This is a genomic window from Pseudomonas sp. PS1(2021), from assembly GCF_020405165.1.
Lineage (GTDB): Bacteria > Pseudomonadota > Gammaproteobacteria > Pseudomonadales > Pseudomonadaceae > Pseudomonas > Pseudomonas aeruginosa.
This window is the reverse complement of record NZ_CP084484.1, coordinates 2,817,761-2,872,482: the sequence shown is the minus strand read 5'-3', so window position 1 is coordinate 2,872,482 and position 54,722 is coordinate 2,817,761. Positions and strand designations below refer to the sequence as shown.

Sequence of the window (54,722 nt, the reverse complement as noted above, 5' to 3'; positions counted from 1 at the left end):
GAAATGACCGGTCATCTATGCCGATGATTCGCCGCCATCAGTCTTATCAGCGGGCTGGATGGCCCATCCTCCAGTCCCCTGATAGTGCTATGCCTTGCGCCGGCCCTGGCTAGACTGGCGCGGCCCGGTTCCGTCGCGGTTGGCGGAAGGCGATTTTCCGAGGAGCAGCAGATGAGCAAACTTCTTTCCGGCCAGGTCGCGCTGGTCACTGGCGGTGCGGCGGGCATCGGCCGCGCTACCGCGCTGGCCTTCGCCGCCGCCGGGGTCAAGGTGGTGGTCGCCGACCTGGACAGCGCCGGCGGCGAGGGCACGGTCGAAGCGATCCGCCAGGCAGGTGGCGAAGCCGTCTTCATTCGCTGCGACGTCACCCGCGACGCCGAGGTCAAGGCGCTGGTAGAGGGTTGCGCGGCGGCCTACGGCCGTCTCGACTACGCCTTCAACAACGCCGGTATCGAGATCGAGCAGGGCAAGCTGGCCGACGGCAACGAAGCCGAGTTCGACGCCATCATGGCTGTCAACGTGAAGGGCGTCTGGTTGTGCATGAAGCACCAGATCCCGCTGATGCTGGCCCAGGGCGGTGGCGCGATCGTCAACACCGCCTCGGTCGCCGGGCTCGGCGCGGCGCCGAAGATGAGCATCTACGCTGCTTCCAAGCACGCGGTGATCGGCCTGACCAAATCGGCGGCGATCGAGTACGCGAAGAAGGGCATCCGCGTCAACGCCGTGTGTCCGGCGGTGATCGACACTGACATGTTCCGCCGCGCCTACGAGGCCGATCCGCGCAAGGCCGAGTTCGCCGCCGCGATGCATCCGCTGGGTCGGGTCGGGCGGGTCGAAGAAATCGCCGCCGCGGTGCTCTATCTGTGCAGCGACAACGCAGGCTTCACCACCGGTATCGCCTTGCCGGTGGACGGCGGGGCGACGGCGATCTGAGCGGGCGGCGATACAACCGGGATGCCCCGGCGCGGGGCATTCGCATTCTGTTACAGGTCGGCACGCGGTTTGGCGCGCCAGGCCACTGCCGGGGGACTAACCTGGGTCGAGAATCCGGGGCCTGAGCCCGTCTCCATCGCATCGGAGCAATAACAATAATGACCGCCGATCCCATCCTGACCCTGTTCCTCCCCATCGCACTGGGCATCATCATGCTCGGTCTCGGACTGTCCCTGACCCCGGCCGACTTCCTCCGCGTGGTGCGCTACCCGAAGCCGGTGCTGGTCGGCCTGGTGTGCCAGATCGTCCTGCTGCCCCTGGCCTGTTTCCTGATCGTCCAGGGCTTCGCCCTGGAGGCGGCCCTGGCGGTCGGCATGATGTTGCTGGCGGCCTCGCCCGGCGGCACCACCGCCAACCTCTACAGCCACCTGGCGCATGGCGACGTGGCACTGAACATCACCCTGACCGCGGTGAACTCGGTGATCGCCATCCTCACCATGCCGCTGATCGTCAATCTGTCGCTGCAATACTTCATGGGCGACGGGCAGGCGATTCCCTTGCAGTTCGGCAAGGTCGTGCAGGTCTTCGTCATCGTCCTCGGCCCGGTGGCCATCGGCATGCTGGTGCGCAACCGCCTGCCGGCCGTGGCGGATCGCCTGCAGAAGCCGGTGAAGATCCTTTCCGCGCTGCTGTTGCTGGTGATCATCCTGCTGGCGCTGGCCAAGGACTGGCAGACCTTCGTCACCTACGCGCCGGTGGTCGGGCTGGCCGCGCTGGCCTTCAACCTGCTGAGCCTGGCGGTGGGCTACTGGGTGCCGCGCCTGCTGCGCCTGCCGAAGGCCCAGGCGGTGGCCATCGGCATGGAGATCGGCATCCACAACGGCACCCTGGCGATCGCCCTGGCGCTGAGTCCGAGCCTGCTGAACAACAGCACCATGGCGATTCCGCCGGCGATCTACGGAGTGCTGATGTTCTTCACCGCGGCGGCCTTCGGCTGGTGGGTCAGCCGTGGCCACCAGGCCACGCCGGCGCCCGTGACGGCGCCGGACTGAGGTCGGTCAGCCGCGCCGCCAGTTGAGCACGAACTGAGTCAGCAGGCCGGCCACCAGGCCCCAGAACGCCGAGCCGATGGACAGCAGGGTGAAGCCGGAGGCGGTGACCATGAAGGTCACCAGCGCGGCCTCGCGCTGGCGCTCGTCGGCCATCGAGTTGGCCAGGCCGTTCATGATCGAGCCGAGCAGTGCGATGGCGGCGATGGACAGTACCAGTGCCTTGGGGAACGCCGCGAACAACGCTGCCAGGGTGGCGCCGAAGGTTCCTGCGACGCAGTTGAAGAAGCCGCACCAGAGCGCCGCGGTATAGCGCTTGTGCGGGTCCTCGTGGGCCGAGGGTCCGGTGCAGATCGCCGCGCTGATCGCCGCCAGGTTGATCCCGTGGGAGCCGAACGGTGCCAGCAGGATCGAGGCGATGCCGGTACTCGAGATCAGCGGCGAGGCTGGCACCTGGTAGCCGTCGGCGCGCAGCACGGCGATGCCGGGCATGTTCTGCGAAGCCATGGCGACGATGAACAGCGGGATGCCGATGCTGATGGTGGCGGCCAGGGAGAAGCTCGGCGTGGTCCACTCCGGTACCGCCAGTTCCAGGCGGAACCTGCTGAAGTCCAGTTGGCCCAGTATCCCGGCCAGCAGCACCCCCACCAGTAGCGCAGCGAACACCGCATAGCGCGGCGAGAAGCGTTTGCACAGCAGATAGCTGAAGAACATCGCCAGCACCAGCAGGGTCTGTTGCTCGGCGGCGTTGCAGATCTCGATGCCGATGCGGAACAGCACCCCGGCCAGCAGCGCCGAGGCCAGCGAGGAGGGAACCTGGCGCATCAGGCGTTCGAAGCTGCCGGTGACGCCGCACAGGGTGATCAGGAGGGCGCAGACGATGAAGGCGCCGATCGCCTCGCTGTACGGCACTCCGGGCAGGCTGCTGATCAGCAGCGCCGCGCCGGGGGTGGACCAGGCGATCACGATCGGCACCCGGTAGCGCAGGGTCAGGCCGATGGTCGCCAGGCCCATGCCGATCGACAGGGCCCAGATCCACGAGGAAATCTGCGCGCTGCTGAGACCGGCGTTCTGCCCGGCCTGGAACATCAGTACCAGCGAGCTGGTGTAGCCGGTGAGCATGGCGACGAAGCCGGCCACCACGGCGGCGGGAGAGGAGTCGGCGAACGGACGCAGACGAGGCTGGGGCTGGGTGGTTTCGGTCATGCCGGGTACTTCCATGGAGTGTGCGGGACGACCGGGCACGGCGGTGGGCGGAGCCACGGGGCAGGTTGCGCGAGGCGCGGAGTGCCGATCATCTTTTTCTGTTTTGCGCAGCCTAAACAGCCGGCCAGGGGCTGTCCCGGTACAGCCGCGGACATAGTTGGCCATACAGTCGCAGCTGCCGGAAGCTGGCGGAGCTGGTAACTTCCCGGCATTTGCCGAGGAGCTTCGCCATGGATGCAAACCCCTACGCCACGCCGCGTGTCGAATTGGTCGAGCAGGGCATACCGGATGCTTTCCGCCGGCGCTGGACGCCCGCGCAACTGCGCATCCTCGCCTGGCTCTGCCTGGCCTCGATAGCCGGCGGCGTGGTGCTGATGGTGCTCAGCCTGCTGGAGGCATTCGGCGACGGCGCCGCGTTCAGGGTCTACGCCGACTGGCTGGGCCTGCTCCTCAGCCTGCTCGGCGCCTACCTGCTGCTGCGGCTCAAGCACCTGGTCGAGTCGCGCTTTCGCGGCCCCTCGCTGGCCTGGCCGGTATGGTTGTCGATTCTCCTGACCCTGCTGGGCGAGGGCTGGAGCCTGCTGGCGGTTACCGACGATGCGCTGCAGGGCTGGAACTGGCAGGCGCTGGTGTACTTCGCGCTGCTTGCGCTGATCGGCGCTACCACCCTCTGGCTGGGCCTGCGTCTGCTCAAGCAGGAAAACCTCTATCCGTCGCTGCGGATCATGGCCTGGCTGGACATCGCCGGCGGCGCGATGCTGGCTTCGGTGCTGTTGCTGGTGCTGGCGGTACTGCCGCTGCTGGCCGCCACCGTGGCCATGGCGCTGGCCTGCTGGCGCGCGGCGCGGGAGTTGGAGCGGAGCTAGCGGGCAGCCGGTCGGCTTGTCGAGCGTCCATGCGCCAGGCCCATGGGGCGTCAGTCGGCGGCCTCCGTCGCCGCTTCGCCGCGGCTGCCTGCATGCGCCCGAGCCAGGGTGCGATTGACCGCCAGCCAGCCGGAGACCGCTTCGCCGCCGGCTTCCTCGAAGCAGCGTTGGAGCAGCCGCGACTGCTCGCGACGCAGCGCCTTTTCCAACCGCACGCCCTCGGCGGTGAGGCCGAGGAGGCGTTTGCGCTTGTCGTCGTCGGCGGTGGCGCTGCCGATCAGGTTCATCTCCAGCAACTGGCGCAGCGGGATGTTCAGCGCCTGCTTGGTCACGCCGAGCAGGGCCAGCAGTTCCTTCACGCTGAGGCCCGGATAGCGGGCGATGAAGAACAGCACGCGGTGGTGCACACGTCCCAGGCCGCGGCGGGCGAGCATCTCGTCAGGCTTGGTGGTGAAGGCCTGGTACGCGAAGAAGAAGGCTTCCATCATGGCCTGCTGCTGGACGGCGTGGTTTTTCAGGTCAGGCATATTGACGCTTCCGGGTGCGGCATCGTAGTTTCGGTCAAGCAGTTTGACTCATTTTTCCCCGCCTACGCTACCGGTGATCCCATGGCCTTCTCTGAACGCATCTCCCGCCTGAAAAGCTCCTTGATCCGCGAAATCCTTGCCGCGGCGCAGCGTCCGGAGGTGATGTCGTTCGCCGGCGGGCTGCCGGCCGAGCCGATGCTGCCGAAGGTGCAGTGGGAGCAGATGCCGGCCTCCATGGGCCAGTACGGCATGAGCGAAGGCGAGCCTGCCCTGCGCGAAGCCATCGCCGCCGAAGCGCGTGCCCTCGGCGTCCCCTGCGAGGCGAGCCAGGTGCTGATCGTCAGCGGTTCGCAGCAGACCCTCGACCTGGCCAGCAAGCTGTTCATCGATCCGGGCACCGAGGTGCTGCTCGAGGCGCCGACCTACCTCGCCGCGCTACAGGCCTTCCAATTGTTCGGCGCCGATTGCGTGACCGTGCCGCTGGGTGCCGAGGGCCCCGACCTGGTTGCCCTGCGGCAGCGCCTGGAGCGACACAAGCCGGCCTTCGCCTACCTGATCCCGACTTTCCAGAATCCGTCCGGCGTGCGCTACAGTGAGGAACGCCGCGACGCGGTGGCGGCGCTGCTAGACGAATTCGGCGTGACCCTGATCGAAGACGAACCCTATCGCGAACTGGTGTTCGACGAGGGCCGCGCAACCCCGCTGGTCAGCCGCCTGCGCAAGTCCAGCTGGATCTATACCGGCACGGTGTCGAAGACCCTGCTGCCGGGCCTGCGCGTCGGTTTCCTGATCGCCACCCCGGACCTGTTCCCCCACCTGCTGCGGCTGAAACAGTCGGCCGACCTGCATACCAACCGGGTAGGGCAGTGGCAGGCGCTGCAATGGTTCGGCAGCGAGGCCTACCGCCAGCACCTGGCCGAACTGCGCGAGTTCTACCGGGTCCGCCGCGACGCCATGCAGGAGGCGCTGCTGGAGCACTTCGGTGAGCTGGCCGAATGGAATATCCCGGAGGGCGGGCTGTTCTTCTGGCTGACCCTCAGGCAGCCGCTGGATACCCGCACCCTGCTCCAGCCGGCGCTGGCCGCCGATGTCGCATTCATGCCCGGCGAACCTTTCTTCGCCGAGCCGGAGCAGAACCTCGGGCGTCTGCGGCTGAACTTCAGCCACGTCGCCCCGGAGCGCCTGCACGAAGGCCTGCGGCGCCTGGCCAAGGTCGTCCGCGACGCCCAGGCCGCCGAAGCGGCCTGAACCCTCATCGGCGCTCCTTCCGGGGCGCCGGCCATCCGATCCGAGGAGCGACACGATGTACAAGGTCTACGGTGATTACCGTTCGGGCAACTGCTACAAGATCAAGCTGGCCATGTCGCTGCTCGGCATCGACTACCAGTGGGTACCGGTGGACATTCTCAAGGGCGAGACCCAGACCCCGGAGTTCCTGGCGAAGAACCCCAACGGCAAGATACCGGTGCTGGAGCTGGAGGATGGCAGTTGCCTGTGGGAGTCCAACGCCATCCTCAACTTCCTCGCCGACGGCAGCGCCCTGTTGCCCAGCGAACCGCGCCTGCGCACCCAGGTGCTGCAATGGCAATTCTTCGAGCAATACAGCCATGAGCCCTATGTGGCCGTGGCGCGCTTCATCAAGCTCTACCTCGGCCTCCCGGAAGCCCGCCGCGCCGAGTTCGAAGAGAAGAAGATCGGCGGCTACAAGGCCCTCGACGTCATGGAGAAACAGCTGTCGCGCACGCCATTCCTGGTCGGCGAACAGTTCTCCATCGCCGATATCACCCTCTACGCCTACACCCATGTCGCCCATGAAGGCGGCTTCGACCTGACGGCCTACCCGGCGATCCGCGCGTGGATCAAGCGAGTGGGGGAGGTGCCGGGGTATGTGGGGATGCTGGATTGAGGGGAGCTTCGATCAGCGGTTGGCGAGGCAGTGATTTCTGTCATGAGCGGGAGTTTCGGGTAGAGCGAAATTTTTATGCATCGGGCTGGATGCGCGTTTTTCCTGATTATTCGTAGCTCGCTTTCCTGGCGCTGCTGTTGGTACCCGGCGCTGCGCTGGTGGCGGGTCAGTTACTGGCCGTTGAGGTCGATGCCCAGGAGGGCATCGACCGACTGGCCGCGCTAGCCGACCCGACTACTGTCGGGCAGCTTTCTCGCCAGTAGGCGCACAGCACTGTCGAGCGGGTAAGCGGTGCGCAATTCTCTGTCGTCGCCGTACGCGGCCTACCGCATAAGTTGGTCATCGAGGGCTTGGCGATAGGCGCTGCGGCGGTCATCGAATCCTGCTTTCCTGACTGCTCGGGTCGCTATCGATTTCCGCCCAGCCGGTGCGGTACGGGCGTGCCCAGGGTAAACGCAGCGGTGCGTCCCGCCTGCAGTCGGTCACGGCGCAACTTCCTCGCCGGTGGCCATGGGACCGCCCATCTCGATTAATTTCCCTAACAATTCCCGTGCCAGTCTTTCATGGCTCTTTTAATCAATCTCATCCAATGGCTGATTGTTATCCATGTCTCATTCTGAAAAGAAAAATAACAAGTGAATTGAGCAAGAAGTTGCGCAGTGTTGTGCAACTTTTTGCGCAGTAGTGTTCAGGCCAGTATTTTCAAGGGCTGTGGACTGTTATTGGGGATGTTTCTTGGTTTTCATTGTGCAACTTCTTGCACAATCGCTATTACGCTCTAAATCAGCTGTTGGTCCGCTTGGAAGGCCTATGTTTCGAGGCTCTCCGGAGAAATCCATACTGCCTGCCTTATTTTTTATAAATTGTTAACTACCTGTTTTGGTAGGGTTTTCCAAATGGCCATCAATGTCGTTATGATGGCTATAGCCAAGCCGTAAAGGGCATGGACGCAGACGCCTGACGTTTGGCTGAAAATCTTTCATTGATTCGTATCAATGAATAGGAAAATTCCCAAAGAGGGAATGTCCTGTTGCTTGCCAGTTTTTATGTTGTTTTCATGGAAAAGGCAAAGAGCTCTTCAGACTATTGGGATTTTCGTTCGGTTTTTATGCCAACTAGTTGAATTGTTAAGATATTCATTGGCGCACATGGTGTGCATTGAAGGGTTAGGATGACCTATTCGAGCAAGCTCTCCTCGCATTATCTGGAACTCGCGGAACAGCCGATTTCAAAGGATGTCTTTGCGGGTGAGGATGTGCGTTTTTCCAGCGAATACGAGGCGCTGGAAAATGAGCTGGGCAAGGCGCTCTCGCTCCATGAGAACGGCCAGACCGACTGGTTGAAAATCCTGGAAAACAGCGAAGCGCTGCTTCGTGCCCAATCCAAGGACCTGCGTGTTGCAGCCTGGTTGACCTGGGCCCTCTACCAACGGGAATCCTTTCCCGGTTTGCTGGCCGGACTGGGATTGCTGGAACGTCTGTGCAGCCGGCATTGGGTCGAGATCCATCCGCTCAAGGCGCGCACTCGCGCCGCGGCCATTGCCTGGCTGGTGCCCCGGCTGGAGCAGGCGCTGAACGAGAACGTACCGATCAAGGAGCAACTCCCCCTGTTCCGGCGTCTCGCCGAGCACCTGGAAAAACTCGATACCGCGCTGACCGCGCAACTGGGCGACGACGCGCCCTTGTTGCTGCCGATCAGCCGACGCCTTTCGGGCATGCTCCAGCGCGCCGCCGACAACCAGCCCGAACCTGGCGTGGTCGGCGCCGTGGTGGCCCAGGTCAAGCAGGCGGCCAGCCAGTTGCTGGCGCCGGGTGCGCCCATCGACAACGAGCGCGACGCCCACAAGGCCATGCGCGCCCAGCAGGAGGCCGCACGCCCCCTGTGCGCCTGGTGGCTGAAGCAGAAAGCCACCGATCTGCGCGCGCTGCGCCTCAACCGAACGATGCTCTGGCTGCCCATCGAGTCCATGCCCGAGCGCAATGCCGAACAGGTCACCGCGCTAAGGGGAGTGCCGGCGGACAAGCTGAAAAGCTACCAGGAGCGTTTCGCCCAGGGCCTGTACGCCGATCTCCTGGTGGAGCTGGAGGCGAGCCTGGCACGGGCGCCGTTCTGGTTCGACGGCCAGCGCCTGGTCTGGGAGTGCCTGCAAGGGCTCAACGCCGAGCAGGCGATGCGGGAAGTCGAAATGCATTTCGCCTTGCTCCTGCAGCGTCTGCCGGGGCTGGTGGAGCTGCGTTTCCACGACGGCAGCGCATTCGCCGATGCGGCCACCCGCGGCTGGATCAGCGCCCATGTCATGCCCCATCTCCAGAACGACAGTGCGCCGCGCAAGGTCGAGACCGTGGCCCTGCAGGCCGAATGGGACGTCGCCCTGGACGAGGTCCAGCCGGTGTTGCGCAAGGACGGCCTGAAGGCGGCGGTACAGGTGTTGAAGCAGGGCATGAAGCGCGCCCACGGCGGGCGCGCCCGGTTCTTCTGGCAACTGAGCCTCGCGCGACTGTGCTTCCTGGCGAAGAAGTACGAGCTGGCCAAGACCCAGCTGGAGAGCCTCGACCATCAGTTGCACGAATCGGGATTGCACGCCTGGGAGCCCGATCTGGCGCTGGATGTACTGCACCTGCTGCATAGCTGCTGCGAGCTGTTGCCGCAGAACCACGCCGTGCGAGAACGCAAGGAAGACATTTATCGCAGGCTGTGCCACCTCGATCTCGAGGTGGTGCTCGAATAGGGCTTCGCGCCCTCAATTCTCAAGGAGAAAAAGCCATGGCCAAAGAAGGCTCGGTAGCCCCAAAGGAACGCATCAACGTCACCTTCAAGCCCGCCACTGGCGGTGCCCAGGAAGAAATCGAACTGCCGTTGAAGCTACTGGCGATCGGCGATTACACCCAGCGCACGGATGAGCGCAAGGTGGAGGACCGCAAGCCGATCGGCATCGACAAGATGACCTTCGACGAGGTCCTGGCCAAGCAGGAGCTGGGGCTGACGCTGAGCGTACCCAATCGTCTCCAGGAGGAGGGCGGCAGGGACGAGCTGGCGGTGGGGCTGCAGATCAACTCGATGAAGGACTTCAACCCGGCCAGCATCGTCGAGCAGGTGCCCGAGCTGAAGAAGCTGATGGAGTTGCGCGATGCGTTGGTGGCCCTCAAGGGCCCGCTGGGCAACGCCCCGGCGTTCCGCAAGGCCATCGAAAGCGTACTCGCCGACGACGAGTCCCGTAGCCGTGTGCTGGGCGAGCTGGGGCTGAGCGCCGCCCCCTCCCAGGACGCCTGAGCCACCCCCTAGCCAAGGAAGCAGATACATGAGCACCAGTGCCGCACAGCAAGGCCGGAACCAGAACGGCGAATACAACATTCTCGACAGCATCATCGCCGAGACCCGCCTGAGCCCGGACGACGAGGCCTACGACATCGCCAAGCGCGGCGTCTCCGCCTTCATCGAGGAATTGCTCAAGCCGCAGAACGACGGCGAGCCGGTGAAGAAGGCGATGGTCGACCGGATGATCGCCGAGATCGACGCCAAGCTCAGCACGCAGATGGACGAGATTCTCCATCATCCCGATTTCCAGGCGCTGGAGTCGGCCTGGCGCGGCCTGCAACTGCTGGTCGACCGCACCAACTTCCGCGAGAACATCAAGATCGAGATTCTCAGCGTTTCCAAGCAGGACCTGCTGGACGATTTCGAGGACTCGCCCGAGGTGATGCAGTCCGGCCTGTACAAGCACATCTACACCGCCGAATACGGCCAGTTCGGTGGCCAGCCGGTCGGCGCCATCATCGCCAACTACTACATGTCGCCCAGTTCGCCCGACGTCAAGCTGATGCAATACGTCTCCAGCGTGGCCTGCATGGCCCATGCGCCATTCGTGGCGGCCGCCGGTCCGAAGTTCTTCGGCCTGGAAAGCTTCACCGGCCTGCCGGACCTGAAGGACCTGAAGGATCATTTCGAAGGCCCGCAGTTCGCCAAGTGGCAGAGCTTCCGCCAGTCCGAGGATTCCCGCTACGTGGCGCTGACCGTACCGCGCTTCCTGCTGCGCACGCCCTACGATCCGGAAGAGAATCCGGTCAAGTCGTTCGCCTACAAGGAGACCGTGGCCAACAGCCACGAGCATTACCTGTGGGGCAACACCGCCTATGCCTTCGGCACCAAGCTGACCGACAGCTTCGCCAAGTATCGCTGGTGCCCGAACATCATCGGGCCGCAGAGCGGCGGTGCGGTAGAGGACCTGCCGTTGCACCACTTCGAGAGCATGGGCGAGATCGAGACCAAGATCCCCACCGAGGTGCTGGTGTCCGATCGCCGCGAGTACGAACTGGCCGAGGAAGGCTTCATTTCCCTGACCATGCGCAAGGGCAGCGACAACGCCGCGTTCTTCTCCGCCAGCTCGGTGCAGAAGCCGAAGTTCTTCGGCATCAGCGCCGAAGGCAAGGCCGCGGAGCTGAACTACAAGCTCGGCACCCAGTTGCCGTACATGATGATCGTCAACCGCCTGGCCCATTACCTGAAGGTCCTGCAACGCGAACAGCTGGGGTCGTGGAAGGAGCGTACCGACCTCGAGCTGGAGCTGAACAAGTGGATCCGCCAGTACGTCGCCGACCAGGAAAACCCCAGCGCCGAAGTGCGCGGCCGTCGCCCGCTGCGCGCTGCACAGATCATCGTCAGTGACGTCGAGGGCGAGCCGGGCTGGTACCGCGTCAGCCTGAACGTGCGCCCGCACTTCAAGTACATGGGGGCGGACTTCACTCTGTCGCTGGTCGGCAAGCTGGACAAAGAGTAAGCGGAGCTTTCCATGACCGGATACGGCAGCCTGTTCGAGCGCCTGAACGGCGACGCGGATAAGCGCGTCGGCTGGAGCCGCGAGGTTTCCGCCATGGCGTCGGTGGCTGCCCATCTGGGCAAGATGCTCAGCACCCGGGCGGGCAGCGTGCAGACGCTGTCCGACTACGGGTTGCCCGATCTCAACGACATGCGCCTGAGCCTGCACGACTCCCTGAGCCAGGCCCGCTCGGCCATCGAAGGTTTCATCGAGGCTTACGAACCGCGCTTGAGCGACGTGCGTGTCGTTTCCCTGCCACGCGACAACGACCAGCTCCGCCTGGCCTTCAGCATCGAAGGGTTGCTGGAGGTGGAAGGTTTCAAGCGCCAGGTGAGTTTTTCCGCATGCCTGGATGGCAGCGGCCAGGTGAAGGTCAGCTAAGGAGGTTTCGATGTCCGGCAAACCCGCAGCCCGCGTTTCCGATCCAACCGCTTGTCCGCTCCCCGGGCACGGCAGCAATCCCATCGTCGTCGGTTCCGCCGACGTGTTCTTCGACGGCCTCGCGGCGGCCCGCCAGGGTGACGCCTCGGCCTGGCACTGTACCGCTTCGATGCCTGGTTCGTCCATGAGGTCTTCTGAGATGGGCGCGAATCGGGTCGATTACGGAAAGACAACGGACACCGTGGGTTTCCGATCTTCAGGCCAGAAATGTCATTGCGGTTTTGGCGGCAGCGGTCAGACGACTGCCATCAGTGAAACGATATCCAGCAGGTAAGCCGTGTCCTTCAATCATTACTACCAGAGCGAACTCACCGCACTGCGCCAGCTGGGGCGCCGTTTCGCCGAGCGTAGCCCGGCCCTGGCCCCGTTTCTCGGGCAGGTCGGACGCGATCCGGATGTCGAGCGCCTGCTCGAGGGCTTTGCCTTCCTGACCGGGCGGTTGCGGCAGAAGCTGGACGACGAGTTGCCGGAACTCAGTCACTCGATGATGCACCTGCTGTGGCCGAACTATATGCGCCCGCTGCCGGCTTTCAGCATTCTCCAGTTCGACCCCCTGACCCGCCCGGGCGGGGCGCTGCGCGTGGAGCGCGATACGCCGGTCGAGAGCCGGCCGGTGGGCGAGGTCGCCTGTCGCTTCCGTACCTGCTACGCCACCGAGGTCCTGCCGCTGGTGCTGGAGGCGCTCAACTATTCGGTGACCGGCGAGGGTGCGCTGCTCGGCCTGCGCCTGGCGATGAACTGCGACGGGCATCTCGGCGAGCTGGGCCTGAGTCGGCTGCGCCTGCACCTGGCCGGCGAGCGCTACATCAGCCAGATGCTCTATCTGTGCCTGCTGCGCAACCTGGAGAGCATCCAACTGATTCCGCTGGACCCCCATGGGCGGCCGCTGGATGGCGTGGCCGGCAAGCCGATGTCGTTCCGCCTGACGGGCGAGCGGGTGCAGCCGGTGGGTTTCGCCGAAGACGAGGCGTTGATTCCCTATCCGCTGAATACCTTCCGTGGCTATCGCTACCTGCAGGAGTACTTCGCGTTCCAGGACAAGTTCCTGTTCGTCGACGTGGATGGCCTTGACCTGCTCGGCGCGCTGCCCGAGGAAACCCTCAAGCAGGTCCGCGGCCTCGAGTTGCGCTTCGATATCCGCAAGAGCGGCATCCAGCGCCTGCACCCGACACTGGAGAACGTCAAGCTGTACTGTACGCCGGTGGCCAACCTGTTCCGCCACGATGCGCTGCCGATCCGCCTCGACGGCAAGCAGGACGAGTACCTGCTGATGCCGGCCGAATACAGCCTGGAGGACTGCGGGGTGTTCTCGGTAGAGGGCGTCACTGGCTGGCGGCCGGGCGGGCTCGGCTACCAGGCCTATGTGCCGTTCGAGTCCTTCGAGCACGATCCCAGCTTCGACGTCCCGGAAGCACGGCCCCACTACAGCGTCCGGCAACGGACCTCGTTGCTGCACGATGGCCTGGACACCTACCTGAGCTTCGGCATCCGCCATCCCGAGCAGACCGAGACGCTGTCGGTGGAACTGACCTGCACCAACCAGAACCTGCCCCAACGGCTGCGCCTGGGCGATATCTGCGTCGCCTGCGAAGGCACGCCGGAGTTCCTCGGTTTCCGCAATATCACCCCGCCGACGCCGAGCTACGCGCCGCCGCTGAACCGCGATTTCCTCTGGAAACTGATCAGCAACATGTCGCTCAACTACCTGTCGCTGGCCAACGTCGACGCACTCAAGGTGATCCTCGAAACCTACGACCTGCCGCGCTACTACGACCAGCATGCGGCGAAGGTCAGCAAGCGCCTGCTGGGCGGGCTCAAGGCGGTCCGCCACGAGCATGTCGACCGCCTGCATCGGGGCCTGCCGCTGCGCGGCTTGCGTACCGAGCTGACGATCGATCCGGAAGGCTACATCGGCGAGGGCGACCTGTTCGTGTTCGCTTCGGTTCTGAACGAATTTTTCGCGCTTTACGCCAGCATCAACTCCTACCACGAGTTGCGGGTGAGGAGCACACAGGGAGACGTGTACCAATGGAAACCGCGCATGGGTTTGCAGCCCCTGCTGTAAGCGCGCTGGCCCGGGGCATTCGCGAGTACTCGCTGTTCCAGGCGGTCCTGCTGGTCATGGATCGCCTCCGCGAGGAATATCCCGGCCTGGGAGACGAGGCGCTCTACGATCAGTTGGAATTCCAGGCCAATCCTAGCCTCGGTTTCCCGGGCAGCGATGTCGATCGGGTGGAGTTCTTCGAAGAGCGCGGCATGCTGCGGGCGCGGCTGCGTTTCAACCTGATCGGCTTGTTCGGTGCCAGTTCGCCGTTGCCGGCGTTCTACAGCGAGCAGGCTCTGGGCGACAGCGAGGAGGGCAATCCTACGCGGAACTTCCTCGATCTCTTCCATCACCGCCTGCATCGGCTGCTGTTGCCGATCTGGCGCAAGTACCGCTACCGGGTGAGCTTCCAGAGCGGCGCGAGCGATGCGTTTTCCGCCCAATTGTTCGCCCTCGTCGGATTGGGCGGGGAAGAGATCCGCAAGGCCAGGGAACTGAACTGGAAACGCCTGCTGCCCTACCTGGGCCTGCTCAGCCTGCGGGCGCACTCGGCGGCCTTGATCGAGTCGGTGCTGCGCTACTACTTCAAGCATGCCGAACTGGTCGCCGAGCAGTGTATCGAACGGCGCGTCGCGATCCTCGAAGAGCAGCGCAACCGGCTCGGCCTGTTCAACAGCCAGCTTGGCGAAGACGCGGTGCTGGGCGAACGGGTCCGCGACCGCAGCGGCAAGTTCCGCATTCATATCCGCCAGCTCGACTGGCAGCGCTTCCACGAGTTCCTGCCGATCGGTCCCGGCTACCAGCCGCTTTGCGCGCTGGTTCGCTTCACCCTGCGCGACCCGCTCGACTACGACATCCGGCTGGTCTTGCGCCACGAGGAAATCCGTGAGTTCCGCATCGGCGCGCAGAACGCCTGCCGCCTTGGCTGGACCAGCTGGCTGGGCCGGGAGCGCGCGGATGGCGTGGTGACGCTGGGCAGCAAGATTCATTAAGGATGGATGAGCATGATCAACGTAGACCTGCAACAACTGATTCAGGCGCTGGATGCCGACACCCGGCGCGACCTCGAAGGCTCGGCCGAGCGCTGCGTAGCCCGTGGTGGCAGCAAGGTACTGGTGGAGGACCTGTTGCTGGGCCTGCTGGAGCGTCCCCAGGGACTGCTGGCGCGCGCCCTGCAGGATGCCGCGGTGGACGCCGGCGAACTCAACGCCGCGTTGCAAGCGCGGGGCGAGCATAGTGCCTCGCGCAATCCGGTGTTCGCGCCCGAGCTGGTGCAGTGGCTGCAGGATGCGCTGTTGCTGGCCAACCTCGAACTGGGCCGTAGCCAGATCGACCAGGCGGCATTGATCCTGGCCCTGCTACGCAACCCGTTGCGCTATGCCGGCAGCCGCTACCAGCCGCTGCTGGCGCGGCTCGACATCGAGCGGTTGAAGGATTTCGCGCTCTCGCAGCCGCTGGAGGGCGCGCTCAGCGGCAAGCCGGGCGGCGGCGAGTCCCTGTTGCAGCGTTTCACCCACAACCTTACCCAGCAGGCGCGCGACGGCAAGCTCGATCCGGTGCTCTGTCGCGACGGGGCTATTCGCCAGATGGTCGACATCCTGGCCCGTCGGCGGAAAAACAACCCCATCGTGGTCGGCGAGGCCGGCGTCGGCAAGACCGCCATCGTCGAAGGCCTGGCCTCGCGGATCGCCGCAGGGGAAGTGCCGCCGGCGCTGAGGGACGTCGAGCTGTTGTCCCTCGACATGGGCCTGTTGCAGGCCGGTGCCAGCGTGAAGGGCGAGTTCGAGCGGCGCCTGAAAGGCGTCATCGACGAAGTGAAGGCAGCGCTCAGGCCGACCATCCTGTTCATCGACGAGGCCCATACGCTGATCGGCGCGGGCGGTCAGGCCGGCGGCTCGGATGCCGCCAACCTGCTAAAGCCGGCCCTGGCACGTGGCGAGTTGCGCACCATCGCGGCGACGACCTGGGCCGAATACAAGAAGTATTTCGAGAAGGACCCGGCGCTGGCCCGGCGCTTCCAGCCCGTGCAGTTGCATGAGCCGAGCGTTGCCGAGGCGGTGACGATCCTGCGTGGCCTGGCCCGGGTTTACGAGGAAAGCCACGGTATCTACCTGCGCGACGACGCGGTGGTGGCCGCCGCCGAACTGTCCGCCCGCTACCTGGCGGGTCGCCAGTTGCCGGACAAGGCCGTCGACGTCCTCGACACCGCCTGTGCGCGGGTGCGCATCAGCCTGGCGGCGGCGCCGGAGAGCCTCGAGCGCCTGCGCGGCGAGCTGGCCGAAGGCGAGCGCCAGCGCCAGGCCCTGCGCCGCGATGCCGAGGCAGGCCTGCCGATCGACCACGATGCCCTGCAGGCGCTGGAGGAGCGCCTGGCCCAGGCGGAAAGCGAGCGGCACGTACAGGAGGACCAGTGGAGCCGCCAGCGCGAACTCGCCGAGCGCCTGCTCGCCCTGCGCCAGCAATTGGCCAGGGCCCGCGAGGCGAACCGGGAAGAGCAGGGCGGCGAGGCGGACGCGGAGACTTTCCCGGCCGACGAGCATGGCGGTGTCGAAGCCCTGGAAAAGGCCCTTCACGAAACCCGCCAGGCGCTCGCCGATGCCCAGGCCCAGGGGCGGCTGGTCAGCTTCGAGGTCTGCCCGCGCCTGGTTGCCGAGGTGATCGGCGCCTGGACCGGCGTACCGGTGGAACAACTGGCGCGGGAACACAACGCCAAGGTGATGGGGTTCGCTGACGACCTGCGGGCGCGGATCCGTGGCCAGGAACAGGCGGTCAGCGCCCTGGACCGCGCGATGCGCGCCACCGCGGCTGGGCTGAACAAGCCCGATGCGCCGGTCGGCGTGTTCCTGCTGGTGGGCCCGAGCGGGGTGGGCAAGACCGAGACCGCGCTGGCGCTGGCCGACCTGCTGTATGGCGGCGAGCGTTTCATCACCACCATCAACATGTCCGAGTTCCAGGAGAAGCACACCGTCTCGCGCCTGATCGGCGCGCCGCCCGGCTATGTCGGCTATGGCGAGGGTGGCATGCTCACCGAGGCGGTACGCCAGAAGCCCTATTCGGTGATATTGCTGGACGAGGTGGAGAAGGCCGATCCGGACGTGCTCAACCTGTTCTACCAGATCTTCGACAAGGGCGTGGCCAACGATGGCGAAGGGCGCGAGATCGATTTCCGCAATACCTTGATCCTGATGACCTCCAACCTCGCCAGCGAGCACATCGCCGCGCTTTGCCAGGACGGCGCGCGGCCTTCCGCCGAACTCCTGGAGGAAACCATCCGGCCGGCGCTCAGCCGGCATTTCAAGCCGGCGCTGCTGGCGCGCATGCGCGTGGTGCCTTACTACCCGGTGGGCGGCCCGGTACTGCGCGAGCTGATCGAGATCAAGCTGCAACGCCTCGGCGAGCGCCTGGCGCGCCGTCAACTGGCTTTCGACTACAGCCAGGCGCTGGTGGGCCACCTGGCCGAGCGTTGCACCCAGAGCGACAGCGGCGCACGGTTGATCGACCACCTGCTGGACACGCACCTGCTGCCGCTGGTGGCCGACCGTTTGCTGGAAGCGATGGCGCGCGACGAGCGTCTCGAGCGGGTCCATGCGACGCTGGGCGAGCACGGCCGCGTGCTCTGCGAGTTCGCCTGAGGTGGGTGCGATGTTCAGCCGCGTACCGCAACCCCTGGCCTTCGCCGAAGCCCTGCTCGCTCAGTTCGGCGCGCTGTCGCGGGAAACCGACATCACGGCCCTGCTGGGCGGTTTCGCACGCGCAGTCGGCGAACTCAGCGGCTGCGAGCTGAGCCAGTTGTATCTGCTCGACCAGACCCATACCGCGCTCACCCTCAACGCCGAATGCCGGGACGGCCTGTTGCAGGCGCTGGAGCCGTCGAGCCTGCCGGCGGACTACACCGGCGAGCAGTTGCTGCAGTTCGCCCTGTGCCAGAACCGCGTGGTCAGTCTCGTCGACCTGCCGTCGCGGCTGCACGAGACCGGCTTCCTGCCGGCAGCGGAGCAGCCCTGGCTGTCCCTGCTCTGCGTTCCGCTGGTGAGCCCGGAGAAAACGGTCGAGGGCATGGTGGTCTGCGCTACCCGGCGCCCACTGGACCTGCAGGGATTCGCCCATCCACTGGGCCAGCTGGGCTCGTTCGTGCTGGCCCAGCTGCATCTGCTGCAACGCCTCTCGCAACCTTCCGGCGAGCCGCAGGGACCGTCCAGCGCACCGGTGGTCAGCGGCTACGGGCTGATCGGCAGGAGCGCGGCGATGCGTGAGACCTGCCGCCTGATCAGCAAGGTCCTGCACAACCCCTATACCGTGTTGCTGCAGGGCGAGACCGGCACCGGCAAGGAGGTGGTCGCACGGGCGATCCACGAGTACGGCCCGCGGCGTGCACAGGCGTTCGTGGTGCAGAACTGCGCGGCGTTTCCGGAAAACCTGCTGGAAAGCGAGCTGTTCGGCTACCGCAAGGGCGCCTTTACCGGTGCAGAGCGCGATCGCCCCGGGTTGTTCGATGCCGCGGATGGCGGAACCCTGTTGCTCGACGAAATCGGCGACATGCCCCTCTCGCTCCAGGCCAAGCTGTTGCGCGTGTTGCAGGAAGGCGAGATTCGCCCGCTCGGCGGCAACGACACGCACAAGGTCGATGTACGCATCATCGCCGCTACCCACCGTGACCTCGCCCTGCTGGTACGCGATGGCAAGTTCCGCGAAGACCTCTACTACCGGCTGGCGCAGTTTCCCATCGAGTTGCCGCCGTTGCGCCAGCGCGAGGGCGACGCCCTCGAACTGGCCCGGCATTTCGCCGAGCGCGCCTGCGTGTTCCTGCGCCGCGCGCCGCTGGGCTGGTCCGCGGAAGCGCTGGAACTGCTCGACGGCTATGGCTTTCCCGGTAACGTTCGGGAGCTGAAGGGACTGGTGGAATGCGCGGTACTGCTCTGCGAAGGCGAGGTGCTGCTGGCCGAACACTTTTCCCTGCGCGCGCCCCCGGAAGCGGAGGCGCCGCTCAAGCTGCGCGAGCATCTGGAGCAGATCGAACGGGACCTGCTGCTCGCCTGCCTGCGCAGGAACGCTGGCAACCAGACCCTCGCCGCGCGCGAATTGGGTCTGCCGCGACGAACCCTGATCTATCGCATGGGACGCCTGAACATTCATTTCGGCGATCCCCGGACCTGAAGCCCATGATCGAGATTTCCTTCCAACCAGCCCAGCCGGGCGCGCGCTTGGAGCGCGGCGTCCGCGGCCCTTCCATGGAGACTCCCTGATGCCTGTTCGTCACTGGCCCGCCGTGCTTCTGGCCCTGGCCGTCCTCTGCGGCCTCTCCGGTTGCAGCGGCAACTACAAATTCAACGACGGCGACTATCGCCCGCTTGGCGATCCGCAGGCGGTCAATCGCGGCAAGTGACCGCAAGGAGCGATCTCATGGAACTGGTATTGGAAATGCTCAGCGCCAAGCAATTCGTACCGACGGAGCTATGCAGCAAGACCTTCGGCAGGAACGGCGGCCTCATCGGCCGCGGCGGTGAGTGCGATTGGGCGATTCCCGATCGCAAGCGGCACCTGTCCAAGCAGCATGCGCGGGTCAGCTATCGCAACGGCGCGTTCTACCTGACCGACACCAGCAGCAACGGCATCCGCGCCGGCAACGGCAGCCGCCTGCCGCATGGCGAGCCGCAGCGCATCGAGCAGGACAGCGTCTTCCTGCTCGGCGACTTCGAGATCCGCGCGCGGTTGCTGCGCGAGCCCGACGAGCTCGCCATGGACGTCGGGCGGCCGCAGCCGGCGGGCAGCATCATTCCGGACGATGCCTTCCTGGCCCTCGATCCGTTGCAGGCGCTCGACCAGGACGGTGCAGATGCCTACGAACTCGACGACCTGAGCGCGATCGCCCAGCCCAGCCAGGAGGCCGGGGCGCGTGCGGACTACGCGCGGATCGACATGGAAAGCCTGGTCGTACCGGAGCTGGTGCCCGCCCCGGCGGCTCCGCAGGAACCCGTGGAAAGTCCGCGTCCGGGTCGCGACGAAGCCTTCTGGCAGCGTTTCGGCCAGGCCCTGGGAATGGACCTCGAAGGCCTCGACGGCGCTGCGCGCGAAGCGCTGGCGATCGACGCCGCCGGTTTGCTGCGGCAGTGCATCGGCGGCTTGCAGCAGAGCCTGCGGACCCGCAGCGAACTGAAGAACGAACTGCGCCTGTCGCTGAGCACGTTGCGCGATACCGGCAAGAATCCCTTGCGCTTCAGCGCCGATGCCGGCGAGGCGCTGGGGCATCTGCTACGGGATGGCAAGCCTGGCCAGTTGAGTGGCGAACAGGCCGTCGCACGCAGTTTCCGCGACCTCCAGGCGCACCAGGTGGCGCTGCTCGGCGCCAGCCGGGCGGCGGTGCGCGCGACCCTTGAGCATTTCTCGCCGCAGCAGCTGGCCCTGCGTTTCGAGCGCGACGGTCGCCGGCCGTTGCTGGCCACCTCGGGCAGCCGCTGGCGTGCCTACGGTCGCTACCACCAGTCGCTATGCCAGGACGACGATTGGAGCGAGCGTCTGTTGGCGCGTGATTTCGCCCAGGCCTACGAAGAGCAGGTTCGCCTGATTTCCACCCTCTACACCGAGCACCAAGGATGATCGCCATGTCTCGTCGCCCGATCCCGCCAGCCAGGGCGCTGGCCATGCTCGCCGTCCTGGCGCTGCTGGCCGGCTGTTCCACGCTGTCGCCGTATTCCAGACTGACCAAGCTCGACCTCGCCCTGAGCGCCGGCGAGCGGGTCAATCCCGACCTCAATGGCCGGCCGTCGCCGGTGGTAGTGCGGCTGTTCGAGCTGAAACACCCGGTGGCGTTCGAGAACGCCGACTTCTTCAGCCTCTACGAACGTCCCAAGGAGACCCTGGACCCCGACCTGGTGACCAGCGAGGAGCTGGAGCTGCGTCCCGGCGAGCGGGTCGAACTCAAACTCAGCGTGGAGGAGGGGAGCCGCTACGTGGGCGTGCTCGCCGCCTACCGCGATCTCGGCGAGGCAAGCTGGCGCTACGTGGTGCCGGTCACGGCGAAAGAGCTGACCCGGGTAGAGCTGAAGCTGGGCCAGAAGGGCATCCAGAATGCCGGCGAATTGCTCGGCAAGGCGGGTGACGCGCGATGAACGTGCACAAGATCGTCTGGCAGGAAGGCATGCTGCTGCGCCCGCAGCACCTGCAACACAACGACCGCTACTACGACAACCAGATGAAGGCCCGGACCCAGTTGCTGGGCAGCTACAACTGGGGCTTCCTCGCCCTGGAGCTGGACCGCCAGTTCCTCAACATGGGCAAGCTGGTGATCAGCCAGGCCTCCGGCGTACTGCCCGACGGCAGCCTGTTCGAACTCGGCGGCAACACCGAGCCGCTCGCCCTCGACGTGCCGCCCAATACCTCGAACGTGCCGATCTACCTGGCCCTGCCGCTGGTCACCGGCAACCACATCGAGGCGCGCCGGCCGGAGCAGGCCGAGGTCCTGGCGCGCTATACCGCCTACGACCTGGAGGTGGCGGACTCCAACGCCGGCGAGGATTCCATGGTACAGGTCAGCTGCGCGCGGCCGGATTTTCGCCTGCTGCTCGGCGAGCAGCAGAGCGACCAGGCCTACGTCAAACTGAAGGTGGCGGTGGTGCTGGATACCACGCCGGACGGGGTGATCAGCCTCGATCCCGACTTCGTGCCGAGCTACCTCCACGCCCACGCATCCGCCTACCTGCTGTCCTGCCTGAAGGAAGTGATCAGCATGCTCGGCCATCGCGGCGACACCATCGCCGAGCGTATCCGGTCCAATGGCAAGGTCGGCGGCGCGGAGGTCGGCGATTTCATGATGCTGCAACTGATCAATCGCACCGAGTTGCTGCTGCGCCACTACCTGGGATTGGAGCAGGTGCATCCGGAGCAGTTGTACCGGGTGCTGCTGACCATGCTCGGCGACCTCGCCACCTTCGGCAGCGAGAGCAAGCGTCCGCGCCTGGACAGCCGTTACCAGCACAGCGACCAGGGCGCCAGCTTCCGCAGGCTGATGGAGGCGATCCGCCAGGTCCTGTCGATGGTGCTCGAGCAGCATGCCATCGAACTGCCTCTCCAGGCCCGCCAGTACGGCATCCTGGTCTCGCCCCTGCACGACCACAAGCTGCTCGGCAGCGCCTCGTTCGTGCTCGCCGCCAGTGCCAATTGCGAGTCGGAGGAACTGCGCCAGCGGCTGCCCGCGCATCTCAAGGTGGGTGCGGTCGAGCACATTCGCCAACTGGTCAACCTGCACCTGCCGGGGATCCGGGTCAAGCCGCTGCCGGTGGCGCCGCGGCAGATCCCGTTCCACTCCAACAAGACCTATTTCATTCTCGAACCCAACGCCGAGGACATGGCCCAGCTGGAGCGCTCCGGCGGTTTCGCGTTCCACGTATCCGGCGAGTTCTCCGAGCTTGAACTGAAATTCTGGGCCATCAGGAACTGAACATGATCAAGGAAAGGGAATACCACGAGGACGAGAAGACCGTCCTCCTCGATCACCAGGGACAGGTACCGGCCCAGGGGCCGCTGACCGATTTCGCCGAACCGCCGCGCTTCGAGCAGCTCGAGGAGCGGATGATCTACGCGGCGCGCCTGCGTCCGGGCGAGGCCTTCAACGTCAGCCTGAACCCGCTGGTGGCGGCGGCTTCCGAACTGCTTTCGGAAGTGGTCCGGCTCAAGCACAGCACCGTGCTGGAGAACCTTGCGGCGCTCAAGGAGCGGTTGACCTCCGCCATGAAGCTCTTCGAATTCCGCGCCGTGCAGGATGGCGTGGAAAACAGCCAGGTCATGGCGGCGCGCTACGTGCTGTGCACGGTGGTCGACGAGGCGGTGGTGACCACCCCGTGGGGCAACGAAAGCGAATGGTCGAAGATCAGCCTGCTGAGCAGCTTCCATAACGAGACCTTCGGCGGCGAGAAGTTCTTCCAGTTGCTCGACCGGCTGTCGAAGAACCCGGTCAAGCACCTGCCGATGCTGGAGCTGATGTACCTCTGCCTGGCCCTCGGCTTCGAGGGCAAGTACCGGGTGATGGCTCGCGGCGTGCTCGACCTGGACGGTATTTCCGATGCGCTCTACCGGCAGATCCGCCAGTTGCGCGGCGACGTGCCGCGCGAACTGTCGCCGCACTGGCAGGGGCTCAGCGACCAGCGTCGCGGCCTGGTGCGGATCGTGCCCTGGTGGATGGTGGCGCTGTTCACCCTGGTCTGCCTGGTGGTGATGTATTCGGGATTCGCCTGGGTTCTCGGCGAACAACGCGACACGGTGCTGCAGCCTTACCAGTCGCTCGATGCGGCGGCAGGACAGCCCGGTTCGTAAACACAGGGACGCGAAATGAAAAACTTCTTCAAGAAAGTCGGCGCCTTCCTGCGCAAGACGTGGGTCTGGACGCTGTTGCTGGTACTCCTGGCGGCATTGCTGGTGTGGTTCGTCGGGCCGCTGCTGGCGGTCGCCGACTACAAGTTCTGGGAAAGCCCGACCTCGCGGTTGCTGAGCATCAGCCTGATGTTCCTGGTCTGGGGGCTGGCGATGGTCTTCGTCAGCTGGCGCGCCGGAGTGCGGCGCAAGGCCGTCGAGGACAGCGACGAGGGCCAGGAGCGCCTGCGCCGCGACGGTCTGATCGAAGACGAACAGAAGGAATTGCGCAGCCGCTTCAAGGACGCCTTGCGCACCCTGAAGACCTCCAGCCTGTACCGCGGTCGCAGCGAGCGCTGGCGCAACGAGCTGCCCTGGTACCTGCTGATCGGCCCGCAGGGAAGCGGCAAGACCAGCCTGCTGGACTTTTCCGGACTGGAATTCCCGATCAACCGGATCGACCGCAAGCTGACCCGCGACACCGCCGGCACGCGCTACTGCGACTGGTACTTCGCCGACCACGGCGTCCTGATCGACACCGCCGGGCGCTACCTGACCCAAGCCGACGGCGAGGTCGACGGGGGCGCCTGGGCGACCCTGCTCGGCCTGTTGCGCAAGCGCCGCCGCGCACGGCCGCTGAATGGCGTGATGGTGTCGATTCCGGTAGAAACGTTGCTCAGTGACGACGAGATGGCGCTGGATACGCTGGCTCGCCAGGTGCGTGCGCGCCTGCAGGAAATCCAGCAGACCCTGCACCTCGATCTGCCGGTCTACCTGGTGCTGAGCAAGGCCGACCAGTTGCTCGGCTTCGACGAGTTCTTCGACCAGTTGAGCCGCGAGGAGAGCGACCAGGTTCTGGGCACCAGCTTCGGCAAGGAGCAGAACGGCACCGATGTGACGGTCCTGCGCCAGGCGTTCGAGGACCTTCTGCGACGCCTGAACAGCCAGGTGATCATGCGCATCCACCAGGAGCGCGATACCCTGCGTCGCGGTCGCATCCTGGACTTCCCGCACCAGCTTGGCCAGATCGGCGAGCGGTTGTGCCTGTTCGTCGAACTCGCCTTCACCGGCAACCGCTACCAGCGCGCCAGCCGCCTGCGCGGCTTCTACCTGACCAGCGCGCCGCACCTGGCCCAGCAGCTGGACGAGGACACCGCCGGCATCGGCGCCAACCTGGGGATCGCCAGCGGCCTGCTGCCGACCCTGCGCAACGGGCGCTCGCGCTTCATCCATCACCTGCTGAGCCAGGTGATCTTCCCCGAGGCCAACCTGGCAGGTCTCGATCGCCGCGAACGCACGCGCATCCACTGGGGCCAGCGAGCCCTGTACGTCGGTTCGCTGGCGCTCCTTCTGCTATTCGGCCTGCTCTGGGCTGGCGGTTTCTCGGCCAACCACGAGCGCCTGGAGCGGGTCCGCGAGCTGGCGCAGCAATGGGCCCAGCAGCGCCAGGCGCTTGGCGAGCGCGACGACGCCATGGCGGCGCTGAAGACGCTGGATAGCAGCTATGCGGCGACCACCGTGTTTCCGCCCAAAGGGGAAGTCTCGCTGCACGAGCGCGCCGGGCTGTACCAGGGCAACGAGGTCAACCCGCCGCTGGCCGCTGCCTATCGCCGCGAGCTGGAGACGCAACTGCTGCCGCGCGTGGCGCGGATGCTCGAAGCGCAGATCCGCGGCAACATGCAGAATCGCGAACGCCTGCTCAACAGCCTGCGGGCCTACCTGATGCTGAATCTGCGCGAGCGCCGCGAGAACGGATGGCTCAAGGACTGGGTGGCTACCGACTGGTCGCAGCGCTATGCCGGCAACGGCACCGTGCAGAATGGCCTGAACACGCATTTCGCCCGTCTGCTCGAGCAACCGTTCAGCTATCCGCTGAACGAGACCCTGGTGGCCCAGGCACGCCAGGTGCTGCGCAGCGAGTCCCTGGCCAACGTGGTCTACCGGGTGCTGCGCGAACAGGCGCGAAGCCTGCCCGAGTATCGCTTCGGCCAGCACCTGGGGCCGCAGGCCGGTCTGTTCGTCGGCACCGACTACGTGATCCCGGGGTTCTACACCCAGCAGGGCTACCAGCAATACTTCGTGGTCCAGGGCGCCAGCCTGGTCAACGACATCCTTCGCGACAACTGGGTCCTGGGCGAGGGCAGCGGGATCAGCGACATGGACCTGCGGCGCCTGATGGTCGAACTCGAGCAGCTGTATTTCCGCGACTACGCGAACTTCTGGAGCGAGGCGGTCGGACGCCTGGGCCTGCTGCCGTTCAACGATGCCGGCGAGGGCGCCGACCAGGTTTCCGGGCTGCTCGCCGCCAACTCGCCGATCCTCCAGTTGTTGCTGGAGGTCCGTGAGAACACCCGTTTCCCGGTCCTGGCGGAGAGCGCCGAGGCGCTGGCAGAGGCCAGCGACAAGGCCGCGGAAAAGGGCGGCAAGCTGGGCAAGGCGGCCGCCGCGGCGGCCGGCAAGGCCAGGGACGCGTTGGCGAAGAACCTGCCGGATACCGCGAAGAAGTCCCTGCAACGCCGCTTCGAGCCCCTGCATCGCCTGCTCGACGATAACAACGGCCCGGCGGCCGACCTCACCCCGCTGTTGCAGGCGCTCAACGAGTTGCAGTTGCAACTCGCCGGACTGGCGCGCGCCAGCCAGCCGGAGCAGGCGGCTTTCGACATGGCGAAGAGCCGCATGGGCGGCCAGCGCGATGCCCTGAGCAACCTGCGCAACGCCTCCGCGCGACTGCCGCGACCGCTCGGCGGATGGTTCAGCGTGCTGGCCGAAGACGCCTGGCGGCTGGTCCTCGGCGATGCCTACCTGTACCTCAACCAGCGCTACCAGAGCGAGCTGTACGGTTTCTACAGCAAGGCGATCAACAAGCGCTACCCGTTCAACGCGCACAGCGCCAGCGATGTCGCGGTCAGCGATTTCCGCGAGTTCTTCAAGGCGCAGGGCGTCGCCGAACGCTTCTTCGAAACCTACATGCGGCCCTTCGTCAGCGGCGACCCGGGCAGTTACCGCCTGCGCAGCGTGGACGGTTACAGCCTGCCGATGTCCAAAGTCTATCTCGACCAGATGGGCACGGCCCAGGTGATCCGCCAGAGCTTCTTCGCCGAGAACCCGGCCGAGCCACAGGTGCGCTTCCGCCTGGAGCCCTATACCCTCGATCCTGGCGTCAGCCGCGCCGAGTTCCGTTTCGACGGTCAGTCCATGGAGTACCGCCACGGCCCGATCGTGCCGATGTCGTTCAAGTGGCCCAGCGACGCCGACGGCGGCCGCACCAGCCTGGTGCTGGAGAAGATGGCCGGACGACCGGTGGGAATCGAACGCAATACCGGGCCCTGGTCGCTGTTCAGGCTGTTCGACCTGATGCAGACCGAGTACCTCAGCGGGCGTGACGTGATGGTGCTCAAGGCCGACCTGGGCGGCCTGCGCGCCAACTACCTGCTGCTCGCCCAGCGCACGCCGAATCCGTTCGATCTCGCGGTCCTGCGCAGCTTCCGCATGCCGGTGCAGCTCTGATGCAACGCACCGAGCCCTGGCGCAGCGCGGCGCGCACGGATCGCGGCAAGGTCCGCGCGCGCAACGAGGATGCCTTCCTGGACTGCCCGGATCGCGGGCTCTGGGCGGTCGCCGATGGCATGGGCGGGCACCAGGCCGGCGACCTGGCCAGCCGGATGATCGTCACCAGCCTGGCGGAACTGCCGGCCCGGGCGGGATTCGACGAGCGCCTGAACGCGATGCGCCAGTGCCTGCACTGGCTCAACCGGCGCCTGGGCGAGGAACTCACCCTCAGCGCCGAACGCGGCGACAGGATCATCGGCAGTACGGTGGTGGCGCTGGTCGTGGAGGGGTCGCGGGCGGCCTGCGTGTGGGTCGGCGACAGCCGCTGCTACCTGTGGCGCGGCCAGCGGCTGTACCAGCTGTCCCGCGACCACTCGCTGTTGCAGCGACTGGTCGACGAACGGCGGATGGATATCGAGCAGGCCCGCGCCTATCCCTCGGCGCGCGCGCTGACCCGTGCCGTCGGCGCCAGCGAACAACTGGTGCTGGACGTGTTGGAACTGGAGGTGCATCCCGGTGATGTCTTCCTGCTCTGCAGCGACGGGCTCTACGAAGAGCTGAGCGCCGATGCGCTGGGTCGCGCGTTGAGCCTGGCATCGCCGCAGGTGGCGGTGGAGCGGCTGTTCGACGGTGCCCTGAGCGGCGCCGCACGGGACAACCTGACGGCCGTGGTGATCCGCCAATGAACGAACCGCTGTCGTCGCTGGAGCTGCTGCCGGAGGAGGAGGGCGGCGCGAACCTGACCTATTTCGCCTTCGCCGCCCCGACCGCCTCGGCGCCGGACCTGCCGGCGGTGTTGCCCGGTCCGCTGCCGGACGTTCTTTCCGGGCGCTACCGTCTGGAGCGGATGCTCGGCGCCGGCGGCATGGGGACGGTCTACCGTGCCCGGGACCTGCTCCATGAGCAGTTCGGCGACCCGGCGCCGCTGGTAGCGCTGAAGCTGCTCAACGAGTCGGTCGCCGAGTCACCCGACGCCAGCGCCTTGCTCTATAGCGAGTTCGCCCTGACCCGGCGCTTGCGCCATCCGAACGTCGTGCGTCTGTTCACCTTCGACGTCGACACCGCATGCCAGCGCGCCTACATCGTCATGGAACTCATGCCTGGCCTGCCGCTCGACCGCCTGCTCTGCGAGCGTCCCGAAGGCCTGCCCTGGTCCGAGCTGAGCGCGATCGCCCGGCCGTTGCTGGATGTTCTGGCCTACGTCCACGAACAAGGAGTACTGCATGGCGACCTGAAGCCGAGCAACGTGATGCTCGGCGAAGAGGGCGTGCGGCTCTTCGACTTCGGCCTCGGCCAGGCGCAGGCAGGCATCCTGGATGGCCTGCCGCAGCTCAGCCGGGGCCGCATCGACGCCTGGACTCCGGGCTACGCCGCTCCCGAACTGCTCGAGGGCGCGCCATTGTCGCCGGCGGCCGACCTGTATGCGCTGGCCTGCGTCCTCTACGAACTGGCCGACGGTCGCCATCCGTTCCGCCGCCTGCCCTCGAACCAGGCCCGGGAGCAGGGGCTGGAGCGCCAGCTGCGCGCGCCCGGACACCTGCCTCGGCGCTGCTGGCCGGCGCTGCGTACCGCCCTGAGCCTCGACCCCGAACGGCGCTGCATCGGCGTCCGCGAATTGCAGGAAGCGCTGGGCGCGCGGCGTTCCTGGCTGGCCGGCGTTCTTGCCCGTTGAGCCGGCGGCGCTCGGTTTGCAGGACCTCTACGGCCGCTCTCCGCAAGCGCTCTGCAGGGCGATACGATTGCCTTCGCTGTCCCTGATCTCGGCGATGAACACGCCGTCGCCAAGCGGCGTCTTCGGGAAGAGGATTTCGCTGCCTTCGCCGAGGGCCCGGGCAATGACGGCATCCAGGTCCGCGACATTCAGGTAGATGATCGCCCCATGTAGCGTAGGCACGTAGACGTCGCCCTCGGCGAGTGCGCCGCTGGCACCGTCACGGCCTTCCTCGAAGGGGAAATGCGCCATTCTGCTTCCGTGCAGGGTGGCTACCTCGCCGAACGCCACTCCGAACACCGAGGCGTAGAAACGCATCGCCCTCTCCAGGTCGGACACCGGTATTTCCACGTGCGCGATCAGGTTCATTTCCTTCCTGTCCTGTCGGGACCACTGGTGACGCCGCTTTCCGGCGACGATGGCGGATGTTCAGCCGCGCGAAACCGAGCGGATCGAGCGGGCATGCCGCCGCGAGGGGGGCGAATGAATTCATGCGAAATTCATTAACATCTTGTCCCGCTTGACCGGCGTCAATACCCGTACTGCGTCACAAAAATACCCTGGCCCCAGGCCGTTCGGAAAGGCCGTTCGCTGTTCGCTTGGGGGAAGTCATCATGGCGCATCTGGTCTGGCAGGATGACCTGAATACCGGTATTCAGGTCATCGACAATCAACACAAACGCATCGTCGAGATGATCAATCACCTGCACGACGCCCAGCAAGGCAAGGAACACGCGGCGATCGCCGAGGTGATCGAGGAGCTGGTGGACTACACGCTGTCGCACTTCGCCTTCGAGGAAACCCTGATGGAGGACGCCGGCTACCAGTTTTCCCGGGCGCACAAGAAGATCCACGAGCTGTTCATCCGCCGGGTCTCCGAATACCGGGTGCGCTTCCAGGCCGGCGAGGATGTCGGCGACGAACTCAAGGGCTTGCTCTCGCGCTGGCTGTTCAACCACATCCGCAACGACGACGCCGGATATGTGGATGCGGTACGCCACAGCATGTCCGAACTGGTCAAGGACAAGAGCGAGGGCGGTTGGTTGTCGCGCTCGATGAAGCGCTTCTTCGGCTGATCGCCGGGGAAGGAAACGCAAAACCGGCCCAGTGGGGCCGGTTCTTTCGCCAGCGGACCTGGCCTCAGCGGATCAGGCTGAGGAATTCGCTGCGGGTGGCGGCGTTGTCGCGGAATTCGCCGAGCATCACCGAAGTGACCATGGACGAGTTCTGCTTTTCCACGCCGCGCATCATCATGCACATGTGCTGGGCCTGGATCACCACCGCGACGCCGAGGGCGCCGGTGACCTGCTGGACCGCCTCGGCGATCTGCCGGCTCATGTTCTCCTGGATCTGCAGGCGGCGGGCGTACATGTCGACGATCCGCGCGACCTTCGACAGGCCGAGCACCTTGCCGTTCGGGATATAGGCCACGTGGGCCTTGCCGATGAAGGGCAGCAGGTGGTGCTCGCAGAGCGAGTACAGCTCGATGTCCTTGACCAATACCATTTCGCTGTTGTCGGAGCTGAACAGGGCACCGTTGACGACTTCTTCCAGGCTCTGTTGGTAGCCGCGGCACAGGTACTTCATGGCCTTGGCGGCACGCTTGGGCGTGTCCAGCAGACCTTCGCGGTTAACGTCCTCGCCGAGCTGGGTGAGGATCGAGGAGTAGTGTTGTTCCAGGGACATGGGCGTTCCAGTCAGACGATTACCAGCGCGGAGGGTAGGACGTCGCCGGGCCGCTGGCAAGACTCGGCGCTTGCCGGCTACTCGTCGCGGCCTTCGAGCATGGTCCTGCGCAGCATCACGTAGACCGAGCCGGTGCCGCCGTGGCGTGGCAGGCAGGAGGTGAAACCGAGCACCTGCGGGTGCTGGCGCAACCAGGTATTGACGTGGCTTTTCACCAGCGGGCTGCGTCCGTCCTTGCGCGCGGCCTTGCCATGGGTCACGCGCACGCAGCGGATTTCCAGGCGGGTGGCCTCGGCAAGGAAGTCCCATAGCGTCTGCCGGGCCTTCTCCACGCTCATGCCGTGCAGGTCGAGGCTACCGTCGAAGGGCACCAGGCCCTGCTTGAGCTTGCGCAACTGGCTTTCCTGGACGCCGTCGCGGGCCCAGGACAGCTCGTCCTCGGGGCCGACGTCGATGACGAACTGGTCGGACAGGCCATCGACGCGGATTTCGTCGTTGCGCACGCTGGCATTGAGCTGGCGCTGCTTGAGTTGCTGGCGGTCGTTGCGAGGTTTGCCGGTATCGGCTCGATCGACCGAGATGCGCTTGACGCCGCGCATCTCGCTCTTGAACAGGGAAAAGTCGTCGTCTTGCATGGGAGCCTCCGCGAAGCGGCGCAGTTTACCGGATCGGCCGGACGCCGGCAGCCCGCTCAGTCGCGCTTTTTCATCAGGTTCGGCGACAGGCTCAGGTCGCTGTTGCGGCGGCTGCGGCGGCGGCTGAAACGCCAGAAGAACACGCCGAGGCAGAGCGACAGCAGGCCAAGGGCCAGCAAGACGCCGCCAGCGGCGGGTTCGATATGCAGCATGCCGACAGCCGGCTGGCGGCCGATCAAGGCCGAGGTGCCGGCCAGCGACAGCAGCACGCCCAGGCTCGCCACCAGGGCCGCGAACGCCGCCGCCAGGCGCCAGCGCCAGACTCTCGGCCGGCGCGGGCGCAGCCGGCGCGCATCGAAACTATCGGACAACTTCATCCCGACTTCCTCGTGTGTCATCGGGGCTAGGACCGGAACCTTCCGGCCGGGTTCCCGGATTCCCGGGAGCCGTGGGCAAACCGTGCGCCACTCGTCTTCTCGCCGCAAGCCATGGCCCTGCAGGCAGACTAGTCCTCCGCAGGGCGGGACGGGAGGGCGGCTGGATGGGCGGTCAGAGCAGTTCCCGGGCCTGGGCGACGATCGCCGCGAAGTTGTCGCCGAGGGCGGCGATCTCGGCGCGTTGCAGGTCCGCGGCGCTCAGGACCCCGCCGTTCAGGGTGGGTATGTCGCGGGTGGCGCAGGCGCTATCGGCGAGGGTGCAGCGGTAGCCGTAGTCCTTGGCCGCGCGCACGGTGGTGCTGACGCTGGAATGGGTCATGAAGCCGCAGACGATCAGGTCGAGACGGCCGTGGTTCTGCAGCAGGTCGTGCAGCTCGGTGCCGGAGAAGGCATTGGGCAGGCGTTTCTCCACGACCTTTTCCCCGGCTTCCGGTTGCAGTTCCGGGAGGAACTGGCCGCGCGGCCCTTGCGGATCGAACAGGCCGCCCTGGATACCCAGGTGGCGTACATGCACGATGGGCGTACCGCTGGCGCGGGCCGCCTGCACCAGCACGCCGATCTCCGCGGCGGCGGCGTCGAGGCCTGGCAGGCGCAGGGCGCCGCTGCGGTACTCTTCCTGGGCATCGATGATCAGCAAGGTGCTCTGCCGAAGGGGGGCTGGCGGGTAGCCGCGTCCGCTGATCTGCAAAAGGGTGAGCGGATGAGGCATGTCACTACTCCTGAGAAGGCACATGCCTTTCATTCTGGCCCCTATCGGCGAGCCTGTGAACCTTTGCCGCATGCGCACTAAAGTGGTATGGACTTCCCGCGCTGGAGGCCAGCTCCGGCGCGATCGGCTAGAATGTCGCCCTTTTGTGCGTTGCGAGGAGCAATTCCGTCATGTCCGAGTCCCGTCTGCTCACCCTGCGCGACTACATCCGCTGGGCTGTCAGCCGTTTCCACGCCGCCGGCCTGTTCTTCGGTCACGGCACCGACAATGCCTGGGACGAGGCGCGCCACCTGGTTCTGGGCTCCCTGCACCTTCCCTGGGAAATTTCTGACAGCTACCTGGATTGTCGCCTGGAAGACGATGAACGCGCCGAGTTGGCGGAGATCCTCCGGCGGCGCATCGAGGAACGGATTCCGGCGGCCTACCTGCTGGGCGAAGCCTGGTTCTGCGGGATTCCCTTCAGCGTCGACGAACGCGTGCTGGTGCCGCGCTCGCCTATCGCCGAACTTATCGAACAGCGCTTCGCGCCCTGGCTGCCGGCCGAGCCGGCGCGAATCCTCGACCTCTGCACCGGTTCCGGCTGCATCGGCATCGCCTGCGCCTATGCGTTCGAGCAGGCGGAGGTGGTGCTCGCCGACCTGTCCTTCGATGCGCTGGAGGTGGCCAACGTCAATATCGAGCGCCACGACCTCGGCGAGCGGGTCTACACCGTCCAGGGCGACGGTTTCGCCGGGCTTCCCGGCCAGCGCTTCGACCTGATCGTGTCCAATCCGCCCTACGTGGATGCCGAGGATTTCGCCGACATGCCGGCGGAGTTCCATCATGAGCCTGAACTCGGCCTGGCCTGCGGCGACGACGGCCTGGACCTGGTGCGACGGATGCTCGCCGAGGCGGCCGACCACCTCAGCGAGAAAGGCCTGCTGATCGTCGAGGTGGGCAACAGCGAGGTCCATGTGCAGGCGCTGTATCCGGAAGTGGACTTCACCTGGCTGGAGTTCGAGCACGGCGGCCACGGGGTGTTCATGCTGTCCGCCGCGCAGTGCCGCGAGCACCGGGAACTGTTCCGTTCGCGCTTGGAAAAGTGATCGGAGGCGGCTGGTGCCGCCGGTTCAGTGAGTGGCGATCCAGATCAGCAGGCCGGCCTGGAACACCGCGAAGGCGGTCAGGCAGGCGATGGTGAAGCGCAAGCTGGTGTCGTCGCGGCGGTAGTGGTTGATGCGCTGTTCCAGTTGGCGGATCTCCGCATCCTGGGCCTGCAGGGTCTGCTCGGCCTGTTCCAGCATCGCCGCGGCGTCCAGCAGCGGCACGATCTGCACCTTGTCCTTGTGCCAATCGCTGTGCAGCTCACTGACCCGGCCGGCGCTGTAGCGGGCCTTGAGCAACCGCTGGTCCTCATAGCTGACGTCGAAGCCCTGGGCGCGGATGAAATGGTCGCGGCGCAGGCGTGCGTCTTCGGTCAGGCCATCCTTCAGCGCCAGTGCGCCGCCTTCCACCTTGTAGTGGGCCCAGCGTCGTTGCGCCCAGGCGATCGCCTGGGCCAGCAGGAAGCGGCCCAGCCCGCGGTTCAAGGGTTCCAGGCTGAGCCCGGCGTCCGAACCGAAACGTACTTCCTTGTTGCGATGATCGGCCCAGACCTCCAGCAGGTTCTGCTCCTTGCGCAGCATCAGGCCTGGCACCTGGATGCTCAGGCGCAGCAGGCTCTGGTCCGCGCTGTGCCGTTCGACCCTGCCGAGCTGGACGAAGCGCAGGGGGCGAGCGCCGGTCGCGCGGTCGGTGGGCAGCGGCGCCAGGCGGAGCAGGCGGAAATGCTCCGGGGCCAGTTCGGCCCAGGGGTGCGGCGGTTTCTTCTCGGCTTCTTCTGCGGCCGGTTGGGTATCGCTATCGATCATCGGACATCCTCTGGCCGGCCGCCTTCACGGGCCGGCTTTCAGAACTTGTCGGCGCGGGAAGCGATTTCTGTAGCGGCTCAGCGGCCTTTTTCCGCGTCTGCGCCGCGCAGGATGAAGCGGCTGACCGCCTCGACCAGTTGCCGGGCCAGCGGCAGGTTCGGGTCGTTGTAGGCGGAAAGCTGCTGCAGACCGGTGCTCGGGGCGATCCGCAGGATGTGGTTCATGCCGTCGATGAGCACCAGTTGCGAGTCGGGCTTGGCCCGCTGGAGCGCCTTGGCGTCGGCGACGCCGACCTGGATGTCATTGCGGCCCTGGACGATCAGGGTCGGGATGCGCAGGCGGCCGAACGCGCGGGCCGGGTCTTCGCGGAACAGCGAGATCAGGTACGGCTGCACGCTGGGGCGGAGCAGGCTGGAGAGCGCCGGCGGGATATCGCTGCGGGTCTCGCCGGCCTTCAGCGAAGCCAGCACCGAGTCGGCCTGGCGCAGTTGCGCCGGCGGCAGGCGACCGCGCAGTTGCTCGCGCAACACCCGGTCGATGGGTTGGCCGCTGCCGGCGATGGCGATCAATTCCTCGGCCGGCGTGCGAGGCGCCGCCAGGCTGGCGATCAGCGCGCCTTCGCTATGTCCGACCAGGATCAGCCGGGAGAAGCGCGGGTCGCGGGCCAGCCGCTCGCTCCAGGCGACCACGTCGTCGACATAGACGCCGACGCTGAGGTCTTCCTCGCGCGGCGCCGCCGCCAGGCTGCGGGCGACTCCCCGCTTGTCGTAGCGCACGCTGGCGATTCCGCGTTCGGCCAGGGCCTCGGCGAGACGCAACAGGTAGCGGTTGTTGCCGCCGAAGGGGTTGTTGCCGTCGCGATCGGTGGGACCGGAGCCGGCGACCAGCAGGACCACCGGCGGCGGCACGGCGCTGCGCGGCAGCAGCAAGGAGCCGCGCAGCACGCCGTGCCCGGTGTCCAGGTCGTAGGGGCGGTGCAGGATGCTGTTGGGAGCGGCGTGGGCCAGGCTGGCGAGCAGGCAGAACAGGGCGAGGAGGGCGCGCGGCATGGAGGTCTTCATGGGCCGATGATAGCGCTTTGATCGCGTCCTCCGGGGAAGGTTCGCAGGCCCGTCCTTGACGGGTATACTCCGATGTCTTTCCCTCTCGTCCTCACGCGGAGCCTCGCATGTCCGGCAACACCTACGGCAAGCTCTTCACCGTCACCACCGCAGGCGAAAGCCACGGCCCGGCGCTGGTCGCCATCGTCGATGGGTGCCCCCGGGGCTGGAACTGTCCGCCCGGGACCTGCAACGCGACCTCGACCGGCGCAAGCCCGGCACCAGCCGGCACACCACCCAGCGCCAGGAAGCCGACGAGGTGGAGATTCTTTCCGGGGTGTTCGAGGGCAAGACCACCGGCACGCCGATCGGCCTGCTGATCCGCAACACCGACCAGAAGTCCAAGGACTACTCGGCGATCAAGGACCTGTTCCGCCCGGCCCATGCCGACTACACCTACCACCACAAGTACGGCGTGCGCGACTACCGCGGCGGCGGCCGTTCCTCGGCGCGCGAGACCGCCATGCGTGTGGCCGCCGGGGCTATCGCCAAGAAATACCTGGCGGGCCTGGGCATCCAGGTGCGCGGCTACATGAGCCAGCTCGGGCCGATCGAGATTCCGTTCAGGAGCTGGGACAGCGTCGAGCAGAATGCCTTCTTCAGCCCCGACCCGGACAAGGTGCCGGAGCTGGAGGCCTACATGGACCAATTGCGCCGCGACCAGGATTCGGTCGGGGCGAAGATCACCGTGGTTGCCGAAGGCGTGCCGCCGGGCCTGGGCGAGCCGATCTTCGACCGCCTGGACGCCGAACTGGCGCATGCGCTGATGAGCATCAACGCGGTGAAGGGCGTGGAGATCGGCGCCGGCTTCGCCAGCATCGCCCAGCGCGGCACCGAGCACCGCGACGAACTGACCCCGCAAGGCTTCCTGTCGAACAATGCCGGCGGCATCCTCGGCGGGATCTCCTCCGGCCAGCCGATCGTCGCCCACCTGGCGCTGAAGCCGACCTCCAGCATCACCACTCCCGGGCGCTCGATCGATACCGCCGGCGAGCCGGTGGACATGATCACCAAGGGCCGTCACGACCCGTGCGTCGGCATCCGCGCCACGCCGATCGCCGAGGCGATGATGGCCATCGTCCTGCTCGACCAGTTGCTGCGCCAGCGTGGGCAGAACGCCGACGTGCGCGTCGACACGCCGGTCCTGCCGCAGCTGTGAGGGCTGTGGCAGGCAGCGATGCGGGACGGGTGAACGGCGGATCGTGACCAGCGCGGTTCCCTACTGGCGCCTGTCCAGCTTCTATTTCTTCTATTTCAGCCTGCTCGGCGCCACGGCGCCGTTCCTCGCCCTGTATTTCCATCACCTGGGCTTCCCCAGCCCGCGCATCGGCGAGCTGGTGGCGATTCCCATGCTGATGCGTTGCGTCGCGCCCAACCTGTGGGGCTGGCTGGGCGACCGCAGCGGCCAGCGCCTGGCCATCGTGCGCTTCGGCGCGGTATGCACGGCGCTGGGCTTCTCGCTGATCTTCGTCAGCCACAGCTACGCCTGGCTGGCCTTGGTGATGGCGTTGCACGCGTTCTTCTGGCACGCCGTGCTGCCGCAGTTCGAGGTCATCACCCTGGCCCACCTGCGCGAGCGCAGCGCCAGCTACAGCCGGATTCGCCTGTGGGGCTCGATCGGTTTCATCTGCACCGTGGTCGGTCTCGGCGCGCTGTTCGAGCGCCTGAGCCTGGATGTCTACCCGGCGACGCTGCTGGGTATCATGCTCGGCATCGTGCTGTGCAGCTGGTGGGTGCCCAATGCCCAGCCGGCCCATCGCGAACCGCGCGAAGGCGAGGGCGGCTTCCTCGCCCAGTTGCGCCAGCCGGGCGTGCTGGCGTTCTACCTGTGCGTGTGCCTGATGCAGCTGTCCCATGGGCCGTACTACACCTTCCTGACCCTGCACCTGGAATCGCTGGGCTACAGCCGGGCGCTGATCGGTCTGCTCTGGGCGCTGGGGGTGGTCGCCGAGGTCATGTTGTTCCTCGCCATGCCACGCCTGCTGCAACGCTTCAGCCTGCGCCAGGTGCTGGCCGCGAGCTTCCTGCTGGCGTCGTTGCGCTGGCTGCTTCTCGGCAACCTGGCCGACAGCCTGGCGCTGCTGGTCTTTGCCCAGACGCTGCATGCCGCCACCTTCGGCAGTTTTCATGCGGCTGCCATCCATTTCGTGCAGCGTAGCTTCGGCCCGCGCCAGCAGGGCCAGGGCCAGGCCCTGTATGCTGCGCTGGCCGGTACCGGCGGAGCCCTGGGCGCGCTGTATTCCGGCTATAGCTGGAACAGCCTGGGCCCTGCCTGGACCTTCGCCATCGCCAGCCTGGCAGCCTTGCTGGCAGCCGCTATCATCAGTACCCGTTTGCAAGAGGTGCGGGCATGAACGACAACCGTGAACAGCTGACCCAGCAGATCATCGACGCCGGCCGGTTCCTCTACGGCCGCGGCTGGTCGCCGGCAACCAGCAGCAACTACTCCGCGCGCCTGGACGAACAGCGCGCGCTGCTCACCGTCTCGGGCAAGCACAAGGGCCAGTTGGGCTTCGACGACGTGCTGGCCACCGACCTGGCCGGCAACAGCCTGGAACCGGGCAAGAAACCCTCGGCGGAGACCCTCCTGCACACCCAGCTGTATGCCTGGAACCCGGCGATCGGCGCGGTGCTGCATACCCACTCGGTGAATGCCACCGTGCTTTCCCGCCTGGTCCGCGGCGACCGCCTGGTGCTGCAGGACTACGAACTGCAGAAGGCCTTCGCCGGGGTCACCACCCACGAAGGCCAGGTCGAGGTGCCGATCTTCGACAACGACCAGGACATCGCCCGCCTGGCCAGCCGCGTGCAGCCCTGGCTGGAGGCGCATCCGCACTGCCCGGGGTATTTGATCCGCGGCCACGGGCTGTACACTTGGGGCGCGCGCATGAGCGATGCCCTGCGTCAGGTGGAAGCTTTCGAGTTTCTGTTCGAGTGTGAACTGAAAGTACTGAGTCTGAGCCGATGAGCAGCCTTACCGTCTATCACGAGAACCAGCCGGAGCAGCCGCTGAAGCTGCTGACCGATGCCGAGGACATCGCTTCGACCCTGGCCGAGGTCGGCGTCCGTTTCGAACGCTGGGAAGCCGCCGCGCCGATCGCCGCCGGCGCCAGCCAGGACGAGGTGATCGCCGCCTACGCCCACGAGATCGAGCGGCTCAAGCGCGAGCGCGGCTACATCACCGTGGACGTGGTCAGCCTGAACAGCGACCACCCGCAGAAGGCCGAATTGCGCGCCAAGTTCCTCGACGAGCACCGCCATGGCGAAGACGAGGTGCGCTTCTTCGTCGCCGGGCGCGGCCTGTTCGTCCTGCATATCGAGGAGCATGTCTACGCCGTGCTCTGCGAGCGCAACGACCTGATCTCTGTGCCGGCCGGCACCCGCCACTGGTTCGACATGGGCGAGCACCCGCATTTCGTCGCCGTGCGCCTGTTCAACAACCCGGAGGGCTGGGTCGCCCAGTTCACCGGCGACGACATCGCCAGCCGCTTCCCCCTGCTGGAAGACTGAGCGAGGCACCGTCCCATCCGTCACCATCCGCGCCCCCGGTCCTGCCGGGGGCGGTTTCATCCGGAGTCCGCATGACCATCAAAGCCATCCTCACCGACATCGAAGGCACCACCAGCGCGGTCAGCTTCGTTTTCGACGTGCTGTTTCCCTATGCCGCCCGGCACCTGCCGGACTTCGTCCGCGAACACGCCGGAGAGACCGAGGTAGCCGCACAGTTGGCGGCGGTGCGTGCCGAGAGCGGTGAGGCGGACGCCGATGTCGAGCGGGTGATCGCGATCCTCCTGCAATGGATCGCCGAGGACCGCAAGGCGACGCCGCTGAAGGCCCTGCAAGGCATGGTCTGGGCCCAGGGCTACCGCGACGGTCAGTTGAAGGGCCACGTCTACCCGGACGCGGTGCAGGCGCTGCGCGAGTGGAAGGCCCGTGGGCTGGACCTGTACGTCTATTCCTCCGGCTCGATCCAGGCGCAGAAGCTGATCTTCGGCTGTTCCGAGGCCGGCGACCTGGGCTCGCTGTTTTCCGGCTACTTCGACACTACCAGCGGGCCGAAGCGGGAAAGCGCCTCCTATGCGCGGATCGCCGGGGCCATCGGCCTGCCGGCCGCGGAAATCCTTTTCCTTTCCGACGTGGTGCAGGAACTGGATGCCGCGCGCGACGCGGGCATGCGCACGCTCGGCCTGGCCCGCGAAGGCGGCAGCCTGGACGGCCATCCGACGGTGGCCAGCTTCGCCGACATCCTCGTGGAGTGAACGCGCCGGCTATCCTGAGGGAACACTCTTGCTCGGGAGCATCGCGCCATGGGTTCCACCCTCAGCGGGCTGATCAGCCTGGTCATCCTGGCCCTGGATATCTGGGCCATCGTCAACATCCTGAAAAGCGCTGCGGAAACCGGGATGAAGATCATCTGGGTCCTGGTGATCATCGTCCTGCCGGTGCTCGGCCTGATCATCTGGGCCATCGCCGGCCCGCGCGGCAACGTCAGGCTGTAGCCTCCCGCCGCGGCGTTAGCCGCCTGCGGCGTAGTGGTTCCACAGGTGGATCGCGGCGTAGGCGCGCCAAGGCCGCCAGGCCTCGGCGCGGGCCTTCAGGCTGCGCGCATCGATGCCTTGCGGCCCCCAGACCGTGGATTTCAGCAGGCCGAGGTCGGCGGCGGGGAAGGCGTCGGCTTCGCCCATGGCACGCAGGGCTATGTATTCGGCGGTCCAGGGGCCGATGCCGGGCAACGCGCAGAGGCGCTCCACCAGGGCCTCGGGGCCGTCCGCCAGGTCCAGGCTCAGCTCTCCCGAGGCGATCGCCGCGGCGAAGCGTTGCAGCGTCTGTACCCGCTTGCCGGGCATGCCGATGCCGTCGAGGTTGGCTTGCGCCAGCGCGGCGGGCGTCGGGAACAGGTGGCTGATGCCGTCGTAGCCGAGATCTTCCAGCGGCTCGCCGAGGCGCTGGATCAGGCGCCCGGTGATGGTCACCGCGGCCTTCACCGTGACCTGCTGGCCGACGATGGCGCGCACCGCCTGTTCGAAGGGGTCGAAGGCCACCGGCAGGCGCAGTCCCGGATTGGCGGCCACCAGCGGGCCGAGCAGGGGATCCCCGGCGAAATGCCGGGCGATGGCGGCCGGGTCGCTGTCCAGGTCGAACATCCGGCGGACCCGTGCCTCGAGTTCGGCGGCCAGGGCATGGGCGGACGGGCTGAGGCTCAGCGCCAGGACCTGGCGTTCCGCCAGCGGTCGCACCTCGAACCAGGCCGGGCGACCGTTGGCCCGGAAGCTGCGGGCATAGTGGTCGTCACCCAGGCTTTCGACACCGGAGAGCAGGCGCAGGGCGAAATGCTGGTGGAACTGGCGCCATTCCCAGGGTGACTGGTAGGGCAGGTGCAGGACGAGGGGAGAGGTAGGCTGGCTCATGGGCAGACGATACCTGTCCGGCGCAGCCGGCGCCATCCGCCGGCGGGGTTCGACCTGTCATTGCCGCCAGCGTAGAATGCGCGCCTTTCTTCGCGGCGCGGGCAAGTCCCGCTGCCAGATTGCAGCCTTACCAGGGAGATCCCGGCCCATGAGCGATTATCAGGAAACTCTGTACCAGGGCTACGGCCAGCGCTTCAGCATCGACAACATGCTGCATGAGGTGCGCACCGAGCACCAGCACCTGGTGATTTTCGAAAACGCCCGGATGGGCCGGGTGATGGCGCTCGATGGAGTGATCCAGACCACCGAGGCCGACGAGTTCATCTACCACGAGATGCTCACCCACGTGCCGATCCTCGCCCACGGCGCGGCCCGGCGCGTGCTGATCATCGGCGGCGGCGACGGTGGCATGCTGCGCGAGGTGGCCAAGCACAAGAGCGTCGAGCGGATCACCATGGTCGAGATCGACGGCACCGTGGTCGACATGTGCAAGGCGTTCCTGCCCAACCACTCCCAGGGCGCCTTCGACGACCCGCGGCTGAACCTGGTGATCGACGACGGCATGCGCTTCGTGGCTACCACGGAAGAACGCTTCGACGTGATCATCTCCGACTCCACCGACCCGATCGGCCCTGGCGAGGTGCTGTTCTCCGAGAACTTCTACCAGGCCTGCCGGCGCTGCCTGAACGAGGGTGGCATCCTGGTCACCCAGAACGGCACGCCGTTCATGCAACTGGAGGAAGTGCGCACCACCGCCGCACGTACCGACGGGCTGTTCGCCGACTGGCATTTCTACCAGGCGGCGGTGCCGACCTATATCGGCGGCGCCATGACCTTCGCCTGGGGTTCGACCCGCGAAGGCCTGCGTCGCCTTCTGCTGGAAACGCTGCGCCAGCGCTTCCGCGACAGCGGCATCGCCACCCGCTACTACAACGCCGATATCCACCTGGGCGCGTTTGCTCTGCCGCAGTACGTGCTGCAGGCCATCGGCAAGCAGGACAACGACTGACGCTTCACCAAGAAGGGCCGCAAGGCCCTTTTTCATGCGTCGCTCCGACATCCCCTGTTACTGCCAGCTAACATTTTTTTCACAATCGATCCGGGAAAATCTGCGCGCTTTTTTCCGTTGCCATGGCTATAAATGGCAGTTTTGTCCTTGAGTGCATCGAATGCTGACCAAACGATTGCGCCAGAGCGGCGTAGTAGTCTCCTGCCTGCTCGGTAGCGTCCTCTTCATCGCCCTGGCCTTCCTCGGCTGGCAGCGTTTCGCCCCGGCAGCCACCGTATCCGGCTGGACCTACCGGGTAGTGCTCGAGGACATTCCCCACGTCAGCGCCCTGGCCCGCGACCCGGACGGCCTGCTCTACGTGAGCCAGGAGTTGCAGGACGGCAAGGGCCTGGTGTTCCGCATCGCCGCCGATGGCAGCCGCGATACGGTGCTCGACGGGCTGTCCAAGCCCGACGGCATGGCCAGCTTCCGCGACGGCATCGCGATCAGCCAGGAGCAGGGCGCCTCGCCGGTGTTCTGGTGGCATGCCCAGCAGGCCCGGCCGCTGTTCGACGGCATCCAGGTGGAGGGCGTCGCCAGCGACGGCCGCTACCTGTACGCCGCCGAGGATCGCGACCTGGACGGGCGGATTCTCCGCTACGACCCGGAGACCGGCGGACTGACGGTACTGCGCGAGGGATTGCAGCGCTCCGAAGGGGTGGCCGCCTGCCCGGACGGAAGCGTCTTCTACACGGAAAAGAAACGTGGCCACGTCATGCGTCTGCATGAGGGGGCCGAGGACGAGGTGGTGCTGAACGGACTGAATGCACCGAGCTTTTTGCTGTGCGACAGCGAAGGCCTGTGGATCACCGAGGACTCGACGCATAACGCGCGAGCCTTGCTGCTGCCGCCCGACGGGCCGCTGCAGGTGATCGTACGGCGCCTGCGTTCCGCACAGCCCCTACTGCCCATCGGGCCCGGCCGCTACCTGCTGGCCGAGCAGGGGCGGGACCGCATTCTCGAAATCGAACGACAGAAGAGCGAATTGTAAACATGGACCAAACGGAAGTCCGAACCACCCAATCGCCCCCACGGCTGTTCCAGCCCACCATCCGCAGCCACCTGGCGTTCACCGCGCTCAGCGCGCTGGTGCTGCTGGTCATGTTCAGCCTGCTGCGCCTGGCCTTGCTGATCTACAACCGCGAACTGATCGGCGCGACCCCGGCGAGCACCTTCCTCGAGGCGTTCGGCAACGGCGTGCGTTTCGACCTGCGGGTCGTCGTCTATGCCGTGGCGCCGCTGGTGCTGTCGTTGTTCGCGGTACGCGCGATGGCCGCTCGCGGCCTGTTCCGTACATGGTTGACGCTGTTCGCCAGCATCACCCTGTTCCTCGGCGTACTCGAACTGGACTTCTACCGCGAGTTCCACCAGCGCCTGAACAGCCTGGTCTTCCAGTACATGTCGGAAGACCCGAAGACCGTCATGAGCATGCTCTGGTACGGCTTCCCGGTGGTCCGCTACCTGCTGGCCTGGGCCTTCGCCACCTGGGTGCTGTACCGGGTGTTCAAGGCCATCGACCTGGCGACCCGCCCGAGCCAGCGCAAGCCGCGCGAAGACAGCGTGATCGCCCGGCCGAGCGCTGCCGCGCCCTGGTACGTGCGCGGCGTGGTGCTGTTCCTCTGCGTGCTGGTCTGCGTCCTCGCCGCCCGCGGCACCCTGCGCCAGGGCCCGCCGCTGCGCTGGGGCGATGCCTTCACCACCGAGTCCATGTTCGCCAACCAGTTGGGCCTGAACGGCACCCTGACCCTGGTCAAGGCGGCCAAGGAGCGCTTCTCCGAAGACCGCGCGAACATCTGGAAGGCCACCCTGGACGACAAGGTCGCCCTGGAGACCACCCGGCAGATGTTGCTGACCCCCAACGACAAGCTGGTGGACGCCGATGAGGCCGCGGTGCGCCGCGAGTTCACCCCGCCGGCGGCGAATACCCTGCCGATCCGCAACGTGGTGGTGGTCCTGCTGGAAAGCTTCGCCGGCCACTATGTCGGCGCCCTGGGCGCGCCGGGCAACATCACGCCGTATTTCGACAAGCTGTCGAAGGAAGGCCTGCTGTTCACCCAGTTCTTCTCCAACGGCACCCATACCCACCAGGGCATGTTCGCCACCATGGCCTGCTTCCCCAACCTGCCGGGCTTCGAATACCTGATGCAAACCCCGGAGGGCGGCCACAAGTTCTCCGGCCTGCCGCAGTTGCTCAGCGCCCGCCAGTACGAGGACGTCTACGTCTACAACGGCGATTTCGCCTGGGACAACCAGTCCGGCTTCTTCAGCAACCAGGGCATGACCACCTTCATCGGCCGCAACGACTATGTCGACCCGGTGTTCTCCGATCCGACCTGGGGCGTCTCCGACCAGGACATGTTCGCCCGTGGCAACGAGGAACTGGACAAGCTGGCGAGCACCGGCAAGCCGTTCTATGCGCTGTTGCAGAGCCTCTCCAACCACGTGCCCTATGCGTTGCCGAAGGACCTGCCGGTGGAGCGCGTGACCGGCTACGGTTCGCTCGACGAGCACCTGACCGCCATGCGCTATTCCGACTGGGCGCTGGGCCAGTTCTTCGAGAAGGCGAAGAAGTCGCCGTACTACAAGGACACCCTTTTCGTGGTGGTCGGCGACCATGGCTTCGGCAGCCCCGAGCAGCTCACCGAGATGGACCTGCACCGCTTCAACGTGCCGCTGCTGCTGATCGCCCCCGGCATCCAGGAGAAGTTCGGTACCCACCTGCCGACCGTCGGTACCCAGGTCGACATCGTGCCGACCATCATGGGCCTGCTCGGCGGCGAGACCGTCCACCAGTGCTGGGGCCGCGACCTGCTGAACCTGCCGGAAGGCGACAAGGGCTTCGGCGTGATCAAGCCGTCGGGCAGCGAGCAGAACGTCGCCATCGTCTCCGGCAACCGCATCCTGGTGCGGCCGAAGGACGGTGACGTGCGCGTCTACGATTACCAACTGGGCGGCGATGCCAAGGCGGTGATCACCAAGGAAGTGCCGGACCAGGCCGAGCTGCAGAAGAAGCTGGAGTCGTTCATCCAGACCGCGACCAAGAGCCTGCTGGAGAATACCGCGGGCGTGGTACACGGGATCCCGGACAAGGACTGACCCGTAGCAAGCATGTGAAAGGGGCCTTCGGGCCCCTTTTTTTCGGCGCCAGGTCGCAGCGTCTTTCGTCGCCGGTGCCGCGGCGGCTGCCCTGCCCGATAGCGATCAGGGCGTATCCGTCTGCTGGCTTTCCAGCCAGCGCAGGACTTCGGCGGTGGCCTGGATCAGGTCCGCCGGTATGTACTGGTCGACATTGCCGTCGCGCAGCAGCGCCCGTGCCAGCGGAATTCGTTGCAGCACCGGGATTCCTTCTTCCTCGGCGATGCGCCGGACCCTCAGGGCCAGGGCGTCGGTGTGCTTCAGGGTGACCAGCGGCAGGGGCGTTTCGCCGCGTCGATAGCGTATGCCGATGGCGACGTGGGTCGGGTTGGCGACGATCACCGAGGAGCGCCGGACATCCGCGCGCAGGTTGCTCGATTGCAGTTCCTGATGGAATTGCCGGCGCTTGCTCTTGATCTCCGGACTGCCCTCCATCTCCTTGTACTCGCGCTTCACTTCGTCCTTGCTCATGCGCAACTGCTTGTAGTGCTGGTGGCGTTCGAAGGCGTAGTCGGCGACGGCAATCGCCAGGAAGCCGACCGCGCAGACCAGCATCAGTTGCCTGAGCATCAGCCCGCTCACCGGTGCCACGCAGTCCAGCCCGCAGGCGGGAATCCGCAGGAGGCTGGCCAGGTTGCCCTGCAAGGTCAACCAGACCAGCAGGGAGAGCAGGGCGACCTTCAGGGTCGACTTGAGGAACTCCACCAGGCTCCGGATCGAGAAGATCTTCTTCGCGCCCTCCACCGGGTTGATCTTCTTCAGGTCCGGCTTGACGCTGTCGAGGCTGAGCAGGAAACCGTACTGGCCGACATGGCTGAGCACCACCACCAGCGCCGCGACCAGCAGGACCGGCGCCAGCAGGTAGAGGAGCTCCTGGAGAAGGTTCTCCAGGATGGTCTCCAGCGCCTGGCGAAACGGCAGGTCGATGTACTCGGCGGGCAGCAGGAGCAGCTTGCCGAGATGCTCCAGGTAGTAGTCGGAAAAGCCCATCAGCAGCGCCACCAGCGACAGGATCAACGCGCTGGAGACAATTTCCTTGCTCTTCACCACCTGGCCTTGCCGGCGGGCGTCGCGCAACTTCTTCGCCGTGGGCTGCTCGGTCTTCTCGGCGCTCATGGCGTCTCCAGCACGGGACGCAGCAGGTGCAGCGGGTCGACGGCGAGCAGCAGGGCATCGTAGGCGTGCTCCATGAGGATGCCCAGGTAGAGCACCAGCAGCAGGCTGGCCACCAGGCTCTTGATCGGCATGGCGAGGATGAACACGTTCAGCGACGGGGCGAAGCGGCTGACCAGCGCCAGGCCGAACTCGGCGAGGAACATGGCGATCAGCAGCGGCGCGGCGAACAGCGCGCAGAGCATCAGCATCTGCGAGAACTGCGCGTAGAAGAATGCCACCCATTGGCTGCCGAGCTGCGGGAAGAAACTGCTCACCGGCCAACTGGCATAGCTCCTGAACAGCGAGCCGACCAGCGCGAGGAAGGCGCCGCCGGAGAAGAACAGGGTGATCAGCGTCTGCGTCAGCAACAGCCCGGTGGGGCTGGTCTGGCTGCCCAGGCTGGGGTTGAAGGTCGAGGCGAGTGCCGCGCCACGCTGGTTGTCGATGATGAAGCCGGTCGCTTCCATGGCCCAGAAGGGAATGGTGGCGACGAAGCCGATGAGCAGGCCGAGCAGCACTTCCTTGCCGATCAGCAGGGCGATGTCCAGCGCGCCGAGGGCCGGCGGCAGGCTGCCGGCGACGATCGGGTAGGCGAACAGCGCCAGCGAGCAGGCCACGCCGTTGCGCACCAGGCCGCCGCCCAGGGTTTGCTTGGCCAGCACCGGTAGGACCACGAAGCAACTGATGATCCGCGGCAGCAGCAGGCTGTAGGTCAGCAGCAGTTGCTGCAGGTCCTGGACGCTCATCGCACCAGCGGCACCTTCAGCAGGGTCATTTCGGCGAAACGGTACAGCTCGCCGCCCAGCCAGCCGCTGGTGGCGAACAGTACCACCACCACGGCCACCAGCTTGGCGACGAAGCCGAGGGTCTGCTCCTGGATCTGGGTGAGTGCCTGGACCAGCGATACCAGGGTGCCGATCAGGGCCGCGACCAGTACCGGCGGCAGCGACAGGACCAGCACCAGCCACAGGGTCTGGTTGGTGAAGTGGAGGATGTCGGTGCTGCTCATGGTCAGCCTCCGTAGCTGATGACCAGGCCGTGGGTCAGCCGCGCCCAGCCGTCGAGGAGGACGAACAGGAGCAGCTTGAACGGCAGGGAAATGGTCATCGGCGACACCATCATCATGCCCATCGCCAGGAGGATGTTGGAGATGATCAGGTCGATGGCGATGAAGGGCAGGTAGATCAGGAAGCCGATCTCGAACGCACGGGTCAGTTCGCTGACGGTGAAGGCCGGCAGCAGGATCAGCAGGCTGTCCGGGTCGAGCCGCTCGGCGTATTCGCTGGGCCAGACCTGGCGGGTGCTTTCCATGAAGAAGGTGTGTTCGCGCTCCTGGATCTGCCGCTTGAGGAAGTTCCGGTAGGGCGCCATGCCCTCGTCGAGAAAGCGTTCCACCGATGCCGAGTCGCTCAGGCTGACGTCGTGGTTGCGCAGGTAGTCGCGGGTGGCGAAGCCGACCGGTGCCATCACGTACAGGCTGAGGATGATCGCCAGCCCGTACATCGCCATGTTCGGCGGAATCTGCTGGACGCCCAGGGCGTTGCGCAGCAGCGAGAAGACCACGGTCATCTTGATGAAGGAGGTCGCCATCACCGCGATGAACGGGACCAGCGCGAGCAGGGCCAGGCCGAGGATCAGGCCGAGCTCGTCGGGCAACTGGATCATGCTTCGTCGTGTCCGAACAGACGGGTTACGCGCACCCCGAGCCGGTCCTGGAGCCTGACCAGTTCGCCGATACCGAGGCAGCGCTGGTTGGCGAGGATGCGCACTTCGCCGTCCAGGGCACTGTCGAGATCGAGCAGCGAGCCTGGCTGCAGGGTGGAGAGGGTATGCAGGTCCAGGGTGCGGCGGCCGACCTCGAAGCTGACCGGGATCGGCAGTTGGTCGAGTTCGTGCAGGTCCTCGCTGTCGGCGAGGGAGGGGGTGTCGTGCATGTCGAGCAGTTCCAGTTGCGTGGAGTGGAGTTGGCAGCGCGCCCAGGGGCGTCCTTCGAGAACCCCCAGCAGCGCTGCGTCGGGGCGATGACCGGCAGGCAGCAGCAACAGGTCGCCGGGCTCCAGGGTGCGCAGCTCGCTGGCGTCCAGCGGCAGGCCGGGCCATTGCAGCGACAGGCGCAGCGGTATGGCCAGGCGTTGCGTCGAGGGGCGCGGCGGCAGGCGTGCCAGCAGCGTCGCGGGATCGCCGTCGAGCCAGAGCGCCAGGCGCTGGTCGTCGCGTTCCAGGCTCAGGCGCAGGCCCATCGCAGCGCGTGGTTGCGCCGGGCTCAGGCCGTACCAGACCAGGCCGGGAAAGACGTTGCCTTCGCGCTCCAGCAAGGCCAGTTGCAGGGCCGCCGGCAGGCTGGCGAAGGCTGCCTCCTGCAGGTTCGGCGCGAGCCAGCGGGCCAGCGCCGGGGCCTGGCAGAGAAAGCGCAGGGGCAGGCCGTCCCACGCCAGGCTCAGTTCGAGATCGACGTCGGGGGCGGCCTGGGCGATGTCCAGGCGCGCTTGCAAAGCGTTGCCGACATAGTGGCGACGGCAACGTGCGAGACGTCGCTGGAGATCCAGTTCGGCGCGGCTGGCGAGCGGCAGGTCGAGGTCCGCACCGTTCATTCGGCTTGCCACTCTTCATGCAGGTAGCGACGTTGCCGCGAGCGCTGACCGCTGTCCTGCTGCTGATTGAAGGTGAGTTGCACCGGTTGTTCCGGATGCAGCCGTTGCAGGCGTTCGAGCAACTCGCCACGGGCTTGCTGGAGCAACGCCAGGCTGCCGGGGCTGGCACTGATCTCGATCTGCAACTGGCCATGGCCATGCAGGACCTGCACCTCCACGGCGCCGAGCTGGGGCAGTTGTACCTGCAGGCGCGCCGCATGGCTTTCGGCTGCGCTGGCGACCTGGATGCGCCCCTGCACGGCATCGAGCAGGCGCGCGAGATCGGCCAGCGGCAGTGGCCGGCTCCCGCTCGATGCCAGCAGGCGTGCCAGCAGGCGGTCGCCGGGGGTTTGCATGGCAGGCAGTGGCACAGGCGCTTGGTCGTCGGGGGGCAGTGCGGATGGATCGGTTTCTCCGGGTTGCCGACGCTCCTCTCCGCGGCCTTCGCCGCCCGCTGTCGGCGCGGGCGGCGAAGCCTGGGCACTGGCCTGCGCCGTGGGCGCGACCTCGGCTGCGGCTTTCGCCGGGAAGCCGGGGCCGGGCTGCGGCCGCTCATGCGTCCGACCTGCGATTTGCGGGTGGGAGGACACCGGCACCAGCGGCGGTTCGTCGACCGGAGGCGCCGAAACGCTGGCCGGCTCCCGGGCTTGCGTGGACGCCGCGACGCGCGCGGAGACCGCCGGCGCTTGCCGTGCTACCGATCCGGACGGAGACACTGTTGGCGTTGGCGTTGGCGTTGGCGTTGGCGTTGGCGTTGGCGTTGGCGTTGGCGTTGCGTCCGCGGCAACTGGCACGGGGGCTTGCCGAGTGGTCGGCGGCCGGTCGGCGGCAGGCGCCGCGGGCTGGTCGGCGAGAGGCGTCGAGGTCGGCGCGTCGGCTGTCGCGGCGGGCTCTTCGGCCTCTGTCGTTTCGTCGCCCTTGTCGAACGGTGGCCTGGGCGCCGGCGGTCGGTGCGCGGGCAGGGCCTGTTCGAAGGCGATCTGCTGCGCGCGCAGCGGCGGAAGGGGGGCAGGGGTGTCGGACGACACGAGCGGAGCCGTATCCACGGCGTTCAGCTTGAGCATGGCCAGGTCTCGTGGCGGGTGAATTCTTCCAGTTCGCCTTCCTCGCTGCGTTCGCGCAGCCCCTGGCGCTCGGCGTCGACGTGGCGCTCCAGTTCGGCGAACTTCTCCAGTTGCCGCTGGCGTTCCAGCAGTTCTCGCCGGCACTGCCGCAGGCGCTCGCGCTCCCCTTCGAGGCGCTGCGCGGTCTCGGCGCAGTCCTGTTCCAGGCCGGCTTCCTTTTCCCGCAGCAGTCCTACCTGCTGCTGCCAGGCTTCCAGGCGCCGGCGGTCGAGCATGGCCGCCTGGCAGGCGAGAAACAGCCGTTGCTCTTCGGCCAGTCGCCAGTCGCGGTAGTCCCGTTGCGCCGCCTGGCGCTCGGTGTGTTCCTGCGCCGCGGCGCGAACCCGTAGCAATTGGCGGCCCTGGGCGCGCTCGGCCCGGTCCAGGCGCAGGCGTCGGACGCGCAACAGCAGCGCCAGGCTCATGCGCAGAGGCTCCGCAACTGCGCGCAGGCCTGTGCGTAATCGCTGGTTTCGTGGGTACCCTGGCGCAGCCACTGGCGGATCGCCCCGATCTTCTCGATGGCCTGGTCGGCTTCGCTGTCCTGGCCTTTCTGGTATTCGCCGATCTTCAGCAGCAACTCGACTTCCTCGTACTTCGCCAGCCATTCGCGCAAGCGTCCGGCCGCATGGCGCTGATCGTCGTCGACGATCTGGTTCATGACCCGGCTCACCGAGTGCAGCACGTCGATGGCCGGATAGTGGTTGGCGGCGGCCAGCTTGCGCGACAGCACGATGTGCCCGTCGAGAATCGAGCGGGTCTCGTCGGCCACCGGCTCGCTCATGTCGTCGCCTTCCACCAGTACGGTGTAGAGCGCGGTGATCGAGCCCCGCTCGGATTGCCCGGCACGCTCCATCAGGCGTGGCAGCGCGGCGAACACCGAGGGCGGGTAGCCGCGGCGGGTGGGCGGTTCACCGGCCGCCAGGCCGATTTCGCGCTGGGCCCTGGCGAAGCGGGTCAGCGAGTCCATCAGCAGCAGGACGCGGCGACCCTGATCGCGGAAATACTCGGCGATGCTGGTGGCGACGAAACCGGCCTTGGCGCGTTCCATCGCCGGTCGGTCGGAGGTGGCGACCACCAGCACCGAGCGGCGCAGCCCCTGTTCGCCGAGGTCGCTTTCGATGAACTCGCGGACTTCGCGACCGCGTTCGCCGACCAGGGCGAGTACCGTCACATCCACCTCGGCATTGCGCACCAGGCTGGCCAGCAGGGTGCTCTTGCCGCCGCCGGCGGCAGCGAAAATGCCCATGCGCTGGCCTTCGCCGCAGGTCAGCAGGCCGTCGATGGCGCGCACACCCAGCGATAGCGGCCGCTCTATCAGGCGCCGGCTCATCGGCGGCGGGGCATCCCGGTAGACCGGATACCAGGCCGCCGGCTCGGCCGGCGGGCTGCCGTCGAAGGGGCGGCCGAGGCCGTCGAGCACCTGCCCGAGCAGGTGCTCGCCGACCGCCACGCGATGCATGCCGCCGGTAGGGCTGACTTCGGTGTTGGAGGAAACCCCGAGCATCTCGCCGAGCGGGGTGAGCAGCGCCTGGTGCTGCTGGAAGCCGATGACCTCGGCGAGCAGCGCCAGGCTCTGGTCGGGATTGCGCAACTGGCAGAGTTCGCCGATGCGCACGCCGGGCACCACGGCCTTGAGCAGGGTTCCGGTGACCTGGGTGACCCGCCCGCGGATCTGGATCGGCCGGCAGCCTTCGATGGCGTGGCGCATCCGGACGATGAGAGGAGAGAGAGGCGCGGGCATGGCGGGTCGGTTCGGCTGGAGTCGGCGCGCACTATAGAGAAAGCCTCGCGCGACGAATTTCAGTGCCAGCCGGGAGTTTTTAGAAATCGGTTGCCGCCGCGGCTAAAAAAAACCGGCCGATATTGGCATCGGCGGCACCGGGCCGGTTCCTATACTGCGCCGCCTTTGCAGACCAGGAACCACAGCCACGATGGACATCCTCCAGAGTTCCTCCGCCGCGCCCCTCGCGCCGCGGGAAGCGGCCAACGCCCCCGCGCAGCAGGCCGGCGGCAGCTTCCAGGGCGAGCGCGTCCACTACGTCTCCGTTTCGCAGTCGCTGGCCGATGCCGCGGAAGAGCTGACCTTCGCCTTTTCCGAGCGCGCCGAGAAATCCCTGGCCAAGCGCCGCCTGAGCGACGCCCATGCGCGCCTGAGCGAAGTCCAGGCCATGCTGCAGGAGTACTGGAAGCGCATTCCGGACCTGGAAAGCCAGCAGAAGCTCGAGGCGCTGATCGCCCACCTGGGCAGCGGTCAACTGAGCAGCCTGGCGCAGCTCAGCGCTTACCTGGAGGGCTTCTCCAGCGAGATCAGCCAGCGCTTCCTGGCGCTGTCGCGGGCGCGCGACGTCCTGGCCGGGCGGCCGGAGGCGCGGGCGATGCTGGCGCTGGTCGACCAGGCGTTGCTGCGGATGGCCGACGAGCAGGGCCTGGAGATCGAACTCGGCCTGCGCATCGAGCCGCTGGCCGCCGAGGCTTCCGCCGCCGGTGTCGGCGATATCCAGGCGCTGCGCGATACCTACCGTGACGCAGTACTCGACTACCGGGGCCTGTCGGCGGCCTGGCAGGACATCCAGGCGCGCTTCGCCGCGACGCCGCTGGAGCGGGTCGTGGCCTTCCTGCAGAAAGCCCTGAGCGCCGACCTGGACAGTCAGTCGAGCCGGCTCGATCCGGTGAAGCTGGAGCGGGTCATGAGCGACATGCACAAGCTGCGCGTGCTCGGCGGCCTGGCGGAGCAGGTGGGGGCGCTCTGGCAGGTGCTGGTGACGGGGGAGCGGGGCCATGGCATACGGGCCTTCTGAATTGACCGGCGCAGTCATCGCCTTGCTCGAGAAGCGCTGGGTCGGCGTCGCCGAGGTGCAGGCGTTGCTCGAGCCGTTGCCGCTGGCCGACGTCGCCCGGCAGATCCATTTCTTCCGCGAACTGAAGCGTCTCTACCGCCTGTTGCCGGTCGAAGTGTTCGGCGACGACGAGCAGCGCCAGAATCTTTTGAATGCCTGCCAGATGGCACTCGACCTGGCGATCGAGCGCGAAGAGGAGCAGCAGCATGGACTGGGTTGAGCTGGCCGTCGCGCAGTTCTGCCAGGACCTGCGGGTGAGCGTACCGGCGCCGTTGGCGCGCGTGGTGCAACTGGATTTCGAGGACAGCGGCACCTTGCAGCTGGAACGCCATGGCGAACAGTTGTCGCTCTGGCTGGCCTGTGACCTGGCCTGGCACCAGGCCTATCGCGGCACCCTGCGGGCGTTGCGCCTGTGCCATGCGCGCGCGGCCGGGAGCCTGCCGCTGCGTTGCGCCTGGAGCGGCGAATCGCGCCTGCTGCTGTGCATCACCCTGGAAGCCCGGCAGGTCGGCATGCCGACGCTGCACCAGGCCTTGCAGGCGCTGCGCTCGGCGCGCAGCGAAGTGCTCGCCGCATGAGCCGGGTCGGTGCCTGGCACATCGGCATCGAACGGCTCGACCTGGCGCATGCCGAGCCGTTCGCACCGCCCCTGCCGGAGCGCCATCTGCTGGCGCCCGACGGCCGGCCGGTGGAGACCCACGTCGCCAGCCTGTATCCCGCGCAGCAGGCGCAACAGCGCCTGTTCGACTACGCCCGGCCACAGCTGGAGTTGCACGGCCTGCTGCGCCCCGGCGACTTCCGCCGGGCGCTGCGCGATCTCCGCCTGGCCCTCACGCTGCCCCGCCAGCCGGCCCTGCAGGCCGCGGCCTGCCTGCTCGGCGAGCGCGATGAAGACGAGCGACTGCTGCAAATGGCCCTGAACCTGTTGCACAAGGTATGAATCGATGACGTTGAAACCGACGCAACAGCGCCTGTTGCTGATGCTGGGCTGGTTGCACCTGCAATGCGGCCAGCCGCGACGCGCCCAGGTGTTGCTGGAGGCCTTGCTGAGCGTTGCGCCGGAGCGCCGCGACGGGCGCCGTGCCTTGCTCCTGGCGTTGCTCCAGCAAGGCCTCGGCGAGCCCGCCGTGCGCCTGTGCCGGCAGTTGCAGGAGGATGGCGAGGAGGAGCCCGGTCTGTGGCGTTGCCTGAGCCGTGCCGAACAGCTCGCCGGGCGTCTCGACGCGGCGCGTGCCGCGCACGCCCGGGCGCTGGAGCTGGAGGCGCGGGAATGAACGACCTGAGCGGGCTTCTCGGCCGGGTCGGCGAGCGCAAGGACATCCTGCTGGTGGTGTTGCTGCTGGCGGTGGTGTTCATGATGGTGCTGCCGCTGCCACCGCTGCTGCTGGACATCCTCATCGCCGTCAACATCACCATCTCCGTGGTCCTGCTGATGATGTCGGTGTACATCGGCTCGCCGTTGCAGTTCTCGGTGTTCCCGGCGGTGCTGCTGATCACCACGCTGTTCCGCCTGGCGCTGTCGGTGAGCACCACGCGGATGATCCTGCTGCAGGCCGACGCGGGGCAGATCGTCAACACCTTCGGCAGCTTCGTGGTCGGCGGCAACCTGGTGGTGGGCATCATCATCTTCCTGATCATCACCATCGTGCAGTTCCTGGTGATCACCAAGGGTGCCGAGCGGGTCGCCGAGGTCAGCGCGCGCTTTTCCCTGGATGCCATGCCGGGCAAGCAGATGAGCATCGACGGCGACATGCGTGCCGGCGTGATCGATGTCAACGAGGCGCGGGCGCGGCGCGCGGTGATCGAAAAGGAAAGCCAGATGTTCGGCTCCATGGACGGCGCGATGAAGTTCGTCAAGGGCGACGCCATCGCCGGGCTGATCATCATCGTCGTCAACATCCTCGGCGGCATCGCCATCGGCGTCACGCAGAAGGGCCTGAGCACCGCCGACGCGCTGCAACTGTACGCGGTGCTGACCGTCGGCGATGGCATGGTCTCGCAGGTGCCGGCGTTGCTGATCGCCATCACCGCCGGGATCATCGTCACCCGGGTGTCTTCCGACGAATCGGCGGACCTCGGCAGCGACATCGGCGAACAGGTGGTGGCGCAGCCCAAGGCGCTGCTGATCGGCGGCCTGTTGCTGGTGCTGTTCGGCCTGATTCCCGGTTTCCCGACCCTGACCTTCCTGGTTCTCGCGCTGCTGGTCGGCGGCGGCGGCTACTTCATGCTCTGGCGCCAGCGGGCCCAGGCCAGCGCCGGTTCCCGCGACCTGCCGGCGCTGCTCGCGCAGGGCGCCGGAGCGCCATCGGCCAAGGCGCGTGGCAAGGCTGGCGGCGGCAAGCCGAAGGCCGGGCGTCTCGCCGAGCAGGAAGAATTCGCCCTCACCGTGCCGTTGCTGATCGACGTCGATGCCAGCCTCCAGGAACGTCTCGAGGCGATGTCGCTGAACGAGGAGCTGGTGCGGGTACGACGCGCGCTGTACCTGGATTTCGGCGTGCCGTTCCCGGGTATCCACTTGCGCTTCAACGAAGCGATGGGCGATGGCGAATACCTGGTGCAG

At 66.6% G+C, this 54,722-nt stretch carries 55 protein-coding genes and 2 pseudogenes (1 of these 57 cut by a window edge); 39 read left to right on the top strand and 18 right to left on the bottom strand.

What is annotated here, in order from left to right; all coding sequences use genetic code 11:
- Positions 1-171: 171 nt before the first annotated feature.
- Positions 172-933 (top strand): SDR family oxidoreductase, encoded by a 762-nt coding sequence (locus LE197_RS13745; RefSeq protein WP_003117742.1) that lies wholly within the window; start codon positions 172-174, stop codon positions 931-933.
- 158 nt (positions 934-1,091) lie between these two features.
- The gene (locus tag LE197_RS13740) at positions 1,092-1,985 is read left to right on the top strand and encodes a bile acid:sodium symporter family protein (RefSeq protein WP_003114604.1); all 894 of its coding nucleotides are present in this window, start codon (positions 1,092-1,094) and stop codon (positions 1,983-1,985) included.
- 6 nt (positions 1,986-1,991) lie between these two features.
- Here LE197_RS13740 and LE197_RS13735 read toward each other — a convergent pair whose 3' ends face one another.
- On the bottom strand, positions 1,992-3,188 hold the full coding sequence (locus LE197_RS13735; RefSeq protein WP_003087572.1) for a benzoate/H(+) symporter BenE family transporter: 1,197 nt from the start codon (positions 3,186-3,188) through the stop codon (positions 1,992-1,994).
- 230 nt (positions 3,189-3,418) lie between these two features.
- Here LE197_RS13735 and LE197_RS13730 point away from each other — a divergent pair, with 230 nt between their 5' ends.
- Positions 3,419-4,054, top strand: a complete 636-nt coding sequence (locus tag LE197_RS13730) for a hypothetical protein (protein ID WP_003097821.1) — start codon at positions 3,419-3,421, stop codon at positions 4,052-4,054.
- A 50-nt stretch (positions 4,055-4,104) separates the two neighbouring features.
- On the opposite strand, the gene LE197_RS13725 is transcribed toward LE197_RS13730, so the two are convergent.
- The gene (locus LE197_RS13725; protein ID WP_003097819.1) at positions 4,105-4,581 is read right to left on the bottom strand and encodes a MarR family winged helix-turn-helix transcriptional regulator; all 477 of its coding nucleotides are present in this window, start codon (positions 4,579-4,581) and stop codon (positions 4,105-4,107) included.
- A gap of 81 nt (positions 4,582-4,662) precedes the next feature.
- Between LE197_RS13725 and LE197_RS13720 the strand changes: the two genes are divergently transcribed.
- The 19 genes and pseudogenes from LE197_RS13720 (at position 4,663) to LE197_RS13630 (ending at position 28,348) form a co-directional block, all read left to right on the top strand.
- Positions 4,663-5,829 carry a PLP-dependent aminotransferase family protein gene (locus LE197_RS13720; RefSeq protein WP_003097818.1) on the top strand — a complete coding sequence of 389 codons (1,167 nt, stop codon included), beginning with the start codon at positions 4,663-4,665 and terminating at the stop codon, positions 5,827-5,829.
- 55 nt (positions 5,830-5,884) lie between these two features.
- A complete protein-coding gene (locus tag LE197_RS13715) occupies positions 5,885-6,487 on the top strand; it encodes a glutathione S-transferase family protein (RefSeq protein ID WP_003097816.1) in 603 nt (200 codons plus the stop codon).
- 1,171 nt (positions 6,488-7,658) lie between these two features.
- A complete protein-coding gene (tssA, locus tag LE197_RS13710; RefSeq protein ID WP_003097814.1) occupies positions 7,659-9,215 on the top strand; it encodes a type VI secretion system protein TssA in 1,557 nt (518 codons plus the stop codon).
- 35 nt (positions 9,216-9,250) lie between these two features.
- Positions 9,251-9,757, top strand: a complete 507-nt coding sequence (tssB, locus tag LE197_RS13705) for a type VI secretion system contractile sheath small subunit (RefSeq protein ID WP_016851765.1) — start codon at positions 9,251-9,253, stop codon at positions 9,755-9,757.
- A gap of 28 nt (positions 9,758-9,785) precedes the next feature.
- Complete coding sequence (gene tssC, locus LE197_RS13700) at positions 9,786-11,261, top strand: type VI secretion system contractile sheath large subunit (RefSeq protein WP_003087596.1); 1,476 nt, start codon at positions 9,786-9,788, stop codon at positions 11,259-11,261.
- Between the two features lie 12 nt (positions 11,262-11,273).
- Positions 11,274-11,681, top strand: coding sequence for a type VI secretion system baseplate subunit TssE (tssE, locus tag LE197_RS13695; protein WP_003097809.1), 408 nt, complete (start codon positions 11,274-11,276; stop codon positions 11,679-11,681).
- A gap of 10 nt (positions 11,682-11,691) precedes the next feature.
- Positions 11,692-11,859 (top strand): annotated as a pseudogene (locus LE197_RS13690) (PAAR domain-containing protein); the annotation flags it as partial.
- 159 nt (positions 11,860-12,018) lie between these two features.
- Positions 12,019-13,806 carry a type VI secretion system baseplate subunit TssF gene (gene tssF / locus LE197_RS13685; RefSeq protein WP_003163428.1) on the top strand — a complete coding sequence of 596 codons (1,788 nt, stop codon included), beginning with the start codon at positions 12,019-12,021 and terminating at the stop codon, positions 13,804-13,806.
- On the top strand, positions 13,770-14,777 hold the full coding sequence (gene tssG, locus LE197_RS13680; protein WP_003087607.1) for a type VI secretion system baseplate subunit TssG: 1,008 nt from the start codon (positions 13,770-13,772) through the stop codon (positions 14,775-14,777). The genes tssF and tssG overlap by 37 nt, the downstream gene beginning before the upstream one ends.
- Before the next feature lie 6 nt (positions 14,778-14,783).
- Complete coding sequence (tssH, locus tag LE197_RS13675) at positions 14,784-17,417, top strand: type VI secretion system ATPase TssH (protein WP_016561755.1); 2,634 nt, start codon at positions 14,784-14,786, stop codon at positions 17,415-17,417.
- Between the two features lie 10 nt (positions 17,418-17,427).
- On the top strand, positions 17,428-18,939 hold the full coding sequence (locus LE197_RS13670) for a sigma-54 interaction domain-containing protein (protein WP_004342817.1): 1,512 nt from the start codon (positions 17,428-17,430) through the stop codon (positions 18,937-18,939).
- An 88-nt stretch (positions 18,940-19,027) separates the two neighbouring features.
- Positions 19,028-19,168 carry a hypothetical protein gene (locus LE197_RS13665; protein ID WP_003117736.1) on the top strand — a complete coding sequence of 47 codons (141 nt, stop codon included), beginning with the start codon at positions 19,028-19,030 and terminating at the stop codon, positions 19,166-19,168.
- Positions 19,169-19,185: 17 nt separating this feature from the next.
- Entirely contained in the window at positions 19,186-20,379 is a 1,194-nt protein-coding gene (gene tagH, locus LE197_RS13660) for a type VI secretion system-associated FHA domain protein TagH (RefSeq protein WP_010794017.1), read from the top strand.
- A 5-nt stretch (positions 20,380-20,384) separates the two neighbouring features.
- Positions 20,385-20,891 carry a type VI secretion system lipoprotein TssJ gene (tssJ, locus tag LE197_RS13655; RefSeq protein WP_003158363.1) on the top strand — a complete coding sequence of 169 codons (507 nt, stop codon included), beginning with the start codon at positions 20,385-20,387 and terminating at the stop codon, positions 20,889-20,891.
- Positions 20,888-22,219, top strand: coding sequence for a type VI secretion system baseplate subunit TssK (tssK, locus tag LE197_RS13650; protein WP_003097790.1), 1,332 nt, complete (start codon positions 20,888-20,890; stop codon positions 22,217-22,219). Before tssJ ends, tssK begins: the two co-directional genes overlap by 4 nt.
- Positions 22,220-22,221: 2 nt before the next feature.
- On the top strand, positions 22,222-23,091 hold the full coding sequence (gene icmH, locus LE197_RS13645) for a type IVB secretion system protein IcmH/DotU (RefSeq protein ID WP_003087622.1): 870 nt from the start codon (positions 22,222-22,224) through the stop codon (positions 23,089-23,091).
- Positions 23,092-23,106: 15 nt separating this feature from the next.
- Positions 23,107-26,634: a type VI secretion system membrane subunit TssM gene (tssM, locus tag LE197_RS13640; RefSeq protein ID WP_003122874.1), complete on the top strand. Its 3,528-nt coding sequence runs from the start codon at positions 23,107-23,109 to the stop codon at positions 26,632-26,634.
- Positions 26,634-27,362: a PP2C family protein-serine/threonine phosphatase gene (locus LE197_RS13635; RefSeq protein WP_003087627.1), complete on the top strand. Its 729-nt coding sequence runs from the start codon at positions 26,634-26,636 to the stop codon at positions 27,360-27,362. Before tssM ends, LE197_RS13635 begins: the two co-directional genes overlap by 1 nt.
- Positions 27,359-28,348 carry a serine/threonine-protein kinase gene (locus LE197_RS13630; protein WP_003097784.1) on the top strand — a complete coding sequence of 330 codons (990 nt, stop codon included), beginning with the start codon at positions 27,359-27,361 and terminating at the stop codon, positions 28,346-28,348. The genes LE197_RS13635 and LE197_RS13630 overlap by 4 nt, the downstream gene beginning before the upstream one ends.
- Positions 28,349-28,375: 27 nt before the next feature.
- Here the strand turns inward: LE197_RS13630 and LE197_RS13625 are convergent, their stop codons facing one another.
- Positions 28,376-28,756 (bottom strand): VOC family protein, encoded by a 381-nt coding sequence (locus tag LE197_RS13625; RefSeq protein WP_003114616.1) that lies wholly within the window; start codon positions 28,754-28,756, stop codon positions 28,376-28,378.
- A gap of 245 nt (positions 28,757-29,001) precedes the next feature.
- Between LE197_RS13625 and LE197_RS13620 the strand changes: the two genes are divergently transcribed.
- Complete coding sequence (locus LE197_RS13620) at positions 29,002-29,463, top strand: bacteriohemerythrin (protein WP_003087637.1); 462 nt, start codon at positions 29,002-29,004, stop codon at positions 29,461-29,463.
- Positions 29,464-29,527: 64 nt separating this feature from the next.
- On the opposite strand, the gene folE is transcribed toward LE197_RS13620, so the two are convergent.
- The 4 genes from folE to LE197_RS13600 all read right to left on the bottom strand — a co-directional run bounded on the left by folE (position 29,528) and on the right by LE197_RS13600 (position 31,854).
- On the bottom strand, positions 29,528-30,073 hold the full coding sequence (gene folE / locus LE197_RS13615; protein ID WP_003087639.1) for a GTP cyclohydrolase I FolE: 546 nt from the start codon (positions 30,071-30,073) through the stop codon (positions 29,528-29,530).
- 77 nt (positions 30,074-30,150) lie between these two features.
- Positions 30,151-30,708 (bottom strand): Smr/MutS family protein, encoded by a 558-nt coding sequence (locus tag LE197_RS13610; protein ID WP_003087642.1) that lies wholly within the window; start codon positions 30,706-30,708, stop codon positions 30,151-30,153.
- A 56-nt stretch (positions 30,709-30,764) separates the two neighbouring features.
- Positions 30,765-31,085 carry a hypothetical protein gene (locus LE197_RS13605; protein ID WP_003087644.1) on the bottom strand — a complete coding sequence of 107 codons (321 nt, stop codon included), beginning with the start codon at positions 31,083-31,085 and terminating at the stop codon, positions 30,765-30,767.
- Between the two features lie 172 nt (positions 31,086-31,257).
- Complete coding sequence (locus LE197_RS13600; RefSeq protein WP_003103179.1) at positions 31,258-31,854, bottom strand: cysteine hydrolase family protein; 597 nt, start codon at positions 31,852-31,854, stop codon at positions 31,258-31,260.
- Positions 31,855-32,024: 170 nt separating this feature from the next.
- On the opposite strand from LE197_RS13600, the gene prmB reads away from it, so the two are divergent.
- Positions 32,025-32,939 (top strand): 50S ribosomal protein L3 N(5)-glutamine methyltransferase, encoded by a 915-nt coding sequence (gene prmB / locus LE197_RS13595; RefSeq protein ID WP_003087648.1) that lies wholly within the window; start codon positions 32,025-32,027, stop codon positions 32,937-32,939.
- A gap of 24 nt (positions 32,940-32,963) precedes the next feature.
- Here the strand turns inward: prmB and LE197_RS13590 are convergent, their stop codons facing one another.
- Together LE197_RS13590 and LE197_RS13585 are read right to left on the bottom strand one after the other, a co-directional pair.
- On the bottom strand, positions 32,964-33,743 hold the full coding sequence (locus tag LE197_RS13590) for a hypothetical protein (protein ID WP_003087649.1): 780 nt from the start codon (positions 33,741-33,743) through the stop codon (positions 32,964-32,966).
- A gap of 77 nt (positions 33,744-33,820) precedes the next feature.
- Entirely contained in the window at positions 33,821-34,804 is a 984-nt protein-coding gene (locus LE197_RS13585; protein ID WP_009876218.1) for an alpha/beta hydrolase, read from the bottom strand.
- A 107-nt stretch (positions 34,805-34,911) separates the two neighbouring features.
- Between LE197_RS13585 and aroC the strand changes: the two are divergent.
- The 6 genes and pseudogenes from aroC to LE197_RS13555 all read left to right on the top strand — a co-directional run bounded on the left by aroC (position 34,912) and on the right by LE197_RS13555 (position 39,342).
- Positions 34,912-36,002, top strand: a pseudogene (gene aroC / locus LE197_RS13580) (chorismate synthase).
- A 43-nt stretch (positions 36,003-36,045) separates the two neighbouring features.
- Entirely contained in the window at positions 36,046-37,197 is a 1,152-nt protein-coding gene (locus LE197_RS13575) for an MFS transporter (RefSeq protein ID WP_003087654.1), read from the top strand.
- Positions 37,194-37,811 (top strand): methylthioribulose 1-phosphate dehydratase, encoded by a 618-nt coding sequence (locus LE197_RS13570; RefSeq protein WP_003103182.1) that lies wholly within the window; start codon positions 37,194-37,196, stop codon positions 37,809-37,811. Before LE197_RS13575 ends, LE197_RS13570 begins: the two co-directional genes overlap by 4 nt.
- Positions 37,808-38,353: a 1,2-dihydroxy-3-keto-5-methylthiopentene dioxygenase gene (locus LE197_RS13565; RefSeq protein ID WP_023108986.1), complete on the top strand. Its 546-nt coding sequence runs from the start codon at positions 37,808-37,810 to the stop codon at positions 38,351-38,353. The genes LE197_RS13570 and LE197_RS13565 overlap by 4 nt, the downstream gene beginning before the upstream one ends.
- Positions 38,354-38,424: 71 nt before the next feature.
- The gene (gene mtnC / locus LE197_RS13560; RefSeq protein WP_003103183.1) at positions 38,425-39,102 is read left to right on the top strand and encodes an acireductone synthase; all 678 of its coding nucleotides are present in this window, start codon (positions 38,425-38,427) and stop codon (positions 39,100-39,102) included.
- Positions 39,103-39,150: 48 nt separating this feature from the next.
- Positions 39,151-39,342, top strand: coding sequence for a PLDc N-terminal domain-containing protein (locus LE197_RS13555; RefSeq protein ID WP_003103184.1), 192 nt, complete (start codon positions 39,151-39,153; stop codon positions 39,340-39,342).
- A 15-nt stretch (positions 39,343-39,357) separates the two neighbouring features.
- Here LE197_RS13555 and LE197_RS13550 read toward each other — a convergent pair whose 3' ends face one another.
- Positions 39,358-40,251: a DNA-3-methyladenine glycosylase family protein gene (locus tag LE197_RS13550; protein ID WP_023108985.1), complete on the bottom strand. Its 894-nt coding sequence runs from the start codon at positions 40,249-40,251 to the stop codon at positions 39,358-39,360.
- Between the two features lie 148 nt (positions 40,252-40,399).
- Here LE197_RS13550 and speE point away from each other — a divergent pair, with 148 nt between their 5' ends.
- The 3 genes from speE (at position 40,400) to LE197_RS13535 (ending at position 44,395) form a co-directional block, all read left to right on the top strand.
- Entirely contained in the window at positions 40,400-41,260 is an 861-nt protein-coding gene (gene speE / locus LE197_RS13545) for a polyamine aminopropyltransferase (protein WP_023108984.1), read from the top strand.
- A gap of 160 nt (positions 41,261-41,420) precedes the next feature.
- The gene (locus LE197_RS13540) at positions 41,421-42,290 is read left to right on the top strand and encodes a YncE family protein (RefSeq protein WP_023108983.1); all 870 of its coding nucleotides are present in this window, start codon (positions 41,421-41,423) and stop codon (positions 42,288-42,290) included.
- A 2-nt stretch (positions 42,291-42,292) separates the two neighbouring features.
- Positions 42,293-44,395: an LTA synthase family protein gene (locus LE197_RS13535; RefSeq protein WP_003103200.1), complete on the top strand. Its 2,103-nt coding sequence runs from the start codon at positions 42,293-42,295 to the stop codon at positions 44,393-44,395.
- A 105-nt stretch (positions 44,396-44,500) separates the two neighbouring features.
- On the opposite strand, the gene pscU is transcribed toward LE197_RS13535, so the two are convergent.
- From pscU to pscN, 8 genes are read right to left on the bottom strand one after another with little or no spacing between them, the layout of a single operon-like run.
- Positions 44,501-45,550 carry a SctU family type III secretion system export apparatus subunit PscU gene (gene pscU / locus LE197_RS13530; protein WP_003103203.1) on the bottom strand — a complete coding sequence of 350 codons (1,050 nt, stop codon included), beginning with the start codon at positions 45,548-45,550 and terminating at the stop codon, positions 44,501-44,503.
- Positions 45,547-46,335, bottom strand: a complete 789-nt coding sequence (gene pscT, locus LE197_RS13525; RefSeq protein WP_023108982.1) for a SctT family type III secretion system export apparatus subunit PscT — start codon at positions 46,333-46,335, stop codon at positions 45,547-45,549. Before pscT ends, pscU begins: the two co-directional genes overlap by 4 nt.
- Positions 46,332-46,598 (bottom strand): SctS family type III secretion system export apparatus subunit PscS, encoded by a 267-nt coding sequence (gene pscS, locus LE197_RS13520; RefSeq protein WP_023108981.1) that lies wholly within the window; start codon positions 46,596-46,598, stop codon positions 46,332-46,334. Before pscS ends, pscT begins: the two co-directional genes overlap by 4 nt.
- A gap of 2 nt (positions 46,599-46,600) precedes the next feature.
- On the bottom strand, positions 46,601-47,254 hold the full coding sequence (pscR, locus tag LE197_RS13515) for a SctR family type III secretion system export apparatus subunit PscR (RefSeq protein WP_003087674.1): 654 nt from the start codon (positions 47,252-47,254) through the stop codon (positions 46,601-46,603).
- Positions 47,251-48,180 carry a SctQ family type III secretion system cytoplasmic ring protein PscQ gene (gene pscQ, locus LE197_RS13510; RefSeq protein WP_023108980.1) on the bottom strand — a complete coding sequence of 310 codons (930 nt, stop codon included), beginning with the start codon at positions 48,178-48,180 and terminating at the stop codon, positions 47,251-47,253. The genes pscR and pscQ overlap by 4 nt, the downstream gene beginning before the upstream one ends.
- Entirely contained in the window at positions 48,177-49,283 is a 1,107-nt protein-coding gene (gene pscP, locus LE197_RS13505) for a type III secretion system needle length determinant PscP (RefSeq protein WP_073651162.1), read from the bottom strand. The genes pscQ and pscP overlap by 4 nt, the downstream gene beginning before the upstream one ends.
- Complete coding sequence (pscO, locus tag LE197_RS13500) at positions 49,271-49,747, bottom strand: type III secretion system central stalk protein PscO (RefSeq protein ID WP_003109497.1); 477 nt, start codon at positions 49,745-49,747, stop codon at positions 49,271-49,273. The genes pscP and pscO overlap by 13 nt, the downstream gene beginning before the upstream one ends.
- Positions 49,744-51,066, bottom strand: a complete 1,323-nt coding sequence (pscN, locus tag LE197_RS13495; protein ID WP_019371912.1) for a SctN family type III secretion system ATPase PscN — start codon at positions 51,064-51,066, stop codon at positions 49,744-49,746. The genes pscO and pscN overlap by 4 nt, the downstream gene beginning before the upstream one ends.
- A 190-nt stretch (positions 51,067-51,256) precedes the next feature.
- On the opposite strand from pscN, the gene popN reads away from it, so the two are divergent.
- The 6 genes in view from popN to pcrD are tightly spaced (at most 4 nt apart) and all read left to right on the top strand, a layout consistent with a single transcriptional unit that may run on beyond the window.
- A complete protein-coding gene (gene popN, locus LE197_RS13490) occupies positions 51,257-52,123 on the top strand; it encodes a SctW family type III secretion system gatekeeper subunit PopN (protein ID WP_003087692.1) in 867 nt (288 codons plus the stop codon).
- Positions 52,104-52,382 (top strand): Acr1 family type III secretion system gatekeeper subunit Pcr1, encoded by a 279-nt coding sequence (pcr1, locus tag LE197_RS13485; RefSeq protein WP_003087693.1) that lies wholly within the window; start codon positions 52,104-52,106, stop codon positions 52,380-52,382. Before popN ends, pcr1 begins: the two co-directional genes overlap by 20 nt.
- Entirely contained in the window at positions 52,369-52,740 is a 372-nt protein-coding gene (gene sycN, locus LE197_RS13480; RefSeq protein ID WP_003113546.1) for a type III secretion chaperone SycN, read from the top strand. Before pcr1 ends, sycN begins: the two co-directional genes overlap by 14 nt.
- Positions 52,737-53,102 (top strand): type III secretion system protein PscX, encoded by a 366-nt coding sequence (gene pscX, locus LE197_RS13475; protein ID WP_023085089.1) that lies wholly within the window; start codon positions 52,737-52,739, stop codon positions 53,100-53,102. The genes sycN and pscX overlap by 4 nt, the downstream gene beginning before the upstream one ends.
- Positions 53,103-53,106: 4 nt before the next feature.
- Positions 53,107-53,436 (top strand): type III secretion system chaperone PscY, encoded by a 330-nt coding sequence (pscY, locus tag LE197_RS13470; protein ID WP_003113547.1) that lies wholly within the window; start codon positions 53,107-53,109, stop codon positions 53,434-53,436.
- On the top strand, positions 53,433-54,722 hold the 5' portion of the coding sequence (pcrD, locus tag LE197_RS13465) for a SctV family type III secretion system export apparatus subunit PcrD (RefSeq protein ID WP_023108979.1). Its footprint extends 831 nt past the window's final position; only the first 1,290 of its 2,121 coding nucleotides appear in the window; it begins with the start codon at positions 53,433-53,435; its stop codon lies beyond the right edge, outside the window. Before pscY ends, pcrD begins: the two co-directional genes overlap by 4 nt.

Excerpts from the sequence above, each read along its gene's own strand:
- LE197_RS13745 (WP_003117742.1), top strand. The coding sequence starts at position 172 with ATGAGCAAACTTCTTTCCGGCCAGGTCGCGCTGGTCACTGGCGGTGCG.
- LE197_RS13740 (WP_003114604.1), top strand. The coding sequence starts at position 1,092 with ATGACCGCCGATCCCATCCTGACCCTGTTCCTCCCCATCGCACTGGGC.
- LE197_RS13735 (WP_003087572.1), bottom strand. The coding sequence starts at position 3,188 with ATGACCGAAACCACCCAGCCCCAGCCTCGTCTGCGTCCGTTCGCCGAC.
- LE197_RS13730 (WP_003097821.1), top strand. The coding sequence starts at position 3,419 with ATGGATGCAAACCCCTACGCCACGCCGCGTGTCGAATTGGTCGAGCAG.
- LE197_RS13725 (WP_003097819.1), bottom strand. The coding sequence starts at position 4,581 with ATGCCTGACCTGAAAAACCACGCCGTCCAGCAGCAGGCCATGATGGAA.
- LE197_RS13720 (WP_003097818.1), top strand. The coding sequence starts at position 4,663 with ATGGCCTTCTCTGAACGCATCTCCCGCCTGAAAAGCTCCTTGATCCGC.
- LE197_RS13715 (WP_003097816.1), top strand. The coding sequence starts at position 5,885 with ATGTACAAGGTCTACGGTGATTACCGTTCGGGCAACTGCTACAAGATC.
- tssA (WP_003097814.1), top strand. The coding sequence starts at position 7,659 with ATGACCTATTCGAGCAAGCTCTCCTCGCATTATCTGGAACTCGCGGAA.
- tssB (WP_016851765.1), top strand. The coding sequence starts at position 9,251 with ATGGCCAAAGAAGGCTCGGTAGCCCCAAAGGAACGCATCAACGTCACC.
- tssC (WP_003087596.1), top strand. The coding sequence starts at position 9,786 with ATGAGCACCAGTGCCGCACAGCAAGGCCGGAACCAGAACGGCGAATAC.
- tssE (WP_003097809.1), top strand. The coding sequence starts at position 11,274 with ATGACCGGATACGGCAGCCTGTTCGAGCGCCTGAACGGCGACGCGGAT.
- tssG (WP_003087607.1), top strand. The coding sequence starts at position 13,770 with ATGGAAACCGCGCATGGGTTTGCAGCCCCTGCTGTAAGCGCGCTGGCC.
- tssH (WP_016561755.1), top strand. The coding sequence starts at position 14,784 with ATGAGCATGATCAACGTAGACCTGCAACAACTGATTCAGGCGCTGGAT.
- LE197_RS13670 (WP_004342817.1), top strand. The coding sequence starts at position 17,428 with ATGTTCAGCCGCGTACCGCAACCCCTGGCCTTCGCCGAAGCCCTGCTC.
- LE197_RS13665 (WP_003117736.1), top strand. The coding sequence starts at position 19,028 with ATGCCTGTTCGTCACTGGCCCGCCGTGCTTCTGGCCCTGGCCGTCCTC.
- tagH (WP_010794017.1), top strand. The coding sequence starts at position 19,186 with ATGGAACTGGTATTGGAAATGCTCAGCGCCAAGCAATTCGTACCGACG.
- tssJ (WP_003158363.1), top strand. The coding sequence starts at position 20,385 with ATGTCTCGTCGCCCGATCCCGCCAGCCAGGGCGCTGGCCATGCTCGCC.
- tssK (WP_003097790.1), top strand. The coding sequence starts at position 20,888 with ATGAACGTGCACAAGATCGTCTGGCAGGAAGGCATGCTGCTGCGCCCG.
- icmH (WP_003087622.1), top strand. The coding sequence starts at position 22,222 with ATGATCAAGGAAAGGGAATACCACGAGGACGAGAAGACCGTCCTCCTC.
- tssM (WP_003122874.1), top strand. The coding sequence starts at position 23,107 with ATGAAAAACTTCTTCAAGAAAGTCGGCGCCTTCCTGCGCAAGACGTGG.
- LE197_RS13635 (WP_003087627.1), top strand. The coding sequence starts at position 26,634 with ATGCAACGCACCGAGCCCTGGCGCAGCGCGGCGCGCACGGATCGCGGC.
- LE197_RS13630 (WP_003097784.1), top strand. The coding sequence starts at position 27,359 with ATGAACGAACCGCTGTCGTCGCTGGAGCTGCTGCCGGAGGAGGAGGGC.
- LE197_RS13625 (WP_003114616.1), bottom strand. The coding sequence starts at position 28,756 with ATGAACCTGATCGCGCACGTGGAAATACCGGTGTCCGACCTGGAGAGG.
- LE197_RS13620 (WP_003087637.1), top strand. The coding sequence starts at position 29,002 with ATGGCGCATCTGGTCTGGCAGGATGACCTGAATACCGGTATTCAGGTC.
- folE (WP_003087639.1), bottom strand. The coding sequence starts at position 30,073 with ATGTCCCTGGAACAACACTACTCCTCGATCCTCACCCAGCTCGGCGAG.
- LE197_RS13610 (WP_003087642.1), bottom strand. The coding sequence starts at position 30,708 with ATGCAAGACGACGACTTTTCCCTGTTCAAGAGCGAGATGCGCGGCGTC.
- LE197_RS13605 (WP_003087644.1), bottom strand. The coding sequence starts at position 31,085 with ATGAAGTTGTCCGATAGTTTCGATGCGCGCCGGCTGCGCCCGCGCCGG.
- LE197_RS13600 (WP_003103179.1), bottom strand. The coding sequence starts at position 31,854 with ATGCCTCATCCGCTCACCCTTTTGCAGATCAGCGGACGCGGCTACCCG.
- prmB (WP_003087648.1), top strand. The coding sequence starts at position 32,025 with ATGTCCGAGTCCCGTCTGCTCACCCTGCGCGACTACATCCGCTGGGCT.
- LE197_RS13590 (WP_003087649.1), bottom strand. The coding sequence starts at position 33,743 with ATGATCGATAGCGATACCCAACCGGCCGCAGAAGAAGCCGAGAAGAAA.
- LE197_RS13585 (WP_009876218.1), bottom strand. The coding sequence starts at position 34,804 with ATGAAGACCTCCATGCCGCGCGCCCTCCTCGCCCTGTTCTGCCTGCTC.
- LE197_RS13570 (WP_003103182.1), top strand. The coding sequence starts at position 37,194 with ATGAACGACAACCGTGAACAGCTGACCCAGCAGATCATCGACGCCGGC.
- LE197_RS13565 (WP_023108986.1), top strand. The coding sequence starts at position 37,808 with ATGAGCAGCCTTACCGTCTATCACGAGAACCAGCCGGAGCAGCCGCTG.
- mtnC (WP_003103183.1), top strand. The coding sequence starts at position 38,425 with ATGACCATCAAAGCCATCCTCACCGACATCGAAGGCACCACCAGCGCG.
- LE197_RS13555 (WP_003103184.1), top strand. The coding sequence starts at position 39,151 with ATGGGTTCCACCCTCAGCGGGCTGATCAGCCTGGTCATCCTGGCCCTG.
- LE197_RS13550 (WP_023108985.1), bottom strand. The coding sequence starts at position 40,251 with ATGAGCCAGCCTACCTCTCCCCTCGTCCTGCACCTGCCCTACCAGTCA.
- speE (WP_023108984.1), top strand. The coding sequence starts at position 40,400 with ATGAGCGATTATCAGGAAACTCTGTACCAGGGCTACGGCCAGCGCTTC.
- LE197_RS13540 (WP_023108983.1), top strand. The coding sequence starts at position 41,421 with ATGCTGACCAAACGATTGCGCCAGAGCGGCGTAGTAGTCTCCTGCCTG.
- LE197_RS13535 (WP_003103200.1), top strand. The coding sequence starts at position 42,293 with ATGGACCAAACGGAAGTCCGAACCACCCAATCGCCCCCACGGCTGTTC.
- pscU (WP_003103203.1), bottom strand. The coding sequence starts at position 45,550 with ATGAGCGCCGAGAAGACCGAGCAGCCCACGGCGAAGAAGTTGCGCGAC.
- pscT (WP_023108982.1), bottom strand. The coding sequence starts at position 46,335 with ATGAGCGTCCAGGACCTGCAGCAACTGCTGCTGACCTACAGCCTGCTG.
- pscS (WP_023108981.1), bottom strand. The coding sequence starts at position 46,598 with ATGAGCAGCACCGACATCCTCCACTTCACCAACCAGACCCTGTGGCTG.
- pscR (WP_003087674.1), bottom strand. The coding sequence starts at position 47,254 with ATGATCCAGTTGCCCGACGAGCTCGGCCTGATCCTCGGCCTGGCCCTG.
- pscQ (WP_023108980.1), bottom strand. The coding sequence starts at position 48,180 with ATGAACGGTGCGGACCTCGACCTGCCGCTCGCCAGCCGCGCCGAACTG.
- pscP (WP_073651162.1), bottom strand. The coding sequence starts at position 49,283 with ATGCTCAAGCTGAACGCCGTGGATACGGCTCCGCTCGTGTCGTCCGAC.
- pscO (WP_003109497.1), bottom strand. The coding sequence starts at position 49,747 with ATGAGCCTGGCGCTGCTGTTGCGCGTCCGACGCCTGCGCCTGGACCGG.
- pscN (WP_019371912.1), bottom strand. The coding sequence starts at position 51,066 with ATGCCCGCGCCTCTCTCTCCTCTCATCGTCCGGATGCGCCACGCCATC.
- popN (WP_003087692.1), top strand. The coding sequence starts at position 51,257 with ATGGACATCCTCCAGAGTTCCTCCGCCGCGCCCCTCGCGCCGCGGGAA.
- pcr1 (WP_003087693.1), top strand. The coding sequence starts at position 52,104 with ATGGCATACGGGCCTTCTGAATTGACCGGCGCAGTCATCGCCTTGCTC.
- sycN (WP_003113546.1), top strand. The coding sequence starts at position 52,369 with ATGGACTGGGTTGAGCTGGCCGTCGCGCAGTTCTGCCAGGACCTGCGG.
- pscX (WP_023085089.1), top strand. The coding sequence starts at position 52,737 with ATGAGCCGGGTCGGTGCCTGGCACATCGGCATCGAACGGCTCGACCTG.
- pscY (WP_003113547.1), top strand. The coding sequence starts at position 53,107 with ATGACGTTGAAACCGACGCAACAGCGCCTGTTGCTGATGCTGGGCTGG.